Raw genomic sequence first — 56048 nt, 5'->3', positions numbered from 1 at the left:
AACGTCAAAGTGTTCAGCGTTACCGGTGCGAACCACGGATTCCCATGTCGCACGCAGACCGGCGTAAACACGCTCAACGTCTTCATTACAGATCGGCATAATCAGCGCAGTACGATGTTCCGGATTTAGCGGCTCATCTCCGACCGTTGAATAAGAGATACTGTATTTGTCACGTCCAATCAGCAGCTGCAGGAAGCCCATCAGTGCTGTCCAGAAGCCAGCAGAGACCCAGCAGAAGAGTATGGCGAACAGGAACAGGATACCGGTCTGCAATAAGTAAGGCAGAATCTGCATCACTGACTGCTGCCAGTTCTGATTGATCATCTCCATCGGATCCAGAAGCGTCCAGCCCTGATAAGGCAGAATACTCTTCATGTACCAGGTGGCGACCACCGTCTGAAATATGGTCAGGATCAGCAGGATGTAGCGACGAATTGAACCGACATGACGCCACTTCTCTTCGGCACGACGCTCTTCCGCATTGGCATAACGCGGAACCGATTTGTGTCCACGAAGTGAGTCCCAGGCACGGGCGACCGGGTTGGTCCGCCACGCTTCCGGGAACATCAGTGAGCGTTTGACCTTCGGCATCGCTTTCAGCGTGGTGCGGTCGAGATAATCTTTGCCCAGCTGCTGACCGTCGGCCAATGAATCAGGCCAGGCCATTTCAACCCGCGATGAGACCGATTTTAACGGCGCATCATCCGGACGATCACTGGCTGCGACATCCCTTCCCAGCGCATCATGGATGAAGTGGAACTCGCCGGCATTCTGCAAGGAGACGCTCAGGCGTGCCTTCTCTGCCGCATCCAGCGGCAGAGATTCCACATAACGTTGAGGTGTAAAAGTCGATTTATTCATTGGCAGGTAACTGATAGCTCCAGGTTTCCGTCAATGTCTTGTCGCCGCTTACCAGGGCCGCACGCATTTCCGTGGACTGTTTGGCATCTTTCACACGCAGACGCAACACCAGACGCCAGCCTTTGGTGACCGGGTTATAACGTACGCTCTGCTCAACCACATCAGCATTTTTACCGACGCTGACCTGAGGTGCCACCTGACTGTTTTCCGCCATCTTACTCATGTCTTTACCCACGAAGTCGATGGTGAAAGCCACGGTGCCATCCGGCTGACGCACCAGATTAGATTGCTTCACGTCACCCGCTGAACGCAGGGTATTTTTGACCCAGGCGGTATCATCGGAGTGCAGCTGGTTTTCGTCGCGCGAGAAGTGCAGACGATATTTGAAGTTCATCTCTTTACCAGGCTCTGGCAGCGTCTCTGGCGTCCAGAAAGCAACGATGTTGTCGTTGGTTTCATCTGCCGTCGGGATTTCAACCAGTTCAACCCGGCCTTTACCCCAGTCGCCGATTGGCTCAACCCAGCCGCTTGGACGCAGGTCATAGCGGTCGTCCAGATCCTGGTAGTTGTCAAAGTCACGCCCACGTTGCAGCAGACCAAAACCTTTCGGATTCTCAATGGTGAACGTGCTCACCGCCAGATGACGCGGGTTATTCAGCGGACGCCAAATCCACTCTCCGTTGCCATTATGGATAGAGAGTCCATCAGAGTCGTGCAGTGCCGGACGGAAGTTGTTCACCGTCGACGGCTGGTTCTGACCAAACAGGAACATACTGGTCAGTGGTGCGATCCCCAGTTTGCCGACGTTATCACGCAGGTAAACTTTAGACTGCACATCAACCGTTGACGCTTCACCCGGATGCAGCACAAAGCGATACGCGCCCGCCGCACGCGGCGAATCAAGCAGTGCGTAGATCACCAGTTGCTTGTCCTGCGGTTTAGGACGCTGAATCCAGAATTCTTTGAAACGCGGGAACTCTTCACCGGATGGCAACGCCGTATCGATGGCAAGGCCACGCGCCGACAGGCCATAAACCTGGCCAGCACCGATCACACGGAAGTAGCTTGCACCCAGGAAGCTGGCGATCTCATCGTTTTTACCCTTGTTGTTGAGTGGGTAAAGCACTTTGAAACCCGCAAATCCGAGGTTTTTTACCGCTTCTGCGTCATGTTTTACGTTACCGAAATTAAAATAGTCGGGGTTGTATTTAATCTCGCGTACCGCGCTGCCCGTCACTTCGTTGATCTGCACCGGGGTATCGAAATACATGCCCTGATGATAGAACTCCAGCTTGAATGGCGTGCGCAGTTTGCCCCAATACGCTTTATCGTGGTTAAACTGGATCTGCTGATAATCAGCAAATTTCATTTCACGAAATTGAGAGGGTAAATTGCTTTTAGGCGCTTCAAAGCTTTTCCCTGCCAACGCTTTGGCTTGTTTGGCTACATCATCGATGTTAAACGCCCAACTGTTATTGGCGTACAACGCCAGCAGAACTGCAGTACCAATCCAGCGTACCTTCATCAGTCCGGCTTTATTTTTTTCTTTAGTCGGCACATCCCCCCCTTTCGTGTGCTTAAATCAAACCCGTTTATCTTAAAGGATTATTCGGTTTTCCGACAGCTTATGCGCAACATTGTTCCCGCATTTCGTCTGGGTTAACGCTACTTTTAGGACAATTAGACACTACGGATTCCACTGATAGTATACCTGGTTTATCCCAGGTAGACTTTTCACAGAACATAATCCGGTTTCAGGGTGAAACCGGCCATACGTACTAACGAACTGGAACTTTATGAGTACTGTAAAACCTGAACGTGAATACTTTCTCGATTCCATACGCGCGTATCTGATGTTACTGGGGGTACCTTTTCATGTTTCCCTCATTTACTCCGCGCAAAAATGGGCCGTCAACAGTCATGAGGCCTCGTTATGGCTGACGCTGCTGAATGACTTTATTCATGCATTTCGTATGCAGGTGTTTTTTGTCATTTCAGGATACTTCTCCTACATGTTGTATCTGCGCTATCAGCCACGTCGCTTCCTGAAAGTGCGTCTGGAGCGTGTGGGGATCCCGCTACTCACCGCCGTTCCGCTGCTCACGCTGCCGCAATTTTTCATGCTGAAGGCCTGGACAGATAAGCTGGCTGACTGGCCGCGATTCACGCCGTATCAGAAATTCAATAACCTGATGTGGGAGCTGATTTCACACCTGTGGTTCCTGGTGGTGCTGGTGATGCTGACCACGCTCGGCATGGTCACGTTCCGCTGGTTGCGCGATCAGCACCGCACCATTGATTATACGCGGGTGGGCTGGGGAGCGTTGACCGCGGGTGTACTGACATGGGCGCTGGTGTGGTGTGTGTTCCGCCGTCTGGTGTTTATATTCCAGCCAGCCTGGCTGATGGATGGCTTATTCAGCATTGTGGTTATGCAAACGCTTTTCTATCTGCCGTTCTTTATGCTGGGGGCGCTGGCATGGAAACATCCGCCGCTGAAGCAGTTGTTTGTGCGGTTTAATCCGGTGATGTGGATCGGCGCGGTGGTGATGTTTGTTGCCTACTGCACAAATCAGCGTCTCAGCAGCGGCGATGGCTGGTTATATGAGCTGGATGCGATTATCACCACACTGATGGGTCTCTGCATGCTGAACGTCTGCTTCTGCTTTGGTCATAAGCTGCTGAATTCGCATTCGCCACGCATCATGTATCTGGTGAATGCGTCGCTGTTTATCTATCTGGTGCACCATCCGCTGACGCTCTTGTATGGTATTTATGTCACACCACGGATTGAAAACAACACGCTGGGCTTCTTTGTGGGCCTGCTGATGGTGTTTGGCATCGCGTTTCTGCTGTATGAGATTCACCTGCGCATCCCGCTGCTGCGCTTCCTGTTCTCGGGGAAATTTGAGCGTAAACAAACACAATGACAGGCGATCACTGATCTCAGGCCATCAGTGAGGTCAGGCTATAAATGATGTGTCTCACAGACAGCTTAAGCGTTTAAAGCGATGGGAGCATACACACGTAGCAAAGCATAGCGGGCCAGGGACACAAACGTCGGGAGCGTTTTTGAACAACGCAACGCGTTGGCCCGGCAACGGGCGCACCTCAGAGATGAGGTGCGTAATCGCCCGCGCTGAGCGAGCCAGGGATGGCGGGTTTTGCGTCTTTGCGGAGGGCGTATGTTTCCTGAGCCAGCGCCTGAACCAAGGCAAGGTCCGGTTTACAGCAGCCACTCAATCGGCAGTCGCCACACCAGCCTTACCTGAAGACGTTGCCACCACGAGCAACCCGGTTCGTGTTTATGCACAATCTGCTGCGGCTCATCCGGATACTCCAGCCAGTTAACCCTTCCCCACTTATCCAGCCGCAGCGTCCATGCCCGATCGCGCATCGAGTGGCTGAAACGCTGATGCGTCTCTGCGGCCAGCGCCGCACTCTCAATGACCAGCCCCATCTCGGTATTCAACACGGCAGAACGCGGATCGAAGTTAAACGAACCGATAAACAGCGTCTGTTGATCTACCGAAAAGGTTTTGGCATGCAGGCTGGAGCCCGAGTTACCGGTTAATCCCCGGTCGTGCGGGGCATCAGGCACGCCCGCCTGTGGTTTAAGTTCATAGAGCGCGATGCCGTGACGCAGCAGTTTTTTGCGCCACTTAGCATAGCCGGCATGGACAATTGAGACATCGTTGGCCGCCAGCGAGTTGGTCAGAATGGCAATTTTTACCCCTTTGCGCTTCAGCGCCAGCAACTGAGCGACGCCAGCGCGTGTCGGCACAAAATAGGCAGAGATGATGTCGAACTGCTCCTGCGGCGTACCAATCACCTCCATCATCCGCTGCGGCAGCAGGCTTCTGGCGCGTGCTTTACCCAGTCCTTTACGCGGATCATCACTGAGCAGTCGCGCTTTCGCCCAGGTCAGGTCCAGCGTGCCCTCTTCCAGCTCCTGTAGCAGTGACGAATTTTCCAGCCGCTGAAGGTAACGCTGTACCGGTTCACTGTGACGCCATTCTGCTGGCAGGCTCACACTGTCCTCTTCGGATTCCTCTTCATCCAGCACCTGCTGCAGCTTTGATACCGGCTTACTGCGCCAGTAACGCTCAAAATCCTCTGCGACTTCTTTCACCACCGGGCCTATCGCCATCACGTCCAGATCGGCAAACAACGGTTCATTGCCGGTGCCGAAATATTCGTCGCCGATATTACGCCCGCCGACCACAGTCGTGACACCGTCCACGGTAAAGCTCTTGTTGTGCATGCGGCGATTCAGACGGGTAAAGTCAGTGAGATATCCCAGTGCGCGCAGGGTACGAAACGAGAAGGGATTAAACAGCCGCACTTCAATGTTGGGATGGCGATTAAGCTGGGCGAGCGTATCGTCCAGGCCCGGCGTATTGTTGTCATCCAGCAGCAGCCGCACTTTCACGCCACGACGGGCCGCCTCCAGCACCGCGCTGAACAGCAACCGTCCCGACAGATCGTTTTGCCAGATGTAGTACTGAATATCGAGTGAACGTTCCGCTTTTTGCATCAGCAGATAGCGTGCGGCAAAGGCATCCAGCCCGTCGCTCAGCTGATGTACACCGCTCATTCCCGGATGACGCTGACACTCTGGCTCCAGCTGCGTTTCCAGCCAGCTGGTACGTTCCGATGACTGGGAGAGCTCAAACGCTTCGGTCATGACAATTCCCTGTAAAATGCAGTTATTTTTTATTATTCCCCGGCCCGCCCTCTGACACCATACCTCTGTTCCGAATGCGTGGGCAGTTATGGGCGTTTTTTAGTCTAGACTTAACCGGACGATCTGTGACCGGCATTAACCCGGCAGGAGAGGAATATGTCTCATCAATCCCTTACAGATGCCCGCCAGCGCTACCATCCCAGCCTGTTTCGCAGCTTTTTTCAGGGCAGTTTTCCCTGCTCCACCGCCTGCCGTACACCGGGTAAACGGCTCGATATGGTTTTCAGCAGTGGCCACGATATGCTGCTGGAAAAAGATTATGCTGCCCTGACTGAACAGCATCTGCTCACCGCCCGTGACGGTGCACGCTGGCATCTGATTGAAAAGATCCCCGGCCAGTATGACTGGCAAAGTTTTCTGCCGATGATAGAAGCTTCACAGCGTCAGCAGATGGAGATCATCTGGGAGCTGGCGCACTTTGGTTATCCCGATCATCTTAATATCTGGAAAGCCGAATTCGTTGAGCATTTTAGTCGTTTCGCCCGTGCGATGGCACAACTGATGCGCGATCAGGGCATCGAACGCCCCTTCTTTACGCCGGTAAATCAAATTTCATTCTGGTCATGGGCTGGAGCCGATGTGGCCTGGTTCAATCCCCATGCCGCTAATCGCGGTAAAGAACTGAAGCGACAGCTGGTCCGTGCCTCGCTGGCAGCGATTCACGCCATTCGCGAAGTCTATCCGGAAGCACGTTTTGTTCTGACCGATCCGCTGGTACAGATTGCCCATCATCCCGATAATCCAGACAGCAAACCTTACGCGGATGCGCAGCATCAGGCGCAGTTCGAGGCCTGGGATATGCTGGCCGGTCGCGTTGATAAAGAGTTAGGCGGCAGTGAAGATTGCCTGGATATCCTGGGCCTGAACTACTATCCCGATAACCACTGGTTTTTCCCCGACCAGCCGATGTCACTGGAGGATCCGGCACGAACTCCACTGCACATTTTGCTGGCGCAGTGCTGGCAACGCTACCAGCGCCCGATGTTAATTGCCGAAACCGGCGCAGAGGGTGACGCGCGCGCCCCCTGGCTGCAGGAGATCAGTGAAAACGTGGCGGTAGCGCTGGATCACGGCATTGCAGTGGAGGGCATTTCGCTCTATCCGGTGGTGGAGTATCCCGCCTGGGCTGACGACCGGCGTTCACCCGGTCCGCTGCTGGGATTAGCTGATCCTAATGGCAACCGCAAGCTGCATGAAGCGCTGGCGCTGGTTCTGCGCAGTCAGCAGATTAAGTTCACCACTCGTAACGCATAATCAGGCATGCTGAGAAGGATGGTTCTTCGGGTAACAGGAGCGAACATCAAGAGAGGGATCGGCAGGATGACGAACGTCGGTCAGCCAGACCATGGTAAACAGGAAAGTGACCCCGATCAGGCAGGCCGCCAGCAAACCGATAATTGCGATTAATTTGTCATCTCCGGAGTCCATCGCCTTCTCCTTATGCCATCCGACGAATCCCTGGGCGTGTCAGCTCATCCAGAGCGTAACTATCAGGACAAAGATTATAAGCGTTACCGAGGTCACCGCAAGCACCACTATCGCAAAGTGCGCATCGTCAAGTGACTGGCGAATTGGCTCATCGTGATCGTCGGGTGGCAAGGGCAAAGACATAACTATCCTGTGGAAAATAGGGCCGCAGGGCGTAATGCGGTGAGTGACAGTGTAAATGAAAGGTTGTTTATCGTCCGGTTTTTTCGTTCGGAAAATAAACTGGCCCGTGTCAGTACCGCACGGACCGGATATCAGACGCCGCGCCAGCGTCTGAAGATCAGAGATGTGTTAATGCCACCAAAGGCAAAATTGTTGCTCTGGATATAGTCGGTTTCAATCTCTCGCGGCTCACCCATGATGTAATCCAGCTGACCGCCATCAGCGGCCGGTTGCGTCAGGTTAAGCGTGGGCGCAAACCACCCTTCCCGCATCATCTCAATGCTCATCCAGGCTTCCAGCGCCCCGCAGGCACCCAGCGTATGGCCAAAATAGGATTTCAGAGAGGAGATCGGCGTTGACTCGCCAAACACCGCTGCCGTCGCCAGACTTTCTGCCATATCACCCCGCTCAGTGGCCGTGCCGTGCGCATTCACATAACCGACTTCTGATGCGGTAATACCGGCGCTCTGCAATGCCCGCTCAATGCAGATCTGCATGGTTTCCCGCTGCGGCTGCGTGATATGGGCGGCATCGCAGTTGGTGTGGAAGCCCGTGATTTCAGCATAAATCGTGGCACCACGCGCCAGGGCATGATCCAGCGACTCCAGGATCAACGTGCCGGCCCCTTCGCCAATCACCAGGCCATCGCGTTGCTGATCAAAAGGCGCTGGCGTGGTGTGTGGCGCGTCATTGCGCTGGCTGGTTGCAAAGAGGGTATCGAACACCGCCGCTTCGGACGGACAGAGCTCCTCCGCACCACCCGCCACCATCACCGTCTGATATCCATGACGAATCGCCTCCCAGGCATAGCCAATAGCCTGGCTGCCTGACGTACAGGCGCTGGAGGTCGGGATCACCCGGCCGCGCAGGCCGAAAAAGAGCCCGGCATTCACGGCGGTGGTATGCGGCATCATCTGCACGTACGTCGTGCCGGTAATATTGTTGGTGTGCTTTTCGGTCAGCATGGTGGCGAACTCGCTGACCGGCCCGGTGCTGCCGGTAGAGGAGCCGTAGGCGATGCCCGTCTCTCCGCAGGTCAGCACCGGATGGTCAATCAGCCCTGCCTGGGTCAGCGCCAGTTCGGTGGCACGCGTTGCCAGCAGCGAAACGCGGCCCATGGCGCGGATACGCTTGCGGGTATAATGCGCAGGCAGTTCAAAGTTATCCACGGGCGCGCCGAGCAGGGTATGCAGTCCGTCATAGATCTGCCACTCCGGCATAAAGCGTACCGCGTTGCGCCCGGCACGAATACGCGCCGAAACCTCAGCCCAGGATTCACCAAAGGCCGTTACGCCGCCCATACCGGTTACGACTACCCGCTGGATCACAGCATGCCTCCATTAATTGAAATCACCTGACGCGTTACGTAACCGGCGATATCGGACATCAGATAGCTCGCCAGTCCGGCGACTTCGTCGGCCGTGCCCATGCGCTTCATCGGCACGATCTTCATCGCTTCTTCAATCACCTGAGGTTCGAGCCCCTCCATGCCGGTATCAATCAGACCGGGCGCGATGCAGTTAACGGTGATTTTGCGTTTAGCCAGTTCAATCGCCAGCGCCTTGGTGGCCCCGATAATGCCCGCTTTCGCCGCGCTGTAGTTGACCTGACCGCGATTGCCCATCATCCCGGAGACCGAAGAGAGGGTAATAATGCGACCACCGCGGCGCAGGCCGATCATCGGCATCACGCAGGGCTGGATAACGTTGTAAAAACTGTCGAGGTTGGTGTGGATGACACTGTCCCACTCCTCATCCGTCAGGGCGGGAAACGCTGCATCACGGGTGATGCCAGCATTGCTCACCACGCCATAGTAGGCCCCGTGTTGCGCAATATCCGCTTCCAGCGCGGCACGGGTGGCTGCACGGTCAGCCACATCAAATCCCAGCACACGACCACTGCCGCCTGCAGATTCGATCTGCTGCAGGCACTGCTCAGCCCCCGCGCGGTCGCGGTTAAAATGAACGATAACCTGATAGCCATCCTGGGCGAGACGCAGCGCAATCGCGCGGCCAATGCCTTTACTGGCGCCCGTGACTAATACCGACCTTGTCATGGCTGATTTCCTTGTGACATTAATTGCTTTAACTCTGTTTCATTGGGTTGCCAGGTGTTGAGACGACCGCTGGCAAGCCGTTGCGGGCCGTAACAAATATCGCCCTCAAAGCTGCCCATACGGTCATCGCGCATCAGCAACGTCATTCTGATATCCAGCGTGACGTTCGCGGGAAAGTACGGCTGTTCTGCCCGCCAGCCGCGTCCACCCAGCAGCATGCCGGGCGGGATAAGGGTTGCGCCACCCTGCTTTGCATGCCAGCCCGACCAGACGCCTACGGTTTGAGCCATCATCTCGACGCCAAACCAGGCAGGCAGTTCGCCCTGTGGCGTCAGAAATGGCGCCAGTACGCCATCGGCACAGGTCGATACCTGACAGTGAACGTGCTCATCATCAACGGCAATCAGCTGATCAAGCAGCAGCATCGGTGCAGCATGCGGCAGCCAGAGTGCCGCGGGAGAATTAATGTCCATCAAGGTGTCCCAGAATCAGGCAGGTGTTGTTGCCACCAAAGGCGAATGAATTAGAGGCGATGACCGGCCGTTGCAGCGCCTGTGGCTGTAACAGCAATCCGCAATCCGGCAGCGTCTCATCCTGCGCCGCCGCGCTAAAATCCTGCGCAGGCAGCGGCAGATTGTTCTGCAGGATCAACGCGCTGAGCGCAGCTTCGCACACGCCCGCCGCGCCGAGCGTATGGCCGGTCAGATGTTTGGTTGAGCTGCATGGCACCGCATTGCCAAACAAACGATGAATCACGGCGGCTTCCATCTGATCGTTCAGCGGCGTGGCTGTGCCATGCAGATTGATATAACCCACCTGCTGCGGCAACAGATTCGCCTGTTGCAGCGCCATTCGCATCGCCCGTTCAGCGCCTTCGCCCTGAGGATGGGGCGCAGACATGTGCCAGGCGTCGGAAGATTCACCCGCACCCAACAGCGCCAGCGGCTGCGGTTCCCGCGTCAGCAACATCAGCGCGGCTCCTTCGCCAATCGAGATACCGTCACGCTCGCAGCTGAACGGCGCGCAGCGACGCTCAGAGAGCGATTCCAGACTGTCGAAACCGTTGATCGGCATCCGACTCAGCGAGTCTGCACCGCCCACCAGCGCAACATCCGCCAGCCCTGCCGCGATCAGCCGCTCACCACTGATAATGGCGCGGGCGCTGGAAGAGCAGGCGGTAGAAATGGTATAGGCCGGGCCATCGAGCTGCAGGTAGTGCGCCAGAAAACGTGACGGATCGCCAAGCTCCTGCATCTGGTAGTGATAATCGGGCTGGCCGCCGCAAATCTGCTGATCCCCCTCATCCACCCCCGAGGTGCTGGTCCCCAGTACAATTGCCACTCTGCTGGCGCCATAGCGTGCAATCGCCGCGTCAAGCGTCGGACGGATTTGTATCAGCGCGGCCAGCAGCAGCTGGTTGTTGCGGGTGTTATGCGCGCTAAGGACAGCAGGAATCGCTGGCAGCTCACCTTCAACTCTGCCAAGCCAACAGGCGCGATCACCGCTCAGCCAGCCATGACGCAACTGCATACCGGGTGCCTCACCTTTTTTCAGGCTGGCCGCGATCTGCTGGCTGTCATTTCCCAGGGCATTCAGCATGCCGATAGCAGAGATATAAATCATGAGGCGTCCAGATGTTGAATGCGGATCTGATAGCCAAAGGCATGCTGCCGAATGCTGACTGGCTGGCGCTGATTACCCCGTTGCAGATAATCAATCTCCGTTACCAGCTGGTTATCGGCATCGATCAGCCGTCGCTTTAATCCCTTATCCTGCAGCTTCCAGCCTGGCGGCAGCTGTTTTTGCCAGGCATCCAGCGGCCAGTAGCTGAGCATGATGTCTGCCAGAACCTGACTCGCGGGCGGCATCTGTGGCAGCGGCATCAACTGCTGGGTATGAATACCGCTGGCATCATAGCGCAGACTGAAGAGTCGAATACCCACCGAAGAGAGCCCCGCCAGATCAATTTGCTGTTCATCAGCACTGAGCAGCACCAGCAGTGACTGACTCTGGCCTTTAACCTGGCCGGTCAGCAACTGCTGCTGTTGAAAGGCGGGACGGATGCCTGGCGGCGGCAGCGTCACCTTCACGCCCGGTTTCAGCCAGGCGGTGGGACGGCTGCTGTCGGGTGCCGGTCCGGCACAGGCGCTGAGCAGCAGAGCCGTCAGCAGAATACAGGCGGCGCGGATCATCGTTTACTCCTTGATCGGGTGGGTCGCATCGCCAGCGGTGACAGCAGGAAAGCGCTGAAGATGCCGCTGCATAATACGGTGCCAAAACTGGCAATCGCGCTGGTGCTGCTGAATACCAGCATGCCCAGCGTCAGTAAGGTGGTGATCATCGCCAGCGATACCGCCAGCAACGAAGTCATTGGTGTACCCTGTGGGTTGCTGAAAAAGAGCGTGTAGTTAATGCCGATCCCCAGCACCAGAATCAGCGCCAGCAGCGCAAACAGGTTCAGCGATGCGCCGATCCAGCCCAGCGTTGCCAGCGCCATCGCCAGCGACAGCACCGACGGCAGCGCGCTGCGTAAGCCCGCCTTTAATCCCAGGCGCATTACAAAACTCAGGGTGATCAGCAGCAGCGCCAGTGCCAGTAATCCGCCAAGCAGGGTACGCCAGAAACTGAACAGCGCATCGTAACTCGCCTTGCGATCGATCCAGCTGACGCCAGGATGCTGCTTAGCCAGCTCTGCGAGTGCGGCGCTATTTTTTACGCCGCTGGTGGGGATCAGAACACCGCTCTGCCCGTCCGGCAGCGTCAGCCACAGCAGACGCCAGCCCTCACTCAGCGGACCCGACAGCCAGGCATCGGGTGTTACCGGCATTGGCGTCAGATCCGGCGCGGCAAGGGCAATTCCCGCCTGCTGCAGGCGGGCCGTAATCGTCGGAACGGCCTGTTTCAGCAGCTGCAGATCCTGCTGTTGCTGCGCCAGCGACTTCAGCGGCAGCAGACGATAATGTTGCAGCCAGCCCTGCTGCTGTGCCTGATGGAGATCCGGTGCCAGTTTTTCCAGCCGCTGCAGCGTCTGCTGAGCATCATCGCCCCAGACCACAAACCAGGTCTGATCGGCACGCTGGCCGGTCAGAGTAGCGAGCTGGCGATCCTGTTCAAGCAGCTGTGCGGGGGCACTTTGCAGATGCGCGATGTCATCATCTACCTTTAACTGAGCGATTCCGGTCAGGGCGAAGATGGCCATCAATACAGGTAATCCGACACGCAACCCGCGCTGGCGACGCCAGGCGGCAAGCCAGCGCGCCAGCGGCACCATCAGCGGCACCGGGCGCACCGGTAATCCACGTACCAGCCACGGCGTGATCAGAATTACCGTCAGACAGGATGCGGTTAATCCGCTGGCGGCAAACACCGCCAGCTGACGCAGTCCGGGAAAGGGCGCGAGCAGCATCAGCAGCCAGGCAATCGCGGTGGTCGCAAGCGCCAGTAGCAGCGTACCGCGGACTTTGCGCAGGCTCTGCCACGGTGACTGCTGTTCGCCGTGAACCATACGCTCAGTGAGATAATAGAGCGTGTAATCCGCCGAGATGCCGACAATACTCAGACTCATCACCAGCGTCATCAGATGCAGCTCACCGAAGCAAAGCAGCGTCACCACTGTGCCTGCCATCGCGCCTACCGCCACAGACGTCACCGTCAGCAGCAATGGACGCAGTGATCGGAAGACCAGCAGCACCAGCAGGACGACGCCACCCAGCGTTACACTCCCCAGGGTTTTAACATCGTGCTGCGCACGCTGGCTGGCGTTGTCGCTGAACAGGACAGTACCCCGCGTCAGCAGTTTCGCCTGCGGCCAGCGGCTTTTAAGCTGCTGCTCCAGCGCGCTAAGCCGGGTCACCAGCGCATGGCTCTGCTGCATACTGAAAGCATTGTTCGCCAGTTCGCCATGCAGAAAATACCACTGCTTACCCTGCTCGTCTTTTACGGTCAGCCAGCCATCATGCAGCGTCATACGTCCGGCATTCTGAGCCAGCGCCAGCTGTGAACCGCGCACCAGCATCAAAGGATCGCCCTGCAACTCTCTGCTGCTGACGCCCGAGAAGGCTGAAAAAAGCTGCGCCAGCAGCCAGTCTGCCTGCGCCTCACCCCCGTTCTGCAAGCGGCTGCGTGTCGACTCATCAAGCAGACCATTGCGGTGTTGCCAGGCGAAACGGCCCCACTGCTGCTGCTGCTGTGCATCAAGATCGCCCTGCACAAGCTTCAGGTCAGGCAGCGCACGCAACTGCGCCAGCCACCAGGCAGCGACCTGCGGATCGTCCTGCTCACCGGGTGAAACCAGCCACACCATCTGGCGATCCAGCCGCTGCATAAAAGCCTGCTGTAGCGCAGGCGGTGCTGCGCCCAGATTCTGTTGCGGCAGCAAAGCCAGCACGCTGCTGTTGAGCTGGCTGCGCGGCAACAGAAAAGCGAGCGCCGCCGCCAGCAGCAGACAGATGGCCAGCCACAGGATCGCCAGCAGCCGATCGTTACGGCCCGGCAAAACGTGCCTGCTCCTCGTCGCTTAACTGCGGCGGTTCAATGCGGGTGTTACTGAGCTGAATCTCGGTTTTATCGCCCTGCTTATCATCCAGGTTGATGCTGTCCAGGAAGGTATTACCCGCCAGCGAGATACGGTTGAAGATTTTGTTGAGCGGCGCAGCTTTGGGCGTCAGGTCCAGCGTCCAGGCGCCGTTGCCACGATCGCTGAAGGCCACGCTGAAATTTTCGTTAAGGACCTTCTGGTCAGCCTGGAACAGCGCCCGCAGCAAATGATTGAACTGGAACATCTGCGGATTGCTGTCAGCGGTGATAACCTGGGGCTTCTGGCCGTTAAGGCTTTGCACCATGCGCTTATCATCCAGCAGCAGTGTCATCACAAACGGCGTCTGCTGATGCCACCATAACCCCTGCTCACGGGCGATCAGCATTTGACCGTGCGACACCAGCGGCTGACGCATACCTGAAATGGTGCGCGTCTGGGTAAAGTCGGCCCGGATCACTGGCTGGCTGGCAAAACGCTGCTGCAGCTGATCCAGTGTGACTGCGCTGGCCGCACTGGCCCACAATAGCAGGCCGGTAAGCACTATTTTCAGCATCCTTTTACTCCTAAACGTTCCAGTAAAATATCGGGCGAAACAAAGCACAGCGCCTGACTCTCCTGCTCAACCGCAACCTGCAGCGTATGCGCTTTAGTGGTGATCTGATCGGCCGCGTTTCGCACCTCATAGTCGATGCGCAGGCGGTTCTCATATTCTGTAATCCGGGCACTGACGCGAATCGTCTCTTCACAGCGCAGGGGATGGCGATATTTAACCCGGGTATCGACCACCGGCCAGACGTAGCCACTGGCAGCCATCTCGGCATAACTGTAATTGATGCTGCGCAGCAGGGCTTCGCGTGCCACTTCGAAGAAGCGGAAATAGTTACCGTGCCAGACCACACCCATGGGATCACAGTCGTGGAATGAAACGGTCAGCACGACTTCAGCATGATGTTCAGTCATGGTCAGACTCCTTGTGGTGCACCTGGTGATCAGGCAACGTCCAGAAATCGAAAAAGTTGAACCAGTCCAGCGGGGCCAGCAGCGCATAATGCGCCAGCCGTTGCGCATAGCGATCGACCACCTGTTGCAGCGCCTGCTGACGTTGTGCACGGGGCAGCAGCAGCGGATCGGCAAACGGCTCACAGTGGATAAGCAGTTTACCCTGTTGCCGCAGGGCAAACATGAGCAGCACCGGACAGCGTAACGCAGCCGCCAGCACAAACGGCCCCTGTGGAAACGGTGCTGCCCGACCCAGAAAATCGCTCCAGATGACCCGACGCTCGCCGCCGCGTTGCGGATTGACCGCCGTACGATCCCCGACAATCGCCACCCATTCGCCCGCATCCAGCTTCTGTTGCAGCAGGATTGCTGTCTCCGGCCCGATATCACTGACCGGCATCAGATTGACCCCCGCCTGCGGGGCGATAGTTTCCAGTACCGCCCGAAAGCGCCGGGCATTGTCGGTAAACACCAGTGCATTAATCACCAGTCCGCTGACCTGCTGCGCCATCGCGCGACAGGCTTCAATGTCGCCAAGATGGGAGGCCAGGATCAGCTTGCCCTGGGGTGTGGGTGCGCGGATTATCGCTTCTGCGCCCGGCGCGAAATCGATATCCCGTCCCCAATGCAAATCCCCGCGCCAGCTGGCGACTTTATCCAGCATCGCCCCGGCGAAGCGCAGAAAATGGCGGTAGCTGTTAAGCTGCGGCGGTAATGCAACCTGCCGCTGCTGTGCGGCGACGGTGACCTGCGCCAGCCATTGCCGTGAAGCGCTTCGCGCGCGCTGACCGCTCAGCCAGTAGACCGCGACGACCGGCCAGAGCAGCAGCGTAAAGGGCAGCCGCCCGCCATAGCGATACACCGCCAGCATAAAACGTAATCCCCACTGTCCGCGCCGCTCCGTTTCCACAGACCAGTGTGCTGGCGCGTTACGCATCGCCAGCAGACGCGGGATCCGCGGCAGCATGCCGAAGAACAGACGGGTATGCATCCAGGAGATGCGCAGATTGTCGTAGAGCGCATCGAAGTGCGACAGCCCGCTGGCGGGATAGGTGACGCGGGTCGGGATAAAGCGACTGCGTATGCCCTGCCAGTAGAGCCGCACCATGATCTCAGTATCGAAATCCATGCGCTGACCGATGGCACGGCGATCGCACAGCGCCAGCGTGGGGGCCAGCGGATAGACACGAAAGCCGCACATGCTGTCGCGGATCGACAGCGACAGCGTTTCAATCCAGACCCAGAAGTGTGTGATATAGCGACCGTAAAGACGTGATTTAGGGATCGAATCGTCATAAATCGGCTGTCCGGAGATCAGCGCGTCGGGATAGCGCTCAGCTTCCGCCAGCATCAGCGGCAGATCTTCTGCCTGATGCTGACCGTCCGCATCAAGCTGCACGGCATGGGTGAATCCGCGTGCCGCCGCAGCGCGCAGACCATGAATCACCGCCGCACCTTTACCCTGATTGCTGTCGAGTCGCAGCACATTGAGCTCTGCGGCGTACAGCGTCGCCAGCTGAAGCTGAGTCGCCGTGTCGCTGCCATCATCCACGACGATAACCGGCAGATTAAACGGTGCCAGCCGGGCCAGTACCGATGCCATCATCGCACCATGGTTGTAACACGGGATCACTACGCAAGGCGTAAACGGCAGGGTTAGCACAGCGTGATCTTCCCGATGCTGGCGCTCGGCTCGCCGTCGTGACTGAGCAGGCTGTAACGGAAACTCAGGCGCGACTTTTCAGCATCCCAGTCAAGACGCAGTTGCAGAAGTGAGTCAGGCAGCACCGGCTGCTGAAATTTGATGTTTTCAATGGCGGCAAACTGCTTACCCGGCGCGAGCAGTGACACGCCGTAGTGCATCACCCAGTCCAGTTGAGCCACGCCAGGCAGAATAGGCAGCGTCTGAAAGTGGCCCTGGAACCAGAACAGTCCGGCTTCAACCTGCAGAATCAGCGTGGCGCTGTCAGCCTGCAACTCCCGGCTTCGTTCAATCGGCAACATGAAAAAGTTCCTCTATTTGCGGCCAGGCGCGTTTACTTTGGGGGGTAACCGGAATGGTGGCAACAATCCGCCAGTAGCGCGGCATCGCCAGCGGTTCCAGCCAGCACTGCAGCTGGCGTTTCCATTGCTGTCTGTGCTGGTGCAGAGCCGCTTCATCCAGCGTGCTGGTGAGCGACAGCACGACGCCAATTGCCTGACGATCATGACGCGTGACCACCAGCGCCACGGCATCGTCAATTTCCGGCAGATCGGTCAGTCGGCGCTCTATCTCACTTAATGAGATGCGCTTGTCTCCAATTTTCACGATGCGATCGTGACGTCCTGCCAGCTGAAATCCGCCATCGGGCTGCATATTCAGGCGGTCGTCCAGCGCAAGGCCGTTATCACCCGCAATCAGCGGCGACCAGACCTGCCAGCGTTCGGGCGTCACCTGCTCAAGCCTGACGCCAGAAAAACTTCGCCACGGGGCATCGGCCCGATCGCACTGACGCCAGGCCAGAATGCCGGTTTCGGTGCTACCGTAGATTTCACTGACCGGGCAGCCAAAGCGCTGCCAGACCTGTTCTGCATCCAGCCCGCGCAGGGTGCCACCGGCAGAGACAATCAGTTCACAGCCGGGCGCGTCGAGCGTACTGTCCAGCCGCGATAAAAAAGCCGGGCTGCTGATAAAAGCATAGCGACAGTCGCGCGGCAGCTGGGCCAGCTGCTCGCCGTAGAACAGCGGCTGAGCGGAAAACGGCAGCCTGAGCGTCATTGGCAGGAAAAGTCGGAACGATAAACCGTAAAGATGCTGATGGCTGACCGAGGCAATCACCCTGCAGCCTTGCAGCTGTTCGCCCCACAGAGCGCTGAGCCAGCGGCTCTCCTGCTCCATCACCGTCAGTGACTTCACCACCTGACGCGGTGCGCCGGTGGACCCCGAGGTAAAGAGTATCAGCGCTGAGCTCGCAGGCAGTGGTGGCAGCTGGCCCTGGGCTTCTGCCTCATCCCACGTCAGCAGCGGCAGGCTGACCGCCAGCGGCATGTCGCACAGCACCCCATCAAGCTGCTCCTGCATCTCATTCAGTAGCGCGGCGCGGCTATGACCCGGCATCACCGGCGTTTTACCGGCATACCAGCAGGCCAGCAGCGCCACACAGAAACGATAACTGTCGTCAAAACAGAGCCCCCAGTGCGTGCCCGGCTGTGCCGCTAAGCGCAGGCTAAGTGCCTGCACCTGACGACGCATCGCGCCGAGCATCAAGGGTTGATCGCCTCGCCAGGCGACTTCACGATCGGCGCCTGTCAGCCACTCGGCCACGCTCATGCTTTTCGCCTCACACGCTGACGAACCAGCCACTCAGCGCCCATCAGCACGCCGATCAACAGGTAGCTGATGCCACCGTTCCACAGCGTCCAGAGCCGCAGATCGCCCTGCAGACAGGTATAGAACGCCATGCTGCCATTGCCGATAAAAAACAGGCACCAGATCTGCGTTACGCGACGGGTGTAAGGCACTGCGGCGGCAGGAAGTTCTGGCTCACGCAGCCGGGCAATACGCTCCACCAGTGGCATCGCGCTCCAGAGTGAAGCACCGAACACCAGCAGCATCGCCAGATTGACCGCCACCGGATACCACAGCAACAGATGCTGAGCGCGTAACAGCTGGCTGCTGATACAGAGCAGCGCGCCGAGCAGCGCCAGCCAGCCCATGACCGCGCCCAGCGCGTTCTGCTGACGACGCAGTTGCAGCCAGCGCAGGCCAAACAGCAGCGCCAGCAGCCAGAAGAGTCCCTGCCAGCGCGGCTGGGTCAGTGCCAGCCAGACCAGCAAGGGCCAAGCCAGCAGCGTAAGCAGATTGAGCAGGCGAAGCGTAGCAGCAGGCACGACGGATCAGGCGTCTTCGCGCATCAGTTGTTCCACCGCATCCACGACATCCTGCACAGTTCGGACCGCGCGGAAGGTTTCCGGTTTGATTTTACGGCCGGTACGTTTTTGCAGGTGCACGACCATATCGACAGCATCAATGCTGTCGAGCTCGAGATCTTCATACAGACGCGCCTCGGGGTGGATATCCTCGGGCGCAATTTCAAACAGGCTGGTGAGCAGCGAAGTCACTTCCTGATAAATCTCTTCTTTGTTCATCATAAGATTGTCTCCGCTTTCAGCCGCGCTGTTGGTTGACGAACGCGGCCAGCGTCGCGACAGAGAAGAAGTGGGCACGCAGGGTTTCACTTTCCGCAGAGAGCGTCACGCCGTAGCGATTTTTCACTGCCAGGCCAAGTTCCAGTGCATCAATTGAGTCCAGCCCCAGCCCGTCGCCAAACAGGGCAGCGTCAGTCTCAATATCATCAGGGCTGAGATCTTCAAGGTTCAGCGTGTCGATAATCATCTGTTTGATATCGTTAATTAATGAATCCATACCGGTTTTCGTCTTACCTGTTCTGGGGGACCAGCGCCTGCTCTAAGTGGCGGGTCAGGCGACGCGCGGCCAGTGGCTGCGCATCGGGATTGCTTTCACAAAACGACTGACTGTCGATTCGTGACTTTACTCGCACGGTAAACAGCGGTTTAACCGGCGGAATCTGATACCAGCGGCTCTGTTTATCAAGCATACGCTGGCTGCAGGTGATGTGAACCACGCGCAGATCGCATCCGGCGCGCACCGCAATATTGGCGGCTCCGCGCTGCAGAGTCAGCGGCTGACCGTAACGGGTACGGGTGCCTTCCGGAAAAATCAGGATATTGTCGCCGCGCGCCAGTCTCTGCTGACTGTCCGGCAGCAGCGTCTCCGCTTCACTGTTGATCAGATAATCGGCGGCGCGAATCACCCCACGTATAAAGGGATTTTTTTGCAGATCGGCCTTTACCAGACAATCCATCTCTGGCAGTACCGACGCGATCATCACGTAGTCGATCAGTGACGGATGATTAGCGACAATCAGGCATCCGCGATCCTGTTGCAACAGCTCTGCGCCTTCAATGCGGTAGTCGTAAACGCCGGTCATCCGGCAGAAACGCAGAAAGCAGCGGAAGCTAAAGGCGATAGCGCGTCGGGCCAGCAGCCGGCGGCGCAGAGAATCGCGCTGGATCAGGAGTAGCAGGTTGAAGCCAATCAGTGACAGCAGCAGTCCGCCCAGCCCAAACAGCGTAAAATTGACGGCCGTCATCACCAGTCGCCAGCAGTAGTTAAGGCGGCTGCCTGAGTGCTGAGCGGGTTGTGAGCAATCAGCCATGACTTCTCTCCCAGTGCCATGTCAGGCGTTCGCCTGCCAGGCTGAAGGTGGGCGAAGCCGCCAGCCATTGCTGCAGAAAACGCAGGCTCTGCGGTAACAGCGTTTCTGCCCTCTTCTCTTCGCCTTTACAGCCAGTGCAATACAGTTGTTCGCCCGCACGCAGCAGCAGTGCCACCGCATAAGGAAAATTCACGCGCTGATCCGCCAGCCACGGCAGATAATAGTCCGGCACGATGCCGTCGAAGTCGACCAGCAGCACCTGCTGATAACCCGCCTGATGCAGAGCGCTGACTTCAATCAATCCCTGCTGAAAAGAGTCCATGCCTGCCGCAATGGAGGTCGAGACCAGCGGCGCTTTTGCCGCAATGGTCAGGCTGCCAACCGCCGAATTGTGAACTGACATGGCAAAGTCTGTAGGTGACATTGACTGTTGATCTGCAAGGGTATTAAGAATACGCAGATTACGCTCCAGTTCACCGTGACGGCTGGTAAACACGATAGCGTCTGCCTTCTGCCGTGCCAGAAGCGCCAGCCCACACTCTACCGCCGCACGGCTGCCGCCGCTCAGACGACGCGACGTCATCATCGGTAAGTATTGCGGCTTTGCCATCGCCGCTAAGGGGTCGATGGCCCTGCTCTGTTGCGCCCAGTCCTGCCAGGCTTCTGGCGCGCTTAAACCCGGAGCCAGTGCCTGCCAGTCGACCAGTGAGTAAGCGAGTTTCATCTCAACACTCTTTTCATCATACGTGTGGAGTCGGCGTTCATTGGATCGTCACTCCTGCCTTCTGCAAAAAAAGTGCGTACCGGAAAACCTGCCGAACCCTAATCAGGTTCTCACGGTAGAGGTTTACTCAAGGATTCATCAATAGCAGCTCATCTGATTTGTCGGCCGGCTGCCGCAGAACTTTATGCTTAGCGAGTCTGTCGACCCATTATTGCAACAGCACGCCGATCACCGGGCGGCCAGGGCCGACAGCCGCAACTGAATATCCTGATCGAGATTGGCCATCCAGTCGTTGTCGTTATTGAGGATCACACCCTGTCCCGCTCTCAGGTTTTCACTGCCGACAGACTCAATGCGGTAATTCTGTCTGGTGTAAGTAATGCGGATGGTCGCCACAACATCACGCTGGGCCAGACGACCATTGATTACACCAGGCGAAACGGGTGTCATCAGCTGTTTCCGGCCAATACCCGCCTCAATGATCGCCAGTTTCATCTGATTATCACTGTCATGCTGAGTGAGGGCCTGATTCACGTTATGAATCGGCGGCGTGCATGCGCAGCCGGTTAATCATGCAGCGACCACAGCCAGCGCAAAAATTGTTTTTTTGATCATAACGAGTCCCTTCTTTGATCTTTTTTATCAGTGAGTTAAACGTAAAAATCATCCAACACCAGCTTAACATTACGTGCATTTTTCCGGCTGGCTGGTTCAAAACCCGCGCATGATACCATCGAATGTAAAGACAGGTAAGCAGAAGTATGTATAGGTTTTGGGTGGTTATTTGAGGGATTAACGCGAGGTAAAATGCGCAGTCGCGGCGTCTGCGCAGAGGCCGATCCCGGCCGCAGAAACTCTTACTGCGGCTGGATCGGCCCGGACAGTCATTGTGTGGAGGCGGGTGCCCAGCCACCGCCCAGTGCGCGATAGAGATCGATCTGCGCCAGCAACAGATTATTTTTAACGGCCACCCGATTCAGCTGAGTTGAAAACAGGGTTCGCTGCGCATCCAGTTCATCCAGATAGGAAGCGTAGCCATTTTGATAGCGGTTGCGGGCAATGCGCAGCGCCTCGGTTACGTAAGTTTCCTGCTTTTGCAGTTCCTGAAGCTGTGCCTCACGCTGTCGGATAGCGTCCAGGGCATCATTGACTTCCGAGAAGGCGTTGCGCACCACTTTTTCATAGCCGTACAGCGCCTGATTGCGCGTTGCCATTGAGACATCAACCTGTGCCGTCAGCGCTTCACGGTTCAGCAACGGTGCCAGAATGCTGCCGCCCACGCTCCAGAGCCGGAATGGATTGTCTGCGAGCTGGTGCAGCACCGAACTCTGCAGGGTGCCGGTGGCAGTGAGGTTCAGCCCTGGCAGCAGCTTAGCGCGCGATGAGGCAAGGCTGGCATCTGCGGCCAGTAACTGACGCTGCGCCTGCACAATATCCGGGCGGCGATTAAGCAGTTCGGACGGCAGCAGCGACGGCATCTGCTGCGGTAGAATCTGGTCAAACTGCTGACGACGGGCAATGCTACGCGGGTTCATGCCCACCAGGATGCTCAGCGCATTCTCCTGCTGCGCGATCTGATGCTGCAGCTGCGGTATCTGTGCTTTCGCCGACTGATATTCAGAAGCGGCCTGCATCCACTCCAGCTTTGAGGTGTAGCCGCTCTCAAACTGACGCTGGGCCAGCTTCAGTGAATTGTTGCGGGTCGCCAGCGTCGCCTCGGTGACCCGTAGCTGTTCATCCAGCGCGCACAGGTTGAGATAACCCGATGCCACTGAGCTGGCAATGGTCAGCTCTGCAGCAGACGCGGCGGCCTGCTGCGCCGCTAAGCTTGCCTGCGACGCCGAGACGCTGTTGCTACGCGCTCCCCAGAGATCAACCTCGTAATTTGCCTGTAACAACCCCTGAAAAACATCGGTTTCATACGGCTGGCCCGTCACTGACGAGAGCGTTCGCTCACGGGTCGCCGCTACGCCGGCGCTGAGGGTCGGAAATTCATCACCCTGCGTGGCGCGCAGCTGGGCGCGATACTGATCAACCCGGGAATGCGCGGTGAGAATATCAGGATTGTTGCGCAGCGCCTGTGTGACCAGCCGGTTGAGATACGCATCATGAAACGCGCGCCACCACTCCGCTTCCGGCGCAGCAGCAGGCCCGACACTGTTGCGCCAGGCGGCGGGGATCGGCAGAGAGGACGGTGCCTTTTCAACCTGCGTGGCGCAGCCGGTCAGCGCCAGCATCAGCGCACTTACCAGTAAGCCGCGACGCATCATTGTGCGCCCTCATCGGCGGCCTGGGCTGCGGTATCGATATCGACTTCAACCGACATGCCCGGGCGCAGCTGCTGCATATCCTGCTCGTTGATACGGATCCGAACCGGAATACGCTGCGCAATTTTAACGAAGTTACCCGTGGCATTGTCAGGTGAAATAGCGCTGAACTCTGAGCCGGCTGCCGGCGAGATAAATTCCACCTGCCCGTTAAAGCGTTTGCCATCCAGTGCATCGACCCGAATCGTCACCGGCAGGCCAGGCCGGATATGGGCCAGTTGAGTCTCTTTCAGGTTCGCGATGATCCATTTGTGATTGGGCACTACCGAGGTCAGGCGCGTACCGGCCGTGACATAGGCGCCGGTTCGCACTGACAGCTGACCGAGCTGGCCATCATCAGGCGCGGTAATCCGGGTATTCGCCAGATCGATCTCCGCCAGCTCCAGCGCGGCGCGGGCGCTCTCGACATCCCCCTCCAGCGCGTCGCGATTAACGATAACGGTTTGCAGGTTCTGCTGCGCGACGGCGATCTGCGCGGCAGCCTGGCGGACCTGGGCCTGGGCCTGAGCGTTTGCTGCGCGGGCGGCGTCGCGCTCACGTACCGACAGCGATCCATCCGCCGCAAGATTCTCAACGCGTTTGAGATCAAAGCCGCTTTTCAGTGCCTGCGCTTTCGCGTTTTCCAGCGCCGCTTTATTGCTCTGGATGGTCGCTTCTGCGCTGCGCCGCTGCTGCAGATTGTTTTTCAGAGCCGCCTGCTTCATCGCCAGTTGCGCCTGCGCCTGATGCACCCGCTGACGATAGATTCGATCATCAATCGTCATCAGCAACTGCCCTTTCTTCACCGGCTGCAGATCGATGACCTTTACCGAGGTGAGATAGCCATTCACCTGCGGACTGATAAAGGTCACCTGACCGCGCACATAGGCATTCTCGGTGCTTTGTATTGCGCTGGTAAAAGGCCAAAGCTGCCAGGCATACAGGATAACCAGTACGCCAATCACTACAATACCGCTGCCAGCGGCTATCGAAAGAATACGTCGACGGTTTGCACGTTCGCGTTCTGCCGCCTGAAGCTCATCCTGCTGACTCATTGTTTCTCCGTTGATTCCTGTAACGCAGCCAGCTGTTGCTGCTCACGCAGATTAAATTGTGCCTGACGCCAGTCAAGATAACGACGCCGGGTTAAACGCCAGATGACCCACATCAGAGTCACCAGAGCCAGCGCAGCGGTTAACAGATAGGTATCGTTGTAGGCGAGCACATTAGCCTGTAGCGTGGCGACCGTCTGTAACTGGGTGGTGCTCTGCGCACCGCGCAGAACGTCGTCACCCACCAGTGAATTAAATAGCGCGTTGTACTGGCTTAGCCGTTCGGTAACGTTAGGATCGAGCAGTGAGAGTTGATCGCCCAGCAGGCTGGAGTGATATTTTTCCCGCCAGACCTGGAAAGTGCCAAGGATCGCTGAGCCGATCAGTCCACCCAGGTTCTGACTCATGCCAAACAGCACCACAAAGCTCACCAGGTTTTTTGGCTGGGTCACCACGCTACCAATGCCCATCAGCATCGCCGGTGCCATGAAAAAGGCGCTGCTGAAGCCCAGCAAAAACTGGCTGAGATACATTTCGGGGCCACGGGTCAGCGGACTGGATTGCGCATCCATCAGCGAGGCGATAATCATCACCACCAGCGAGGCGACAATCGGCCAGTTGAGATGATTGGGTTTGATGGTGAGTGCGCTGCCGGCGATGCCCACGATAACCCCGGCCATGATCGCCATTGCCAGACCGCGCATTTGATCGTTCTGCAAACCCATCTGCTGCAAAAAGCCGATCGCGCCGGTGTTCTGTTCCGCCAGTACGATACGGATCATGACCATGACAATGCCAAGCCGCACCATCATGCCGCTGCTCAGCCAGCGGGTGTTAATCAGGGGGTTACGCCGGTTATGCTCAATAACAATCGCCGCGACAATCAGCGTCAGGGCAATTGCAGTACAGATTCCCAACCACGGCGTGGTGAACCACCATTCAATGCGACCCAGCGTCAGCACGCCGCACAGCAGCGCCATGCCAGGCGCCAGCAGAACGAAGGTCAGGAAATCCATCTTTTCAAAGGTTTTAATGCGATCGCCTGGTGGCAGTTTCACCAGCAGCACCCCACCCAGCGCGATCAGTGCCAGACCGAGTTCAAACAGATAAAGGCCACGCCACTCGTTGAGCTGCAGTAATTCTGACGAAAATAAGCGGGCCAGCGGAATAGCCAGCTGAGAGACCGTCAGGCCAATCACCAGCGCTTTCAGGCGATGTTTTGCGGGCCAGGCCTGAACCTGATAGTAGATGCCCAGTGAGCTGAGCGCCGCCGCCACCATGCCATGGGCGGTGCGCACAATGATCGCCGAGCTCAGGTCGTTAGCGAATAAGTGAAAGAATGCGACCAGTACATAAAGCACCAGAAAGGCTTCAGTAAAGACACGCAGGCCAAACTGCTGTCGGAATTTTACCAGCAGCAGATTTATAGAGATGTTGCCCATCACGTAGACCGCAGGTAACCACGCAATCTCATTCGACCAGGCTCCAAAGGTGCCCTGCAGATTAACCAGGTTCGCGGTGACCAGTGCGTTGCTTAACGCGCCGGTCAGCGAAATCAGTAAGCCGATCAGGCCAAATGCCAGACGCTTTGGCATGGGATGCAGCGGCGTCGAGGGCGAACCCGGCAACATCGGTTTTTCGTGCGGTAACCACTCGCGTGCTGCGTAGGGATTTCGCTTTGCCACTGCTACATGCTTCCCATTCGGCTCAGCAGTTGTTGCAGGACGCGCTCGGTGACGGCCAGATCCCCGGGATCAATATCAGCCAGCATTTCAGTACGGAGAGCATCAGCCTCGGTTTTCACTTTGGCGAAGGCTTCATTGCCTTTATCGGTCAGCACCAGGTGACGTTTACGGCGATCTTCTGGCGGTTGTACCCGCGTCAGCAGCGACTGTTTCACCAGCCGATCCACCAGCGGCACCATACTGGCATCTTCCAGCCCCAGCAATTGCGCCAGTTCGGTCTGCGTCATGCGCTGCGGCTCACTGGCAATCAGCCCGATGGCCATCCAGCTGCTCATGCTTAAGCCGCTATCTTTAAGGTGACGATCAACCGCCAGGCGCCAGGCATGGGCGGTCAGATGCAGTAAGTGGGTAAAGGTACGCGTATGCTCAGACAAATGTTAGCAGCCTAATAGTAAGATATCTAATTGAGTGGAGGCGTTATTATACGCAAAGCGAAACGCGATTGAAAAGCGTCCGGTCTGTTAAAAATTAGTGGATCGCGTCAGAATGTCCAGAGGCCGCAATCAGGAGCCGGATAACATGAATCAGGCATCAGCAAACTGGATCGATTTGCGCCGTGACGCCGTTAGCGGTATTGAGGCATTGCGCGCCCATTTCACTGGCCACGCCTGGGTTCCCCACTGGCACGACAGCTATCTTATTGGCGTGACCGAGCAAGGTGTACAGCAGTTTCATTCGCGGCGCAAACAGCATCAAAGCCGTCCCGGCACGGTTTTTATGCTGGAGCCTGAGGAGTTGCATGATGGCGATGCTATCAACCACAGCGGCTTCACCTATCGTATGCTCTATCTTTCACCGCAACAGATTGCGCAGCAGCTTACGCCTAATCAGGCTGATGACCCCTTGCCGCGTGAACTCCGCTTTGCAACCACACTGCGCGACGACCGCCCATTGGCTTATGCTGTCTGGCACGCGTTTGATGCACTGTGGTACAACCATCCCGCGATCATCAAAGAGGCGGCGATGGATCGGATGTTCAGTCAGCTCACCTCGCACCGGCAATGGTCACTGCCCGCTCAGCCCGTCGATAAAGATGCCAGGCTGGCTTTGCAGGCGCGTGACTGGCTGATTGCCCATCATGCGGAAATCCCGGCCTGCTGCAGATGGCGCAGCAGCTGCAGGTGGATCGCTTCCGGTTATCACGCCTGTTCCAGACGCACTGGGGTTTGCCGCCTCACGCCTGGCTGGTGCAATGGCGGCTGCTGGGCATTGCCATCGTCGGCGATAAAAAAAACCTGCGTAAGCTGACGGCTAAACTGGTGTTGTTCAGCTAATTTGTTCCCGGGAAGCTGGCCACGGCTTCCCGGCTTTTTCCACCCGGTTCGCCAATCCCGCCATCTGTATAGGTTATTTGTACAACTTTTGTGTCGGAATAATCCTTATAACTCCTTGATAAGTTGTGAATGGCACATTTTGCTAAAGAATTCGATTTTACAGATAGTTATTCATTGTATAAGTTTACTGCCACGAGTTGTATGCGACTCTGTAACGAATGATGCATTTGCGTCGCCTCTGAAGGTGTCAGTGGATTTCCACCTTCAGAGGTTAATTTTTGTTTGCTCAATTTGTGGCACTGGTACCATCGCATCTGTCCATGCGGTGGTTTTTTTGATCGCTTTTGTCCTGACATCCGAACCGGAATCGGGCTGTTCTGAAGGGCTTACACATGCAATATATTATTCCCCGGACCAATCAGGAAATCGCTGATTATTTTAACCCTGCGGCCAACAAGCCAGCCAGCGAGATGGAAATGCTGGGTATCCTGATTGCAGAAATTTTGCAGTCAGGCATGCCAGTGAATAATAAAGCCATTATTTCCAAACTCATTCATCGGCTTGAACTGGAAAGTGACAGGGAAATGCTGGATAGCTACCGCCAGCTGCTCGACCTCGTGGTCCACAAGACCCCGGATGATTTTTCGCTGTAAGACTGACTCCATGGAGGGAGTTCCCCCCTTTTTCTGGCATCTTTGCCAATCGCCCGGTACTATCTGCCCCTCACCATGAGCCTGATCTTCCCGCCCCTCGCGCGGGAGCAAAACAACTAAAGAGCCTGCAGACCTTTATGACTCAAACCAATGATGTTGCCGCAACCGACGTTGTGGCGGGCGATATCAGTGTGGGGCGCGTTCTGCGTTCGCCTGCGCTGCTGACCCGCGAATGCCTTGCCGGAGTAATTACCGCGCTGGCATTAATCCCTGAAGTGATCTCCTTTTCCGTTATTGCCGGTGTAGACCCTAAAGTGAGTCTCATCGCCTCGGTCGTGCTCTGCCTGACCCTGTCGATACTCGGCGGACGCCCGGCGATGGTTACGGCGGCTGCCGGTTCTGTCGCACTGGTTATCGGACCGATGGTTCATCTGCACGGTGTTGAATATATTCTTCCCGCGGTAGTCATGGGCGGCGTGATTCAGATTCTGTTTGGCGTGGCCGGTCTGGCACGCATGATGCGCTACATCCCCCGCTCGGTGATGCTGGGATTTGTGAATGCGCTGGGCGTGCTGATTTTCTTTGCTCAGGTGCCGCACGTATGGGGCCAGTCATCACTGGTGTGGATCTTCTTTGCCGCGACCCTGGCAATCGTGCTGTTGTTACCGCGTCTGTTAAAGAGTGTTCCTTCTCCGCTGGTTGCCATTGTAGTGGTGACGGGCGTCGCGCTATTAATGGGCTATCGCATGCCGAACGTGGGCGATGAAGGACCGATGAGTCCTGGCCTGCCCGGTTTTAACAGCCTGCTGGTACCGCTTAACCTGCAGACTCTGCAGATTATCTGGCCCACCGCACTGAGTATCGCCTTTGTCGGGCTGATGGAGTCGCTGCTGACCGCCAAACTGGTCGATGACCTGACTGATACCCCTTCCAGTAAGCGCCGCGAATCCTGGGGTCTGGGTGTGGCAAATATCCTTGCGGGATTTTATGGCGGTATCGCCGGATGCGCGATGATAGGTCAGACTATCGTCAACGTTGAGCTGGGCCGTGCGCGCAGCCGCGTTTCAACCGTGGCCGCGGGTCTGGTGCTGCTGCTGCTGGTGACCGGACTGAGCCGGATAATGGCGCAAATTCCGATGGTAGTATTGGCCGGTATCATGATGGTGGTGGCAGTGAAAACCGTTAACTGGCATAGCCTGCAGCCCAATACACTGAAACGTATGCCGTGGTCAGAGACGCTGATTATGGTGCTGACAGTGGCGGTAACGGTCTGGACAGGAAATCTGGCACTGGGCGTGCTCGCTGGAGTAATCCTGGCGATGCTGCTGTTTGCCCGCCGTATTGCACATGTCATTCATGCTGAACGTCAGCTGAGTGAAGATGGTGAGTCAGTACGCTATGAGGTACGTGGTCCGCTGTTCTTTGCCAGCAGCAACGATCTGTTTGAGCATTTTGATTATGCGCATGACCCGAAAAAAGTGACGATTGACTTAACGCACGCGCAGATCTGGGATGCATCCAGCGTCGCAGCGCTGGATGGTATTGAATATCGCTATCAGCGTTATGGTGCAGAAGTGACGATTGAAGGGCTGGATCCGCGCAGCACTGATTTCCATCAGCGCCTTACCGGTAATTTCGGATAAATAGCTCCATTCTGCTGCCTCTCCGGCAGCAGACTTTACTCTGCCTGTTGCCGCCGCGCCCGATAGCGGCCAACCATAGTAATCAGCGCCTGATAGATTAAACCAGCATAAAGACTTGTCAGAATCGCCAGGCCTGGCTCTTTACCCTGCTGATGCCATGACATAAACCACATGAATACGCCCCACAGTACAGAGAACACCAGCCATCCGCGGACGAACTTCATAATGCCATTCATAACGACTCCTCTTAAATAATGAACCACCTTAACCTGCTTCGGCCCAAAAAGCATCGCCCGTTTATTCGGGTTGAGAGACGTCTCATATAATCGCCACAAATTCTCTCTCTGGCTCGGACATGTTACCTCGTCCAGGTAATTTTACGGCGATTCTCTATACTCTACGTTCCGCTTACCTGATCAGGGAATTACGATGAAACGTATTGCTTACCTGTTATCGATGCTGGCTATACTTGCGACACTCACTGCCTGTGCACCACCACCGCCGGGCAGAGATGCACCACCGCCACCACCGCCAGGCAAAGAGGCCCCACCATCCCCTCCGGGCGGGCAGCAGCCGGTTGGCGCACCAGGCGGTGTTGGCCCGGCAGGACAACCGCAGGGATAGTCTGTTTCAGCCAGTCTGCGTTGCAGGCTGGCTAATGCCGAAAGGCGCAGCCGCAGGCTGACATTTCTCCTGGCGCAATTTTGCCAAAATGGGAGTGGCGCCGCGCTAATTGCCCCTGCACTTGACTGCTGACTGCGTGCTGCCCCAACCAGCGATCTAACGCGTTGCCCATAATTTGCCTGATATCAGGTGACCAGCTGGTAAGATGCCAGGTAGAGCTTCGGGCTTCCTCACTGTCTCCAAATCCCGCCACCGCAATGTGGGCACCCTGACCAAAATCGCGGATTGCCTGTATCGCACCAAAGGCCATCAGATCGCTTTCACAGAAGAGTGCCTGAATACGATCGGCGGCACGGGTCTTTTTCAAATAATCCATCATTGCCTGATACGCGCCGCCACGGTCATCTGCCTCTGAAGTCAGCACAGCATTCAGCACCCTGCCCGCCGCCTGTAGTGCCGTGCTATAGCCCTGCTTTTGCGCACTTTCAACAGGCTGGCTTTGCATAAAGCCAAACCGCTGATGCCCTTCCGCGAGCAGTAATTCCGATGTTACTTCCCCTGCCCGCCGCGCATCCGCTTGCAGTTCAGGCTCCGCGTCAATCTCAAGCACCGGCAAATTGCAGGTATCTGTAATGCGGTTGCCGGGTAGCAGTATCAACCCCCGCGTCGCAAGCGGTTTCGCCTGCCGGATGAGTGCTGTCAGAGCTTCTTCGCTATCGGCACTCAACAGCACGGTGATAGCACCGCGAACATTAAGTTGCCGCGTTACCTCGTCCAGCATTTTCTGTTGATACGGATTGAGCAACTGGCTGGCGACAATACCAATAACCGGCGGTAAAGCCGAAAGGGGTGAGTCATGTTTGAAAGGTCTGGTCATTGACGTTAACGTCTCTGCAACGGCAAATAATACCCACCACTTTACGATAAACCAACCTGTTTCAACAGGTTATGAAGTTCGACTCAGGCCGCAAAAATGAATGAAATCAGATGTAATCAGGTTTGAATTGGCAAAGCAGTGACACGGATAATGAACGGTTATTCAGCACTGAGACGTGATGCCAGTTGAAAAGCATAAGGATGTGAGGTGCCAGCCATGCCAGATTCCGGGCACAAAAAAACCGCCTCTAGGGGGCGGCTTGACGACACTGCTTATCATTGATTTTATTGGTAAAGCGATATGGTGCCCGGGGCGGGACTTGAACCCGCACAGCCTTACAGCCGAGGGATTTTAAATCCCTTGTGTCTACCGATTTCACCACCCGGGCTGGGTGTAACTGGAGGCGCGTCCCGGAGTCGAACCGAGGTACACGGATTTGCAATCCGCTGCATAGCCACTCTGCCAACGCGCCTTAAACTATGATGCCGCCAGGCTAACCTGACATGCGAATCTGGAGCGGGAAACGAGACTCGAACTCGCGACCCCGACCTTGGCAAGGTCGTGCTCTACCAACTGAGCTATTCCCGCAATTTTCAGCAATCTTATCGAACCTGCTGATTTTGTTTATCTTCTGGCAGCCTGGCTGCCGTTCGATGCGATGCATTCTACTTAGATGACGCAATGAGTCAATAAAATTATCCTCACAGACCATCCGTTTGCTGCTTTTTAAATCGTATCGATCACGGTTCGAGCAAATCACCGCGCGCCGCGCTTAAATACTGGAACATCGACCAGAAAGTCAGCACTGCAGCAATGTATAACGCCACCACGCCAATCGCTACAACGGTGGCATCTGGGCGCCACAGCAGTGCGAAGAGAGACAACATTTGCGCAGTCGTTTTGACTTTACCAATCCAGGAGACAGAAACACTACTGCGCTTGCCAATCTCCGCCATCCATTCACGCAGCGCAGAGATAATGATCTCGCGGGCAATCATGGTTGCCGCTGGCAGAGTAATCCACCATGCGTGAAAATGTTCTGCCACCAGCACCAGCGCTATCGCGACCAGCACTTTATCAGCAACCGGATCGAGGAATGCGCCAAAGCGCGTCGTCTGCTTCCAGCGGCGCGCCAGAAAGCCATCAAACCAGTCGGTAACAGCAGCAAAAATAAAGATCAGTGCAGTAGCCAGCGGCGCCCAAATGAACGGCAGATAGAAAGCCAGCACAAAGAACGGGATGAGCACGACTCGAAACAGGGTGAGACACGTCGGGATGTTTAATTGCATATGCCGGTAACTGTCTGGATATAGGTAGAATTTAACCTATGTTCCTACATTGCCCCCCCCGTTTCAATGTTAGTGTTTCAAGGAATAGTATATTTTTTCTGCCAGCGCATGCGAGATGCCTGGTACATTTGCGATCTCTTCCACCGAGGCATTCATTAACGGTTGCAGGCCTCCCATGTACTTAAGCAGTTGCTGACGTCGTTTCGGCCCGACGCCTTCGATGCTTTCCAGTGCACTGGTGTTCTTCACTTTGGCCCGTTTTTTTCGGTGACCTGAAATTGCATGATTGTGAGCGTCATCACGAATGTGTTGAATCACATGCAGTGCAGGTGCATCAGGTGGCATCGAAACGCCCTCCCCTTCAGCCTCAAAGAACAGCGTTTCCAGACCGGCTTTACGGTCGCTGCCTTTAGCAACGCCGAGTAAAATGGGCTGGTTTTTATCCCAGGGCACATCCAGCTCGGCAAAGACCTGTATCGCCTGTGACAGCTGACCTTTACCGCCATCAATCAAAATCACGTCGGGGATCTTATCTTCTTCAATCGCTTTGCCATACCGGCGTCGCAACACCTGGTTCATGGCGGCGTAGTCATCTCCCGGCGTAATGCCGGTAATGTTGTAGCGACGATAGTCGGCACGCAGCGGACCATTCTGGTCAAACACCACGCAGGAGGCGATGGTCTGCTCACCCATGGTGTGACTGATATCAAAACACTCCATGCGTGTGATCTTGTCGAGCTCAAGAAACTCTGCCAGCGCATTCAGCCGCTGGTGGATGGTAGAGTGCTGAGACAGACGCGTGGTTAACGCTGTCGCGGCGTTGGTGCGCGCCAGCTTGAGATAGCGGGCGCGATCGCCGCGTGGCTTGCTTTGAATGTTAACCCGACGTCCCGCTAGTTCACTTAGGGACTCTGCCAGCAACTCGCGCTCTGGCAAGGTAAAGTCCAGCAGGATGTCGCCAGGCAGCGTACGTGCTTCACTGCCCTGCAGGTAGAACTGCCCGACGAAGGTCTGCACGACTTCGGCCAAATCAGTGTCCACAGGCACCTTCGGGAAGTAGCTGCGGCTGCCCAGCACTTTGCCCTGACGAATGAACAGCACGTGAAGACAGGCCATGCCCGCCTCATAAGCCACACCCATCACATCCAGGTCATCGCCCTGATTGGAGACAAACTGTTTTTCGGTGATGCGCCGCACGGCCTGAATCTGATCGCGCAGCCGGGCCGCTTCTTCGAAACGCAGGCCAATGCTCGCCTCTTCCATATGTTTAACCAGCTGGTTAAGCACCTGATCATCTTTACCGGCCAGGAACAGGCGCACATAGTCGGTCTGCTGCGCATACTCTTCCTCACTGACCAGCCCGGCAACACAGGGGCCGAGACAGCGACCAATCTGATATTGCAGACAGGGCCGGGAGCGATTGCGGTATACGCTATTTTCGCACTGGCGAATGGGGAAAACTTTTTGCAACAGTCCCAGCGTTTCACGCACCGCATAGCCGTTCGGGAACGGGCCAAAATATTCGCCTTTGGCATGCTTTGCCCCACGGTGCATCGCCAGTCGCGGATGAGTATCGCTGCTGAGAAAGATGTAGGGATACGATTTATCGTCGCGCAGCAGAACGTTATAGCGCGGCTGGTAGAGCTTGATGTAGTTATGTTCAAGCAGCAGCGCTTCGGTTTCGGTGTGGGTGACGGTGACATCGATGTGCTGGATATTGCTGACCAGCGCTTCGGTTTTTCGGCTGCCGACCTGAACGCGGAAGTAACTGGTCAGACGCTTCTTCAGGTCTTTGGCTTTGCCTACATAGATGACGGTGCCTGAGGCGTCATACATGCGGTAAACACCGGGCTTGCTGGTTACCGTACTCAAAAAGGCTTTGGAATCAAAAACGTCATTCACTACTGATTAACGGCTCCGCATTATAGAGGCCATGTCGAATGGCCAGATGCGTTAACTCTACATCGCCACTGATATTCAGCTTACTGAACATCCGATAGCGGTAACTGTTAACGGTTTTAGGACTGAGATTTAACTGCTCTGAAATTTCCGTCACCTTTTGTCCCCGGGTGATCATCAGCATAATCTGCAATTCCCTTTCCGACAAACAGCTAAAGGGGGATTCCGCTTTTTGCGGCTCAATCTGACTTAGGGCCATCTGCTGAGCGATATCTGATGCGATATATCGCTGTCCGGCATTCACCGAGCGAATTGCATTGACCACTTCCTGGGGTGCTGCCCCTTTACTGAGGTAGCCTGCTGCCCCCGCCTGCATAACTTTAGCAGGCAGCGGACTTTCCGTATGAATAGTCAGCATAATGATTTTGATATCGGGATTGTAACGCACGATTTTGCGCGTCGCCTCCAGTCCGCCGATGCCAGGCATGTTCATGTCCATCAGGATCACATCAACCTGGTTAGCACGGCACCACTTAGCCGCATCCTCACCACAGTTGGCCTCTCCGACCACGGCCAGACCTTTAACATCCTCCAGGATGCGACGGATGCCGGTACGGACAAGTTCATGGTCATCAACAAGAAGCACACTGATCAACGGGGAAACTCCAGAGGCTGAAAAAGAGGAAGCGACTAACGATTTCAAGCGATAATCATACCCGCTTTTACCTCAAAAGCACATCAACAAAGTAAAACAGTCCTGGCTTAGCCTGTTCACTTTTAGCCTGGCCCAGCCTGAGTTCTCAGACATTTCCTGAAACAGAAAGCACCGTCAAACAATCCTTAAAGTCTCACTATTTCATGACATTAACAACTGGTACTACGGTTACCCGGCGCTGCAGTGACAGGTAATATCAGGTGGAAGGCTCTCGTTGATTACTTTCTGCGATTGATTAGTTGCACTGGACAAACCTGCTGTTTCAGACGAAACGAACCGGCTGCATCAGCAACATACTGACGCTGTGATATACTCACGCACTGCTGTTCGGACAGATTGCCGACACGTTGTCATTCACCAAGGAGATACACATGAGCGATGAAGATTTTGCAACTTCGCAGGAAGCCCGGAAATTAGCGGATGAAATCGCGGGGCTGAAGATGATGATCACCCTGATCCTGAAAGGTATGGGCCAGGCTGATGCTGGAAAAGTGATTATCAACATGGAACGCTATGTACAGACGCTGGGCGACAAGCCTCAGGCGGAAGTGTTCAGCAACACCATTAAGCAGATTAAAACTGCCTACCGTCAGTAATTCTTTTGCCCCCAGTGGCGGGGGCATATACGCTAACTGTGCGCCTGCCAGTTAACGGAAACGCCCAGCGTTGGCAGTACCTCTTCCGGACTAAAACGCCTTGTTCCCCGATACTTCTCTGCCAGCGCTGGCTGTTCCACCGGAATCCTGATCGCAAACAGATTATCTTCTGACAGAATAAGTCCCGGCGTAAGCGGTTCATACACCACCCCATGCTGTTCAAACATCTTTTCCAGCATCGGCGTTGCCGAACTAATGATGTACTCCATGCCATTGAGTTCTGCCATCTGCACCGCGTGCCAGAGAATATTCAGCGGCAGTTCGGCGTCGACCTCCAGCCGGGCCGAGAAGCGCGACATTTCCCACACTCTCTCATGGCTGAAAGGCAGCACAATGCCTTCGCTCTGCTCAGGTTCAAACCAGGGCATCAGACGTGCACAGCCGCTGATTCCTTCACGCGCATTCCATGCGATCAACCAGGTCACATCTGAACGATCATAGCGATCATATTCCTGTCCTGGCGTACTCAGACGGGGCGGTATTGACCACCCTTCGCCGCGCGCAAAGACGCTGTAACGGTAGCTGCCGAGTTCGGCAAGCAACGAGGATGGCATATCCTTTAATTGCGTTTGCACTATTTTCATCATGCGCCTCTGACATCCCCATTTTTACAATGATTTCTTTGCGCCAGCCTGACACAGTCCCGGCGCAGGGTAGACAACAGACCTGTACAAAGGAACTGCCAAATGTAGCAGTTGTTTTATGTTCAAATCAGTCCGATTGCTGCTGCGTAGCAGGCAATCTGCGTTTTATTGGAAACATTGAAACGCTTTTGCATATTTTTTTGGTGAAAATTAACGGTATGTTCAGAGATGGATAAAATAAGAGAAATTTCGACCGCCGTTTTTCCTTCACCCGTCCATTTCAGAATTTCCAGCTCACGCTGACTAAACTCTTTTTTCAGTACCATCATTGCATCATCGCTAAAGCGTTCCAGCGTATCCAGGCTTAGTTCCGCTAAAAGGTGCAGTTTTACTTCAAGCTCTTCGTGGCAGAGCTTGAGAGGAATGGGCTGTTGCGATGATATAGATAATATACCAAGCGCGCGATTTGGTGCCATTGCAGAGCAAGAAAATCCGCTCTGCAGCCCATACTCTCTTGCCTCACGCCACAGATTGCCGGCACCAGCGAACATTTCTTCTGTCCACATCAACCCTCTTCCCGGTCGCTGACACAGCGAGAGTACCGGATCGACAGCGTAATAATTCTGCTTCTCATAACGTTTAACCCATAATTTGGGATAGGTGCTATGCAGATGAATACGCGGCCGGCTAAAGGGCACCGGATGCTGAATCAAAAAAGCGAAATAATCGAAACCTAATGACTCAGTAAATTGTTGCAATAATGGCTTCAAATCAGAACATGCCATTAATGCCTGAAATTGTTGTTTCACCTCACTTCGCCAGGCGAAATAATTTTCAGTACTCATAATGCCTCAACGTTAATTTCACTCGCTCTTGCGGAAATATTCATTCGGATTCATCGGATAAATTAAATTAGCATAAGTCATTTAATTCATCGTCAGGGATGAACCCGTCGCCCTGCGGGGCCAATTAACCTTTCACCTTGTGAGCGGAGTGAAAAAGCTTGCTGGCAATGGTAATGTGAGGTCGATCACAGCAATTTCTATCACCCCATGAGAATAAGATTTTTCTGATAGGATTTCAATCCCCGTTGTCGGGCATCACTTTATCATTTGCCAGTAATTTCAGATAAAGATATTCAATAACGCGTCACATCGCTGAGTAAATAACGAGTAAACAATGTGTTAAATAGCGATTATAAGCGAGACGGTAGGCCTGGTTGACTGACATATTTTTCATCAGGAAATAAGCGCGGCTTAGTTATTGTCGCCTTAAGTCCAGGCACTGGCAGCCAGTTATGTGGCTGTTTTACTCATCTTCACGACAGATTCCCGGCTTCCGGCAGGTATTCAGCAGGTCATGATGGCACATCTACCTTCATTTTTTGCCTCTCTTCGTCAGGCCTGGCCATGCGCTGTTAATAAGAACATTCTGCTCATGCATTGCATGGCGGTATTCTCTTCTGAACCCTTCCCATCACGGCAGGACTTTTCTGTTTATCTGCCCTCACTAAGCCCTGGCCGGGAAAATCAGCTTCACTCCTCTCCCGGTGTCAATAATGCTATAGCACAAAACACTATTTATAGCATCTGTACATCAATTACTGATTCTCATTTAATCAATTAAATCAATTTATCGATAGCCATAAACCGGAACCACATAAAATAGATTTACGGAATAAAAATCGCCCATCACGCTTAAGACAAATTCATATTAATACGATTATTCTTACAAGTAAGATCGTGAAAAAATTTCATTATAACGTGGAGCCTGTTAGCACCATCGATGCTGAAAAATCGCGCAATCCATTAATCCCGCAGGCGTAGATTTATTTTAAATAATGGACCTGAAAAAGGCGCTTTTTCGGCACCCTAATCTGTCGTCAGGCTAAATCCCGTGTGATTCGGGTTCTGCGATGAAAACTGGGTGGGTTTTGCAAACGCTGTCAGAACATTTCTTAACCAAACACGGTATTAATCCTGTCTGATGATTTATCGGCAGTACCCTGCTCCTCGCATACCCAGATGAAAATGTGAGGCATGTGCAGCATTGTAATCCGGGCCGAGCGCATTGCCGAACACCTCACAGCCGCCACGCCACAACGTACGTAACATCGCCGCCTTTTCTTCTGGCTGTTGCCAGTGACGACTGACCTCAAGCCGCTGACCATCAGCCAGCTGAAAGCCTGTGACATCCCACGCATCGGCGGTGGCATGCTCGCTAAGCCGCCCTTGTGTGCGGTGATAGATGTTACGACAGGCATAGCTGCCGACATGCGTAATTCGTACCAGCGGACTGTGCATATCCCTGGCGGTCTGTTCACGACTGTGAAGCGCATACATCGTACTGGCGACCGCCATAGGACAGCTGGCGAGAAAACTGCTACTGAGGCTGATCGGACCGAATTTCTGGATCCTCAGCGGATGAGTAAGCGGGCATTTACCTGTTACGGCCGGACGCTCGCTGAAGCTGACCCAGCCCGCCTGTTGAGCACCGCGCATCACCGCCAGACACGCCTCAGGATTGCTGGCCAGCCTTTTCATTTTGATCTGCGTCATCCAGCCCGGCGGGTCGGTGACAGAGAGCGGTGTAAACGGATTGAACTGCGGCGGCAGATGCTGCTTAAGCCAGGGTAAGCTGCCCCACCCCAGCGCGATTAACAGCAGAAACAGGATAAGCGTACGCATAGTCCCCTGTGCAGCATGATGATAAGCAAAAAAAAAGTGTAGGGGCAAAAAACCCTTTACGCCGTCTGCCTGACATTACGTGATGAATCATTACTCAGACTGACGCAGTAATAACCAGAATGACCCGCTGCCACCGTCATTGCGCCTGACCGGTATCACATCAGGTAAAAAATTGTTACCGGCTTTGGGGTGACTTCCTCTATCTTATCCGACTTGCCCTCAGGCAGATGCCTTAACTAACAGCCAGCAGAGCTGACACAACATCAAGACAGGAAAGACAATTCTATGGTTGATCAATCTAAAGAAACCGCACGCACCCAGGATGCGCCTGATAAATTACAGCGCAACCTGCACAACCGTCACATCCAGCTAATCGCCATCGGTGGCGCTATCGGCACCGGCCTGTTTATGGGTTCCGGTAAAACCATCAGTCTGGCCGGTCCCTCGATCATTTTTGTCTACATGATTATCGGCTTTATGCTGTTCTTTGTGATGCGCGCCATGGGGGAGTTGCTGCTCTCCAACCTTGAGTACAAATCTTTTAGCGATTTTGCGGCTGACCTGCTTGGTCCGTGGGCGGGATATTTTACTGGCTGGACTTACTGGTTTTGTTGGGTGGTGACAGGCATCGCTGACGTGGTGGCCATCAGCGCCTATTTCCAGCTCTGGTTTCCGGGCTTCTCAATCTGGATGAGCGCTCTGCTCTGCGTAGTGGTTTTTCTGGCGCTGAACATTGCCACCGTCAAGCTGTTTGGCGAAATGGAGTTCTGGTTCGCAATCATTAAAATCGTCGCCATTGTGGCGCTGATTGTGACCGGGATTGTGCTGGTGTCTGTTCACTATCCTTCACCGGGTGGCGGCACGGCGGCACTGAGCAACATCTGGGATCACGGCGGGATGTTCCCGAAAGGTCTCAGCGGCTTCTTTGCCGGATTCCAGATTGCGGTGTTTGCCTTTGTCGGTATTGAACTGGTGGGCACGGCAGCAGCTGAAACCCACGATCCGCATAAAGTCTTACCGCGTGCTATCAATGCGATTCCACTCAGGGTGATCATGTTCTACGTGCTGGCGCTGATGGTCATTATGGCGGTAACGCCGTGGACCCAGGTCATGGCCGATCGCAGTCCGTTTGTTGAGATGTTCGTCCTGATTGGTCTGCCTGCTGCAGCGAGTATCGTCAACTTTGTGGTGCTGACCTCTGCCGCCTCTTCAGCCAACAGCGGTATCTTCTCCACCAGCCGTATGCTCTATGGCCTGTCGCAGCAGGGTGTCGCCAGTCGCGCGTTTGGCCGGCTTTCCGCCCGTGCGGTCCCTACCACGGGTCTGTTTTTCTCCTGCCTCTGCCTGCTGATTGGCGTAGCGTTGATCTATTTGATCCCGGATGTCATGAAGGTCTTTACGCTGGTGACGACCGTCTCCGCCATCCTGTTTATGTTCGTCTGGACCATCATTCTGTGCAGCTACCTGGCCTACCGTAAAAAGCATCCGCAGCGCCATGCGGAGTCGGCCTTTAAGATGCCGCTCGGCAAATTCATGTGCTGGGTTTGCATGGCCTTCTTCGCCTTTGTGCTGGTGCTGCTGACGCTACAGGAAGATACGCGCCAGGCGCTGATGGTTACGCCACTCTGGTTTGCCCTGCTGGGTGTGGGCTGGATGCTGCGTAATCGTCGCAGCCGCTAATCGGTAACAGCATGGAAAAAGCCCGGTCATCTGACCGGGCTTTTTTACAGGCGCTCGCCCAGTGACGAGAAAATGGCGGATAAAGAGGGGCGTTCATAAGGTAAACGCTGTGGCCGTGCATCGGGATGCTGAGGCGAGCCCAGACCAAAGGTGAACGTATAGCTATCGCCTTCGCCCATACGAAGGTCGGCAATTGTCGTCTCTCCATCCTGCTCACGCAGGGCGTAAAAACCGTGGCTGAACCAGGCGACACGTTCTGCATACCAGCTGCCCCGAAAAGCGTCAAACAGCTCAGGCTGCCGCGGATACCATGTCACCTGCAGGGGACGCGACGGCGAGAGCAGTGACCAGTAAGCTTCGCCGTAGCGTTCCGGCGTCATAATCACGCTGCGCCAGACCAGCGTATTAAACGCAGTGGGCGTTACCAGCACGTGATTAGCCGCAATCCCCTGTGTCGTCAGCGACGCCCGAATTTGCCAGCCTGCCACGCCCTGAATCACCACGCTCCAGACCAGATACAGTGTACTCAGCGTCAGTCCGACACGGTTACCGCGGGTGCCTTTGTCACCGCGACGCCAGAGCGCAACGCCCAGCCCTGTCAGCAGTGGAAATGTATAAAGGGGATCAACGATATAAATACTGCCGATGGCATAGGGATAATCGGTGAGTGGCAGACCAAGCTGGGTACCATAAACCGTCATCAAATCAAGCAGCGGATGGGTAATCAGAGCCAGCCAGATCGCAGGCCACCATGCCAGCCACTTCACCCGCTGACGACACAGTGCTGCTACGAGCCAGGCAATCAGTGGCGATGCCAGCGTAAGCCAGAGCAACGCATGCGTTTCTGTGCGATGCAGCGTCATGTTGCGTATCGCATCGCCGTGGTCAATAAACACATCCAGATCGGGTAAGGTGCCGCAGACACCGCCCACCAGCGCGGCCTGCCAGATCGGCGCCCGTCGTCCCATCACGGCAACACTGACTGAGGCACCCAGTACGAACTGCGAAACAGAATCCATTAATTCACTCCGTTACCGAACGATGAATGTGGCCCGATTTAGCGTACGCGAATCCCTTCAATGATCATGCGCTGAACATTATCAACAGCCTGGTCGAAAAACGCCGGATCGCTGAGTGTCTGACCGGTGACAGCCTCAACCTGGGTAGCAAAATCGGCGTAATGCTGTGTGGTGGCCCATAGCATAAAGATCAGATGCTGCGGCTGAACGCCTGCCAGCCGTCCCTCATCAATCCAGCGTTCAATAATGGCCGCCTTGTCATCCACCAGTTGCTTGAGATCGCCCGCCAGCTCACCTTTCAGCAGCGGTGCGCCCTGCAGCATCTCCAGACAGAACAGCCGCGAAGCCTGAGGATGATCGCGCGACACTTCCAGCTTCAGCCGGATGTAGCGCCGAATAGCGACGAGCGGATCCTGATCGTGGGCCAGGGCACGCAACGGCGCCAGCCAGACATCCAGAATCTGCTTAAGCACCGCCACATAAAGCACTTCTTTTGAGGGAAAATAGTAGAGCAGATTGGTTTTAGAGACATCGGCCAGCTCAGCCACCTTATCAAGGCTGGTGCCGTGAATGCCAAACTGTGAAAAGAATGTTAACGCCGCTTCCAGTATAGCGGCCCGCTTCGCTGCAACCGCACGCGATCGACGCGTTGGTTTTTTTTCATCGGTATTCACAGGTTTACCTCATCCATCTGGTGTCAGCGCATCATAGCAAAGGGATTCATTGCTGCCCAATCCACGACCTGCACCTTTTTTGCCCAGGTTGCATGTAAAACGTGCAGCGAATTTTGACCAGATGGTCCGAAATGGACCAGTGACTCCACTTACCTCTTTCGGGTTAAATTTAACTCATTGTTATTTAAAACAATAAAAAATGTGGCACACAGTTTGCAGAATTGTGACTGAGCGCAGCCCACAAGGACGTAGCAGGATGCAGTGCAGCGCGTGAAATACCTTTCCCCCATCGCAACGAGGTTTCACATGAAGATAGGCGTCTTTATTCCGATTGGTAACAATGGCTGGCTGATTTCATCCAATGCGCCGCAGTACATGCCAACGTTTGAACTGAACAAAGCCATTGTGCTGAAAGCAGAGCATTACCATTTCGACTTTGCGCTCTCGATGATCAAACTGCGCGGCTTTGGCGGTAAAACAGAATTCTGGGATCATAACCTGGAGTCATTCACGCTGATGGCAGGCCTGGCTGCTGTCACGTCACGTATTGAGATCTATGCCACTGCGGCCACCCTGACGCTGCCTCCGGCCATTGTGGCGCGCATGGCGTCCACCATTGATTCCATTTCAGGCGGTCGTTTCGGTGTCAACCTGGTAACCGGCTGGCAGAAACCAGAATATGAACAAATGGGAATGTGGCCTGGCGATGAGTACTTCGGCAGCCGTTATTCTTATCTGACCGAGTACGTTACCGTGCTGCGTGACCTGTGGGGCACCGGAAAATCGGACTTTAAAGGTGAGTTCTTCACCATGAACGACTGCCGCGTCAGTCCGCAGCCACAGCGCCCGATGAAAGTTATCTGCGCCGGACAGAGCGATGCCGGCATGGCCTTCTCTGCTCAGCACGCCGATTACAACTTCTGCTTCGGCAAAGGTGTGAACACCCCTTCTGCATTCAGCTCGACCTCGATTCGCATGAAGCAGGCCGCTGAAAAAGCGGGTCGCGATGTCGGCTCCTATGTACTGTTTATGATCATTGCTGCCGAAACAGACGAAGAAGCGCGGGCTAAGTGGGAACACTACAAAGCGGGAGCGGATGAAGAGGCGCTTTCATGGCTTACCACCCAGAGTCAGCAGGACACCAAATCGGGCAGTGACACCAATGTACGTCAGATGGCGGATCCGACCTCAGCGGTCAATATCAATATGGGCACCCTGGTCGGTTCATACGCAAACGTAGCGCGGATGCTGGATGAAGTGGCGCAGGTAGAAGGCACGCACGGCGTGCTGCTGACCTTTGATGATTTCCTGGAAGGTATCGAAAACTTCGGTCAGCACATTCAGCCACTGATGACCTGTCGCAGCGCCCTGCTTGATGCACAGCAGGAGGTGGCATGATGAGTACCGTTTATTGCGCCCATACTCAGGCGCTTCATCAGGTCGAACTGCCTGCCCGTCCAGAGCCGATCGCCTTTCCGCCAGGTCAGACAGCACTGATTGTCGTAGATATGCAGAATGCCTACGCCACTGAAGGAGGCTACCTCGATCTGGCCGGATTCGATGTGTCTGCCACGAAACCGGTGATTGCGAAAATTCATCAGGCGGTGACCGCGGCCCGTGCCGCTGGCGTTCAAATCATCTGGTTCCAGAACGGCTGGGACAGTGACTATGTTGAAGCGGGTGATGCCGGTTCCCCTAACTTCCACAAATCGAATGCGCTAAAAACCATGCGCAAACGGCCTGAACTGCAGGGCACGCTGCTGTCGAAGGGCGGCTGGGATTACGCGCTGGTGGATGAACTGGTGCCGCAGCCGGGTGACATTGTGCTGCCAAAATCGCGCTACAGCGGTTTCTATAACACCTCACTGGACAGCACGCTGCGCAGTCGCGGGATCCGGCATCTGATTTTCACCGGCATCGCCACCAACGTCTGTGTCGAATCGACACTACGCGACGGCTTCTTCCTGGAATATTTCGGTGTGGTGCTGGAAGACGCCACCTACCAGGCGGGTCCGCCCTTTGCACAGCAGGCGGCCCTGTTCAATATCGAAACCTTTTTTGGCTGGGTATCGGATGTCGATACCTTCTGCGAAAGCCTGAATACCCGCTAATCCACTAAAAGGACGTCACTATGCCGAAAAGTATCATTGTTCCGCCAGGCACCACCACACCTATCGCCCCGTTTGTCCCCGGCACGCTGGCGGATGGCGTGGTCTATGTCTCAGGTACGTTGCCGTTTGATGGTGACAACAATGTCGTCCATGTGGGTGACGCCGCCGCGCAGACCCGCCACGTGCTGGACACGATTAAAAAGGTGATTGAGACCGCCGGTGGCAGCATGGCTGATGTGACTTTTAACTCGATCTTCATCACCGACTGGTCGAATTACGCCGCGGTGAATGAGGTTTACGCCGAATACTTCCCGGGTGAAAAACCGGCACGTTTCTGCATTCAGTGCGGACTGGTCAAGCCTGACGCGCTGATTGAAATCGCCAGCGTGGCGCACATCGGCAAACCGGAGGTCTGATGCAGCTGGATTTTCTGGGTCTGCAAAACCCTGAGGCACCGACGCTGGTGCTCTCTTCGGGTCTGGGCGGGGTGGCGGGTTTCTGGCAGCCACAGCTGGCGGCACTGACCGCACGCTATCGGGTCGTGCTCTATGACCAGCGCGGGACCGGTCGCAGCGCGGAGAGTTTACCGGAAGGTTACAGCATGGCGATGATGGCCGCAGAGCTGGCCGAGGCGCTGGCGCAGCACGGCATCCTGCGCTTCAGCCTGATCGGTCACGCGCTGGGCGGTCTGGTGGGGATGCAGCTGGCGCTGGATTATCCGGATCGGATTGAAAGGATCGTGGTAATTAACGGCTGGCTGACACTGCATCCGCATACCCGCCGCTGCTTCCAGGTACGGCAGGATCTGCTGCTCAATGTCGGCGTCGAGGCTTTTGTTCGTGCTCAGCCGCTGTTTCTCTATCCTGCGGAGTGGATGGCAGAGCATCAGACGCGGCTGGAGCAGGAGGATAGCCATCACATCACCCATTTTCAGGGGATGGAAAACCTGATGCGTCGGCTGCACGCCCTGATGAGCGCCGATTTCAGCGTACGGGCCGCCGCCATTCCGCAGCCGGTGCTGGTGATTGCCAGCCAGGACGATCTGCTGGTGCCGTGGAGCTGCTCAACCGAGCTGGCCGCGACGCTGCCGAATGCCACTGAACAGATGATGGCCTGGGGCGGCCACGCCATGAGCGTCACCGACCCTGAAAAATTTAATGCCCTGCTGCTGCAGTGGCTGGATCAGACTGATGACGTGCAGCCGCTGCAGCGCGTCGCAGGATAACCCTTTCGCGGAGAACACTATGAGCCTGGAAACCCTTACCCCAGCCGTTGAGAAAACTGAGTTTCGTAATGCGATGTCGCGGCTGGGTGCTGCGGTCAACATCATTACCACTGAAGGACCGGCTGGCCGCGCAGGCTTTACCGCTTCTGCTGTGTGCAGCGTCACTGATTCGCCACCGACGCTGCTGGTCTGCCTGAATCGCTCTGCCTCGGTTTACTCTGTATTCCGCGAAAACATGCAGCTCTGCGTCAACACGCTGGCTGCAGGACACGAAACGCTTTCCAATCTTTTCGGCGGAAAAACGCCAATGGCTGATCGTTTCATTGCGGCTGAGTGGTCAACGGCCGTGACCGGATCGCCGGTACTGAGCGGCGCGGTGGCCTCCTTTGACTGTCGTATCACGCAGATTGTCAGCGTCGGTACGCATGACACGCTGTTCTGTGAAGTCGTGGGCCTGGTTCGTAACGATGATACCCACGGCCTGGCATGGTTTGACCGGGGATATCATCCCCTGATGCGGCAGGATGCCTGTTAACACTTCCCTGTAACCCACCGGCATTCATCACGCTCTGGAGTAGACGATGGCACGATCCTGGTTTCCGCAATGGCAAAAGAAGTCGGCACTAACAGAAAACGGTATTATCGCCCCGGATGAGACACTCCCTCTGGGACAAACGCTGGTGCTGGGTTTACAGCATGCGGTGGCGATGTTTGGCGCAACGGTGCTGATGCCGCTGCTGATGGGGCTGGATCCCAATCTGGCGATTCTGGTCTCGGGTATTGGCACGCTGCTGTTCTTCTTTATTACCGGCGGTCGGGTACCCAGTTATCTTGGGTCAAGCGCCGCCTTTGTTGGCGTGGTGATTGCGGTAACCGGCTTCAGTGGTCAGGGACTGAATCCAAATCTCAGCGTGGCGCTGGGCGGTGTCATCGCCTGTGGCGTTCTTTACACGCTGATTGGGCTGGTGGTAATGAAGTCAGGCACGCGCTGGATCGAAAACCTGATGCCGCCGGTAGTGACAGGCGCGGTGGTGATGGCGATCGGGCTGAATCTGGCTCCAATCGCGGTTCACAGCGTCTCTGCCTCTTCATTCGACAGCTGGGTCGCGGTGATGACCGTGCTCTGTATCGGTCTGGTGGCGGTGTTTACCCACGGGATGATTCAGCGTCTGCTGATTCTGGTCGGCCTGATTCTGGCGTGGGCGATCTATGCGATTCTGACCAACGGTCTCGGACTGGGCAAACCGGTCGATTTTACGATGCTGTCACAGGCTGCCTGGTTTGGCCTGCCGCACACCACCGCACCCACTTTTGATCTGCAGGCGATGGTGCTGATTGCGCCGGTGGCGATCATTCTGGTGGCTGAAAACCTCGGGCATCTGAAAGCGGTGGCGGGCATGACCGGCCGTAACCTCGATCCTTACATGGGACGTGCTTTTGTCGGGGATGGACTGGCCACCATGCTCTCTGGTTCGATCGGCGGAAGTGGCGTGACGACCTATGCCGAGAATATTGGCGTGATGGCCGTGACTAAAGTCTACTCCACGCTGGCATTTGTTGCGGCGGCCATCATCGCTATCCTCGCCGGTTTCTCGCCGAAGTTTGGTGCGCTGATCCACACCATTCCGGCCCCGGTAATTGGCGGCGCATCCATTGTGGTGTTCGGACTGATTGCGGTGGCAGGCGCACGCATCTGGGTGCAGAACCATGTTGATTTAGGTCAGAACAGCAACCTGATTATGGTCGCTACCACGCTGGTTCTTGGTGCAGGGGATTTCGCGCTGAAAATCGGCTCTTTCACACTCGGTGGAATCGGTACCGCCACGTTTGGCGCGATTATCCTGAATGCCATTCTGCGACGCCGCAGTGGGGCATCGCAGGAAAAGCCGCTTGCGCGGCAGCAGGGTTAACTACTCCAGCGGTGTGGCTACAGGCTGCACCGCTTTTTTTCGTTTCAGCCGCAGTTCACTGACGATCACCCCGCAGACGATCAGCGCCCCACCCAGCAACGCCAGAGCAGGCAGACGCTCACCCGCAATACGTCCTACTACCCCAGCCCATACTGGCTCTCCGGCATAAATTACCGTGGCACGGGTTGGCGAAACGCTGCGTTGCGCCCAGTTCATGGTGACCTGAATCAGCGCACTGGCCGCACCCAGTCCCAGAGCACTGAGCAGCAGTGGTGTTGATATTGCGGGCACCGTCTCGCCATTGGGGACCATCAAAACAAAGGCAGACACAGACGCCACCGCCAGCTGGATCAACGTCACGCGGCGCACATCGACCTTGCCGGCATAACGACTGATCAGAATGATCTCGGCGGCAATTGCCAGCGTGCTGAGCAGCGTCGCTATTTCACCGGCATTCAGGCTAATACGGCCATCCTGCGGCCCGGCCACCAGCAGTAATCCGGTAAACGCCAGCACAATCCCCAGCCATGACATGATGCCCGGCGGACGGCGTAAAAACAGCCACTGTAGCAACGGCACCACCGGAACATAAAGTGCGGTAAGGAAAGCAGATTGACTGCTGGAGATGGTCTGCATTCCCCAGGTCTGCAGGCCATAGCCACCGGCGATCGACAGGCCTATCAGCGTGCCTGCTTTCACCTCCAGCCAGGTCATGCCCGCCAGATACCGCCGGAAAAAAAAGGCCAGCAGTAGCGCGGCGGTGGCAAAACGCAGGCCAACAAAGAAGAACGGGCCGGAGTGCTGCATCGCCCGATGCACCACCAGAAAGGTGCCGCCCCAGATCATGGTGATAAAAAGTAATACCAGCTCCTGCCGCGTCAGGCGCAGGGTTAAACCGCGGGGTGTGTCCGACATAATTCACCTGATGATGTGTCCGGACGATATTGTGGGGAGAGCGAGGAGGAAAAGCAACGATGTTCACCGCCGGTAAGCGCCGGCGGTGAACGCCAGGTTATGCGTCCGCTTTTTTAGGGCTGCTGCGTCCCCCTTTCTCACCGGCGCGTGCTGCGCGCTGCGGATCATTTTTAAAATTACCGCCGCTGTTTTTTCCGCCTTTACGTCCCGCTTCAGCGGCACGCTCACGGTTTTCAGCAAAATTTCCTGAACCTCCACGATGTGCTGTCATGATTTGCTCCTTTCGCGTAGTGCGATTAATAAAGAACTAAAAGCAGAAGGCTGAATTCCGAAACCAGCCCATGCTTAAATAATAGCCAGACTCTGCATAAACTCATCCAGCAGTCACATTTCGCAACAGAGTAATCACCAGTAATTTGCTTAAAGAACGAACATTACGCCGGTTTATCACCGATTATCTGCAGGATTATTGCCCGATTCATTCGCCACGATGTCTGTATCGCCTGCGTAAAACAAAAGCTCTTCTATACTTTTTCTGGACGTCAAAACCACCTGGAGAGATTTATGGCCAAGATTCTGGTGCTCTACTACTCGATGTACGGACATATTGAAACAATGGCGAACGCAGTTGCAGAAGGCGCTCGTCGGGTTCCCGGCGCGGAAGTGGATATCCTGCGGGTACCAGAAACAATGGAGGCCGATCGCTTTGCACAGGTGGGCGGCAAAACCAATCAGCAGGCTGCAGAAGCTTCGCCTGAGATGCTGCCGCACTATGACGCAATTATCGTCGGTACCCCGACCCGCTTTGGCAACATGGCCGGGCAGATGCGGACGTTCTGGGATCGCACTGGCGGTCTCTGGGCATCGGGTGCACTGTTTGGCAAGGTTGCCAGTGTCTTTACCTCAACCGGTACTGGCGGCGGTCAGGAACAGACTATTACGTCAGTCTGGACCACTCTGGCCCATCACGGCATGGTCATCGTTCCTATCGGCTACGGAACCAAAGAGCTGTTTGATATTTCTCAGGTTCGTGGTGGCACACCCTATGGTGCGACCACGCTGGCGGGCGGCGATGGCTCGCGTCAGCCTACAGAGGCGGAACTCAATATTGCCCGTTTTCAGGGTGAACATGTTGCCGGACTGACTGTGAAACTGCAGGACTGATTTAATCAAGGAGAAAAGTATGTCTACTGAACAATCGAAAGCACATCACGTTGGCGAATGGGCAAGTTTGCGTCATACCTCCCCTGAAATTGCCGAGGCCATTTTCGAAGTGGCGAATTACGATGAAAGACTGGCAGAAGAGATCTGGCGTCAGCAAGGCAGCGACGATGTGCTCATTCGCGCCTTTGAAAAGACCGATAAAGATCTCCTGACCTGGGATGATAAGCCCGTAGAACGTAAGAACGTCTGATTCAGGGGCGGGAATTTCCCGCCCTCACTTTTTTAGCTCACCAAGGAGTACGTTATGTCTTCCTATCAAAGCATTAATCCCGCAAACAATGAATTGCTGAAAAGCTGGCCTTCACATGATGAATCGGCTGTCAGCCATGCGCTGGACGTGGCCGATCGTCTTTTCCATTCTTCATGGAGCAAAGGTGAAATTCAGCCACGTCTGCAGGTGTTGAAAAAACTGGCTGACCTGATTGATAGCCGCGCGGAAGAGCTGGCGACCATCGCCAGTAAAGAGATGGGTAAACTGATTGGTCAGAGTCGTGGCGAAGTGAAAATCTGTTCACAGATTGCCCGCTACTACGCAGAGCATGCCGAACGTATTCTGCAGCCGCAGGCCTATCCCAGCGCGCTGGGCGAGGCCTGGGTTGAGTATCACCCGATTGGCGTGTTAGTTGCCGTCGAGCCGTGGAACTTCCCTTACTATCAGCTGATGCGCGTACTGGCACCTAACCTGGCGCTGGGCAACCCTGTTCTGGCGAAACATGCCAATATTGTGCCGCATTGTGCCGATGTGTTTGAAAAACTGGTTCGTGAAGCGGGTGCGCCTGAAGGGGCCTGGACTAACCTGTTCATATCAAACGAGCAGGTTGCCGATCTGATTGCTGACGATCGCGTGCAGGGTGTTGCCCTGACCGGTTCAGAGCGCGCAGGAAGCGCCGTTGCTGAGCAGGCTGGTAAGTATCTTAAGAAATCGACGCTGGAACTGGGCGGCAATGATGTGTTTGTGGTGCTGGATGATGCGGATCTTGACGAAGCCGTGCGTCAGGGCGTGCAGGCACGTCTCAGCAATTGCGGTCAGGTTTGTACTGCCGCAAAACGCTTTATTTTGCATGAGAAAATTGCCGATCGCTTTATCAGCCAGTTCAGTGCTGCGCTGAGTTCTGCAACGCTGGGCGATCCGCTGGATGAGAAAACCACACTTGGCCCGCTCTCTTCTGCTGATGCACGTGACCGCCTGGTGAAACAGGTCGATGAAGCGGTCGCTAATGGCGCAACACTGGTGACAGGCGGTAAAGCGGCAGAGGGCGCGGGTTGCTTCTATCAGCCAACCATTCTCACTGGCATCACCCCGGATAATCCTGCTTATTATCAGGAGTTCTTCGGTCCTGTGGCGCAGGTTTATGTCGTCGGCGACGATAATGCGGCTGTGGCGCTGGCAAACGACTCGCACTACGGTCTGGGTGGCTCAGTCTGGACGCGGGATACGGCTCGCGGTCGTAAACTGGCTTCCGCCATTGAAACCGGGATGGTGTTTATCAACTCGCAGAGCGACACCTCAGCGGAACTGCCTTTTGGTGGTGTGAAACGTTCAGGCTATGGCCGTGAACTCTCCGATCTGGGTATCAAAGAGTTTGCTAACCAGAAACTGGTCGTTGTGGCGGGTTAATCGCCCTGCAGCCATAAAAAAACCCCGTTTCGACGGGGTTTTTTATTATGGGTCGCTACAGCGCAATTACTGCGTTGCCGCTGACTTTGATTCGTCGTTGTGCACTGTGGCAGGCTTATTCGCAGCGTTAGCCTGGTCAGCTTTCGCGTCACTGGCTGAGGCTGCTTTGTCTTCCTTCGCTTTCTCAGCAGCGGCTTTTTCCGCTTTTGCCTTTTCAGCAGCGGCTTTTTCCGCTGCCGCTTTATCCGCTTTTGCCTTCTCAGATGCTTCTTTATCCGCTTTTGCTTTCTCAGCAGCCGCTTTATCTGCTTCAGACTTCTCAGCGGCAGCTTTGTCGGCTTCAGCTTTCGCTTTGGCTGCGGTCGCTTTATCCGCTTCAGCTTTATCAGCAGCAGCGTCATTCGTCGCTGCGGCTTTTGCGCTGTCGTCGTCAGACTGTGCTGCCGGTTGTGGTGCCGCCGCAGGTTGCATTGGCGTGCCCTGCAGCGCAGCATTCAGCGCCTGAGAGAACTGATCCCAGCTGCAATAGCCGTTTGCATCCGTCTCACAACCCGCCAGTTGCAGCGTAACGCGCTTCGGTGGGTTTTTCAGACTCAGCACGTCAGCGTTGCGCAGCTGATCGGCCGTCTGATAGACATACTCGACTTTGAGCAGGTCTTTATCCGTTTTCGCATCATGCCAGCGTTCGAAAACAACCTGGCCGCCAATCGGCGTTTTTTCGTAAGTATCAGGCAGCTCATATGGTTTGACCTGCAACGCGCTCAGCAGCGAGGCGATATTCGAGTCATGACCCACCATCAGCGTGATTTTCGGCGCGTTAGCTTTGTCCTGATCCACTAACTGACTGCGGATGTAATCCACCAGTGGGGCCGCCACTTCACGAGAAACGTCCGGGCTGGTGAACAGGGCGTCCTGATAACCATTTTTAATGGCTGACAGCTCTTTCCACTGTTCAGGCGTCTTGATCTGGCCCCATGCAACCTGATCCAGCGGGAATCCTTCGTAATACTGCAGCGTAAACGCATCCATCAGGGAGTTACCCACTTTCAGCGGGCCACTGACAGTTGGCTCTTTACCGTTTTCAGCGCTGAAGGTGTTCTGGCCGCTGCTAAGATCACACTGCTTTTTATTGTTGCAGGCAGGCGATGCTTTATAGTCGACAATCTTTTCCAGGCGCTGGAAAGCAGGTTTCAGCGACAGTTTTTCATTTGCTGCGGTCATCGCGGCCAGTGCTTTCTTATTGAAAGCATCGCTGCCATCGGTGATGACCGGATTAAAGATAGGATCCATGGAGCCCATTTCATCCTGGTGTGTGACCGCGACGTCACAGCCTGGGAAGGCACCATTAACAAAGAACTGAGCCGTCGCAACGGTGCGTTGCAGGCTGTTAGCGTAGACAAAGACGTTATTACTGTCAGGACAGCTGCCGTTCTTCACCAGGCCCTGCTGTGCCAGCCACTGACGGGTGTAATTACCCATGTAGACTTCCAGCACGCCACCTTTAGTGGTCAGCTGTCCGCCGGGAACATCCCACTGCGGCCAGCTTTTTTTGGTGGACTGTTCCAGCACGCTGCCATTATCGGCCAGTGGCGCACGCAGATTGTGACGACTCAACATCAGCACCTGCTGCAGCTGCATGTCACCCTCAGCAGCAAATGCTACCGTTCCGACCGGCAATGCAGCGAGCACTGACAATGCGCAAAGACTCAGTTTCTTGATCATTGTGCCTATTCCATTTATTCAGTAAAGAAACACTCTGGCTATCAACCGATTAGCTCGCCTCAGAGCGAAGTAATCAACAGTGTAACTCAGCTCGCCTCGGAAAAGCGCCAGATGTTTGCAAAAACAGTGAGTGGACTATAGCAGAGATGCATCGAACAGATGAATGCGCAGCCGCGCGTCAGCAGCAGAGACGTGGTTTTTCGGACTGGAGGAAGAAGCTGGAACGTCAGAAACGAAACAGGCCAGCACGGAGTGCTGGCCTGTAAAATGTGGCGGAGGAGGAGAGATTCGAACTCTCGGATGGTTTCCCATCGGCGGTTTTCAAGACCGCTGCCTTAAGCCGCTCGGCCACCCCTCCGTTTTGAAACTGTACTGCATCGGCAAAACTATTGATTTTTACCGCTTTATTGCCCGTGGCAGATAAAGTGGCGGAGGAGGAGAGATTCGAACTCTCGGATGGTTTCCCATCGGCGGTTTTCAAGACCGCTGCCTTAAGCCGCTCGGCCACCCCTCCGCAATGACGCGCACTATAAACACCCCGTTTAGGGATGTAAAGCATCTATCTGTTTATTCGCCTGAAAAACAGCCAGATTGTGATTTTTTGGTGTCAAAATCGCCACTCTGCTCAAACAATTAGCAGATTAGCGCGTAAAGAAGGGTAAAACGCCTTTTCCCTCTTTAATGGGCTGCGTATTCTCGGCACATATTTAACGATCTGCTTATTAGTGTTCTGCTTAAAGGAGCGCAACATGGAAAGAATTGTCACCTCATCGCAGTCGTCACTGCTTTCAACGCACAGAGTTCTGCGCAATACCTATTTTCTGCTTGGGCTGACTCTGGCCTTTTCGGCGGTTACAGCTACCGCCAGCACCCTGCTTGCCTTGCCTGCGCCGGGCCTGATCCTGATGCTGGTCGGCTTCTATGGTTTGATGTTTTTAACCTACCGCCTGGCTAACAGCCCGATGGGTATTCTTGCCGCGTTTGCGTTTACTGGCTTCCTGGGATACTGCCTGGGCCCTATTCTGAGCTCCTTCTTAACCGCAGGCATGGGCGACGTGATCGCACTGGCGCTGGGCGGTACGGCGCTGGTGTTCTTCTGCTGTTCTGCCTACGTGCTGACAACCCGTCGTGATATGTCCTTCCTGGGTGGCATGATGATGGCAGGTTTTGTGGTACTGCTGGTTGCGGTGGTCGCCAACATCTTCCTGCAGTTGCCTGCCTTGCATCTGGCTATCAGCGCCCTGTTTATTCTGTTTTCAGCCGGTGCGATTTTGTGGGAAACCAGCAACATCATTCATGGTGGCGAAACCAACTACATCCGCGCGACGGTCAGCCTCTATGTTTCGTTGTATAACATCTTCGTCAGCCTGCTTAGCCTGCTGGGTTTCGCCCGCAGCAACTAACCGGCAATGACAGTCGGCCTGTAAAACCCCGCTTCGGCGGGGTTTTTGCTTTTACTGCCTGCCAGGTTTGCTAAACTGCGCCGTCATTTACAGAGAGGAGATCACGTGAATTTTAACGGTAACGAAATCGCCGTCGATGCCGAAGGCTATCTGAAGAGTACCGACGACTGGAGTGAAGCGCTGGCGGCACACATTGCTGAGCGGGAAGGCCTCACCATGACCGAAGCACACTGGGAAGTGGTCCATTTTGTGCGCGCGTTTTATCTGGAATTTAATACCTCACCCGCCGTGCGGATGCTGGTAAAGGCAATGGCGAAGAAATACGGGGAAGAGAAAGGCAACAGCCGCTACCTCTTCCGCCTGTTTCCTGAAGGGCCGGCTAAACAGGCAACGAAAATTGCCGGCCTGCCTAAACCGGCAAAGTGTCTGTGATTAACCGGTTGTAAAATCGCGGGGTGGCTCTGCGGGCTGGTGCGGTTCCACCAGCACCTTATCAACGCGCGCACTGCGGGGCCCGCCCGCTTTAAGCCAGGCGATTAGCGCTTCGACCTTCTCCGCGTCGCCCCAGGCCAGCACCTCGACGCTGCCGTCATCCAGATTCCGCGCGTAGCCCAGCACGCCCAGCGTCCTGGCTTCTGCCTGCGTACTGTAACGAAACCCGACGCCCTGGACGCGGCCATGAACCCATGCTTTAAAACAGGCTGCTGACATTATTCTCTCCTGCTGCTGTTCGTTGCAATTTCCCGTTATCCACCGGACAATGGCGCCTCATTTTTTCAGGTAAGCATAGCAAACTATGACAGTCAGATTGATTCTCGCAAAGGGACGTGAAAAGTCCCTGCTCCGTCGCCATCCATGGGTCTTTTCAGGTGCCGTTGCACGTCTGGAAGGTAAAGCACAACGGGGTGAAACCCTTGACGTTTGTGACAGCAACGGCAAATGGCTGGCTCGCGCCGCATATTCACCCGAGTCGCAGATTCGCGCCCGCGTCTGGAGCTGGCAGGCCGATGAATCCATCGATATCGCTTTCTTTGTCCGCCGTTTCGAACAGGCGCAGCAGTGGCGTAAATGGCTGGCGGCCCGTGATGGTCTGGACAGTTATCGCCTGATTGCCGGTGAGTCTGATAATTTGCCCGGCGTCACTATTGATCGTTTTGGCAACTTTTTAGTAATGCAGCTGCTCTCGGCTGGCGCGGAATATCAGCGTGCGGCGATTATCACCGCCCTCCAGCAGTGTTTCCCTGGCTGCGCCATCTATGACCGTTCTGACGTCGCCGTACGCAAGAAAGAAGGTCTGGAGCTGACACAAGGCCCCGTCACCGGTGAACTGCCACCGCCCCTGCTGCCGATCACAGAACATGGCATGAAGCTGCTGGTTGATATCCAGGGCGGCCATAAAACGGGCTATTACCTTGATCAGCGTGACAGTCGTCTTGCTACGCGTCGTTATGCCCAGGATGCACGTGTACTGAACTGCTTCTCTTACACAGGCGGATTCGCTGTTTCTGCGCTGATGGGTGGGTGTAAAGAAGTCATCAGTGTGGATACCTCTCAGGAAGCGCTGGACGTAGCCCGTCAGAACGTTGAACTGAACGAGCTGGACCTTTCTCGCGCCCGTTTTGAGCGTGATGATGTGTTCAAACTGCTGCGCCGCTATCGTGACAGTGGCGAGAAATTTGATCTGATCATTATGGATCCGCCCAAATTCGTCGAAAACAAAAGCCAGTTAATGGGTGCCTGTCGCGGCTAT

At 55.5% G+C, this 56048-nt stretch carries 59 protein-coding genes, 5 tRNA genes and 2 pseudogenes (2 of these 66 cut by a window edge); 21 read left to right on the top strand and 45 right to left on the bottom strand.

Annotated features, from left to right (window positions below):
- Both mdoH and H7K52_RS14760 read right to left on the bottom strand, forming a co-directional pair.
- Positions 1–861, bottom strand: partial view of a glucans biosynthesis glucosyltransferase MdoH gene (gene mdoH, locus H7K52_RS14765; RefSeq protein WP_182630173.1) — the beginning only. It extends 1692 nt beyond the left edge of the window; 861 of the gene's 2553 nt are visible here — the first part of the coding sequence; the start codon lies at positions 859–861; the stop codon falls past the left edge of the window.
- Entirely contained in the window at positions 854–2389 is a 1536-nt protein-coding gene (locus tag H7K52_RS14760; RefSeq protein WP_175501468.1) for a glucan biosynthesis protein G, read from the bottom strand. The genes mdoH and H7K52_RS14760 overlap by 8 nt, the downstream gene beginning before the upstream one ends.
- A gap of 268 nt (positions 2390–2657) precedes the next feature.
- On the opposite strand from H7K52_RS14760, the gene mdoC reads away from it, so the two are divergent.
- Positions 2658–3791: a glucans biosynthesis protein MdoC gene (mdoC, locus tag H7K52_RS14755; RefSeq protein ID WP_003849931.1), complete on the top strand. Its 1134-nt coding sequence runs from the start codon at positions 2658–2660 to the stop codon at positions 3789–3791.
- 296 nt (positions 3792–4087) lie between these two features.
- Here the strand turns inward: mdoC and H7K52_RS14750 are convergent, their stop codons facing one another.
- Positions 4088–5548, bottom strand: coding sequence for a phospholipase D family protein (locus tag H7K52_RS14750; RefSeq protein ID WP_003849932.1), 1461 nt, complete (start codon positions 5546–5548; stop codon positions 4088–4090).
- 156 nt (positions 5549–5704) lie between these two features.
- Between H7K52_RS14750 and H7K52_RS14745 the strand changes: the two genes are divergently transcribed.
- Positions 5705–6862, top strand: a complete 1158-nt coding sequence (locus H7K52_RS14745) for a glycoside hydrolase family 1 protein (RefSeq protein WP_078804269.1) — start codon at positions 5705–5707, stop codon at positions 6860–6862.
- Here H7K52_RS14745 and H7K52_RS14740 read toward each other — a convergent pair whose 3' ends face one another.
- The 23 genes from H7K52_RS14740 to H7K52_RS14630 all read right to left on the bottom strand — a co-directional run bounded on the left by H7K52_RS14740 (position 6863) and on the right by H7K52_RS14630 (position 26270).
- On the bottom strand, positions 6863–7036 hold the full coding sequence (locus tag H7K52_RS14740) for a hypothetical protein (RefSeq protein ID WP_003849936.1): 174 nt from the start codon (positions 7034–7036) through the stop codon (positions 6863–6865). It lies immediately after the preceding gene.
- 39 nt (positions 7037–7075) lie between these two features.
- A complete protein-coding gene (locus H7K52_RS14735; protein WP_003849938.1) occupies positions 7076–7219 on the bottom strand; it encodes a hypothetical protein in 144 nt (47 codons plus the stop codon).
- A gap of 131 nt (positions 7220–7350) precedes the next feature.
- Positions 7351–8586: a beta-ketoacyl-ACP synthase gene (locus H7K52_RS14730; protein ID WP_008925911.1), complete on the bottom strand. Its 1236-nt coding sequence runs from the start codon at positions 8584–8586 to the stop codon at positions 7351–7353.
- On the bottom strand, positions 8583–9314 hold the full coding sequence (locus tag H7K52_RS14725) for a 3-ketoacyl-ACP reductase FabG2 (RefSeq protein WP_105099323.1): 732 nt from the start codon (positions 9312–9314) through the stop codon (positions 8583–8585). Before H7K52_RS14725 ends, H7K52_RS14730 begins: the two co-directional genes overlap by 4 nt.
- Positions 9311–9787 (bottom strand): hotdog family protein, encoded by a 477-nt coding sequence (locus H7K52_RS14720; protein ID WP_182630172.1) that lies wholly within the window; start codon positions 9785–9787, stop codon positions 9311–9313. The genes H7K52_RS14725 and H7K52_RS14720 overlap by 4 nt, the downstream gene beginning before the upstream one ends.
- The gene (locus H7K52_RS14715; RefSeq protein WP_182630171.1) at positions 9777–10937 is read right to left on the bottom strand and encodes a beta-ketoacyl-[acyl-carrier-protein] synthase family protein; all 1161 of its coding nucleotides are present in this window, start codon (positions 10935–10937) and stop codon (positions 9777–9779) included. The genes H7K52_RS14720 and H7K52_RS14715 overlap by 11 nt, the downstream gene beginning before the upstream one ends.
- Positions 10934–11506, bottom strand: a complete 573-nt coding sequence (locus H7K52_RS14710) for a DUF3261 domain-containing protein (protein WP_140033538.1) — start codon at positions 11504–11506, stop codon at positions 10934–10936. Before H7K52_RS14710 ends, H7K52_RS14715 begins: the two co-directional genes overlap by 4 nt.
- Positions 11503–13809 carry an MMPL family transporter gene (locus H7K52_RS14705; RefSeq protein ID WP_182630170.1) on the bottom strand — a complete coding sequence of 769 codons (2307 nt, stop codon included), beginning with the start codon at positions 13807–13809 and terminating at the stop codon, positions 11503–11505. The genes H7K52_RS14710 and H7K52_RS14705 overlap by 4 nt, the downstream gene beginning before the upstream one ends.
- Positions 13796–14404 carry a LolA family protein gene (locus H7K52_RS14700; protein WP_003849945.1) on the bottom strand — a complete coding sequence of 203 codons (609 nt, stop codon included), beginning with the start codon at positions 14402–14404 and terminating at the stop codon, positions 13796–13798. Before H7K52_RS14700 ends, H7K52_RS14705 begins: the two co-directional genes overlap by 14 nt.
- The gene (locus H7K52_RS14695) at positions 14398–14811 is read right to left on the bottom strand and encodes an acyl-CoA thioesterase (RefSeq protein WP_003849946.1); all 414 of its coding nucleotides are present in this window, start codon (positions 14809–14811) and stop codon (positions 14398–14400) included. Before H7K52_RS14695 ends, H7K52_RS14700 begins: the two co-directional genes overlap by 7 nt.
- A complete protein-coding gene (locus H7K52_RS14690; RefSeq protein ID WP_182630169.1) occupies positions 14804–16513 on the bottom strand; it encodes a glycosyltransferase family 2 protein in 1710 nt (569 codons plus the stop codon). Before H7K52_RS14690 ends, H7K52_RS14695 begins: the two co-directional genes overlap by 8 nt.
- Positions 16507–16854, bottom strand: a complete 348-nt coding sequence (locus H7K52_RS14685) for an ApeI family dehydratase (RefSeq protein ID WP_003849948.1) — start codon at positions 16852–16854, stop codon at positions 16507–16509. Before H7K52_RS14685 ends, H7K52_RS14690 begins: the two co-directional genes overlap by 7 nt.
- Positions 16841–18160, bottom strand: a complete 1320-nt coding sequence (locus H7K52_RS14680) for an AMP-binding protein (protein ID WP_182630168.1) — start codon at positions 18158–18160, stop codon at positions 16841–16843. Before H7K52_RS14680 ends, H7K52_RS14685 begins: the two co-directional genes overlap by 14 nt.
- On the bottom strand, positions 18157–18720 hold the full coding sequence (locus H7K52_RS14675) for a COG4648 family protein (RefSeq protein ID WP_003849950.1): 564 nt from the start codon (positions 18718–18720) through the stop codon (positions 18157–18159). The genes H7K52_RS14680 and H7K52_RS14675 overlap by 4 nt, the downstream gene beginning before the upstream one ends.
- 6 nt (positions 18721–18726) lie before the next feature.
- A complete protein-coding gene (locus H7K52_RS14670; protein ID WP_003849951.1) occupies positions 18727–18981 on the bottom strand; it encodes an acyl carrier protein in 255 nt (84 codons plus the stop codon).
- A gap of 16 nt (positions 18982–18997) precedes the next feature.
- Positions 18998–19255: a phosphopantetheine-binding protein gene (locus H7K52_RS14665; RefSeq protein ID WP_003849953.1), complete on the bottom strand. Its 258-nt coding sequence runs from the start codon at positions 19253–19255 to the stop codon at positions 18998–19000.
- A gap of 13 nt (positions 19256–19268) precedes the next feature.
- Positions 19269–20069 (bottom strand): lysophospholipid acyltransferase family protein, encoded by an 801-nt coding sequence (locus H7K52_RS14660; RefSeq protein WP_003849954.1) that lies wholly within the window; start codon positions 20067–20069, stop codon positions 19269–19271.
- The gene (locus H7K52_RS14655; RefSeq protein WP_003849956.1) at positions 20062–20793 is read right to left on the bottom strand and encodes a beta-ketoacyl synthase chain length factor; all 732 of its coding nucleotides are present in this window, start codon (positions 20791–20793) and stop codon (positions 20062–20064) included. The genes H7K52_RS14660 and H7K52_RS14655 overlap by 8 nt, the downstream gene beginning before the upstream one ends.
- A gap of 228 nt (positions 20794–21021) precedes the next feature.
- The gene (locus tag H7K52_RS14650; protein ID WP_008925902.1) at positions 21022–21288 is read right to left on the bottom strand and encodes a hypothetical protein; all 267 of its coding nucleotides are present in this window, start codon (positions 21286–21288) and stop codon (positions 21022–21024) included.
- A 389-nt stretch (positions 21289–21677) separates the two neighbouring features.
- On the bottom strand, positions 21678–23060 hold the full coding sequence (locus tag H7K52_RS14645; protein WP_182630196.1) for an efflux transporter outer membrane subunit: 1383 nt from the start codon (positions 23058–23060) through the stop codon (positions 21678–21680).
- Positions 23060–24154, bottom strand: coding sequence for an HlyD family secretion protein (locus H7K52_RS14640; protein ID WP_003849960.1), 1095 nt, complete (start codon positions 24152–24154; stop codon positions 23060–23062). Before H7K52_RS14640 ends, H7K52_RS14645 begins: the two co-directional genes overlap by 1 nt.
- On the bottom strand, positions 24151–25836 hold the full coding sequence (locus tag H7K52_RS14635; RefSeq protein WP_003849962.1) for an MFS transporter: 1686 nt from the start codon (positions 25834–25836) through the stop codon (positions 24151–24153). The genes H7K52_RS14640 and H7K52_RS14635 overlap by 4 nt, the downstream gene beginning before the upstream one ends.
- Positions 25837–25838: 2 nt before the next feature.
- Complete coding sequence (locus H7K52_RS14630) at positions 25839–26270, bottom strand: MarR family winged helix-turn-helix transcriptional regulator (RefSeq protein ID WP_003849964.1); 432 nt, start codon at positions 26268–26270, stop codon at positions 25839–25841.
- Between the two features lie 145 nt (positions 26271–26415).
- On the opposite strand from H7K52_RS14630, the pseudogene H7K52_RS14625 reads away from it, so the two are divergent.
- The 4 genes and pseudogenes from H7K52_RS14625 to H7K52_RS14615 form a co-directional block, all read left to right on the top strand.
- Positions 26416–27098: pseudogene (locus H7K52_RS14625) on the top strand (AraC family ligand binding domain-containing protein); the annotation flags it as partial.
- A pseudogene (locus H7K52_RS19020) lies at positions 27087–27170 on the top strand (DUF2000 domain-containing protein); the annotation flags it as partial. The pseudogenes H7K52_RS14625 and H7K52_RS19020, both read left to right, overlap by 12 nt.
- A gap of 392 nt (positions 27171–27562) precedes the next feature.
- On the top strand, positions 27563–27823 hold the full coding sequence (locus tag H7K52_RS14620) for a biofilm/acid-resistance regulator YmgB/AriR (protein WP_003849968.1): 261 nt from the start codon (positions 27563–27565) through the stop codon (positions 27821–27823).
- 137 nt (positions 27824–27960) lie between these two features.
- A complete protein-coding gene (locus H7K52_RS14615; protein ID WP_003849970.1) occupies positions 27961–29466 on the top strand; it encodes a SulP family inorganic anion transporter in 1506 nt (501 codons plus the stop codon).
- Between the two features lie 35 nt (positions 29467–29501).
- Here the strand turns inward: H7K52_RS14615 and H7K52_RS14610 are convergent, their stop codons facing one another.
- Entirely contained in the window at positions 29502–29702 is a 201-nt protein-coding gene (locus H7K52_RS14610; RefSeq protein ID WP_003849972.1) for a DUF6404 family protein, read from the bottom strand.
- 193 nt (positions 29703–29895) lie between these two features.
- On the opposite strand from H7K52_RS14610, the gene H7K52_RS14605 reads away from it, so the two are divergent.
- Positions 29896–30090, top strand: a complete 195-nt coding sequence (locus tag H7K52_RS14605; RefSeq protein ID WP_182630167.1) for a hypothetical protein — start codon at positions 29896–29898, stop codon at positions 30088–30090.
- Between the two features lie 31 nt (positions 30091–30121).
- Here H7K52_RS14605 and H7K52_RS14600 read toward each other — a convergent pair whose 3' ends face one another.
- From H7K52_RS14600 to uvrY, 7 genes are all read right to left on the bottom strand, one after another.
- A complete protein-coding gene (locus H7K52_RS14600) occupies positions 30122–30967 on the bottom strand; it encodes a substrate-binding domain-containing protein (protein WP_182630166.1) in 846 nt (281 codons plus the stop codon).
- Positions 30968–31268: 301 nt separating this feature from the next.
- Positions 31269–31355, bottom strand: a tRNA-Leu gene (locus H7K52_RS14595).
- Positions 31356–31365: 10 nt separating this feature from the next.
- Positions 31366–31439: transfer RNA gene (locus tag H7K52_RS14590), tRNA-Cys, on the bottom strand.
- Positions 31440–31479: 40 nt separating this feature from the next.
- Positions 31480–31555 (bottom strand) — tRNA-Gly (locus H7K52_RS14585).
- 152 nt (positions 31556–31707) lie between these two features.
- On the bottom strand, positions 31708–32256 hold the full coding sequence (gene pgsA / locus H7K52_RS14580; RefSeq protein ID WP_008925896.1) for a CDP-diacylglycerol--glycerol-3-phosphate 3-phosphatidyltransferase: 549 nt from the start codon (positions 32254–32256) through the stop codon (positions 31708–31710).
- Between the two features lie 69 nt (positions 32257–32325).
- Positions 32326–34158, bottom strand: a complete 1833-nt coding sequence (gene uvrC / locus H7K52_RS14575; protein WP_008925895.1) for an excinuclease ABC subunit UvrC — start codon at positions 34156–34158, stop codon at positions 32326–32328.
- Entirely contained in the window at positions 34151–34810 is a 660-nt protein-coding gene (gene uvrY / locus H7K52_RS14570) for a UvrY/SirA/GacA family response regulator transcription factor (RefSeq protein WP_039660975.1), read from the bottom strand. The genes uvrC and uvrY overlap by 8 nt, the downstream gene beginning before the upstream one ends.
- 431 nt (positions 34811–35241) lie before the next feature.
- On the opposite strand from uvrY, the gene H7K52_RS14565 reads away from it, so the two are divergent.
- Entirely contained in the window at positions 35242–35466 is a 225-nt protein-coding gene (locus H7K52_RS14565; protein WP_003849983.1) for a DUF2594 family protein, read from the top strand.
- Between the two features lie 32 nt (positions 35467–35498).
- On the opposite strand, the gene H7K52_RS14560 is transcribed toward H7K52_RS14565, so the two are convergent.
- The 3 genes from H7K52_RS14560 to H7K52_RS14550 all read right to left on the bottom strand — a co-directional run bounded on the left by H7K52_RS14560 (position 35499) and on the right by H7K52_RS14550 (position 38797).
- Positions 35499–36110, bottom strand: a complete 612-nt coding sequence (locus H7K52_RS14560; RefSeq protein WP_003849985.1) for an acyl-homoserine-lactone synthase — start codon at positions 36108–36110, stop codon at positions 35499–35501.
- Positions 36111–36232: 122 nt separating this feature from the next.
- The gene (gene sdiA / locus H7K52_RS14555) at positions 36233–36955 is read right to left on the bottom strand and encodes an autoinducer binding domain-containing protein (protein ID WP_003849987.1); all 723 of its coding nucleotides are present in this window, start codon (positions 36953–36955) and stop codon (positions 36233–36235) included.
- A 1146-nt stretch (positions 36956–38101) separates the two neighbouring features.
- Complete coding sequence (locus tag H7K52_RS14550; RefSeq protein ID WP_140033544.1) at positions 38102–38797, bottom strand: extensin-like domain-containing protein; 696 nt, start codon at positions 38795–38797, stop codon at positions 38102–38104.
- Between the two features lie 285 nt (positions 38798–39082).
- On the opposite strand from H7K52_RS14550, the gene cycA reads away from it, so the two are divergent.
- On the top strand, positions 39083–40477 hold the full coding sequence (gene cycA, locus H7K52_RS14545) for a D-serine/D-alanine/glycine transporter (protein ID WP_003849989.1): 1395 nt from the start codon (positions 39083–39085) through the stop codon (positions 40475–40477).
- Between the two features lie 44 nt (positions 40478–40521).
- Here cycA and H7K52_RS14540 read toward each other — a convergent pair whose 3' ends face one another.
- Both H7K52_RS14540 and rutR read right to left on the bottom strand, forming a co-directional pair.
- Entirely contained in the window at positions 40522–41496 is a 975-nt protein-coding gene (locus H7K52_RS14540; RefSeq protein WP_182630165.1) for a metal-dependent hydrolase, read from the bottom strand.
- Between the two features lie 38 nt (positions 41497–41534).
- Positions 41535–42170: an HTH-type transcriptional regulator RutR gene (gene rutR / locus H7K52_RS14535; protein ID WP_003849991.1), complete on the bottom strand. Its 636-nt coding sequence runs from the start codon at positions 42168–42170 to the stop codon at positions 41535–41537.
- A 306-nt stretch (positions 42171–42476) separates the two neighbouring features.
- Here rutR and rutA point away from each other — a divergent pair, with 306 nt between their 5' ends.
- From rutA to rutG, 6 genes are read left to right on the top strand one after another with little or no spacing between them, the layout of a single operon-like run.
- The gene (gene rutA, locus H7K52_RS14530) at positions 42477–43568 is read left to right on the top strand and encodes a pyrimidine utilization protein A (protein ID WP_003849992.1); all 1092 of its coding nucleotides are present in this window, start codon (positions 42477–42479) and stop codon (positions 43566–43568) included.
- Positions 43568–44281, top strand: coding sequence for a pyrimidine utilization protein B (rutB, locus tag H7K52_RS14525; RefSeq protein ID WP_033761869.1), 714 nt, complete (start codon positions 43568–43570; stop codon positions 44279–44281). The genes rutA and rutB overlap by 1 nt, the downstream gene beginning before the upstream one ends.
- A gap of 20 nt (positions 44282–44301) precedes the next feature.
- On the top strand, positions 44302–44697 hold the full coding sequence (rutC, locus tag H7K52_RS14520; protein ID WP_003849994.1) for a pyrimidine utilization protein C: 396 nt from the start codon (positions 44302–44304) through the stop codon (positions 44695–44697).
- A complete protein-coding gene (gene rutD / locus H7K52_RS14515; protein WP_003849995.1) occupies positions 44697–45506 on the top strand; it encodes a pyrimidine utilization protein D in 810 nt (269 codons plus the stop codon). The genes rutC and rutD overlap by 1 nt, the downstream gene beginning before the upstream one ends.
- Before the next feature lie 19 nt (positions 45507–45525).
- Positions 45526–46041, top strand: coding sequence for an NADH-dependent FMN reductase RutF (rutF, locus tag H7K52_RS14510; RefSeq protein WP_003849996.1), 516 nt, complete (start codon positions 45526–45528; stop codon positions 46039–46041).
- 46 nt (positions 46042–46087) lie between these two features.
- On the top strand, positions 46088–47416 hold the full coding sequence (gene rutG, locus H7K52_RS14505; protein ID WP_008925887.1) for a pyrimidine utilization transport protein G: 1329 nt from the start codon (positions 46088–46090) through the stop codon (positions 47414–47416).
- Here the strand turns inward: rutG and H7K52_RS14500 are convergent, their stop codons facing one another.
- Together H7K52_RS14500 and H7K52_RS14495 are read right to left on the bottom strand one after the other, a co-directional pair.
- The gene (locus H7K52_RS14500) at positions 47417–48331 is read right to left on the bottom strand and encodes a DMT family transporter (RefSeq protein ID WP_008925886.1); all 915 of its coding nucleotides are present in this window, start codon (positions 48329–48331) and stop codon (positions 47417–47419) included.
- 97 nt (positions 48332–48428) lie between these two features.
- Positions 48429–48602 carry a con-10 family general stress protein gene (locus H7K52_RS14495; RefSeq protein ID WP_003850002.1) on the bottom strand — a complete coding sequence of 58 codons (174 nt, stop codon included), beginning with the start codon at positions 48600–48602 and terminating at the stop codon, positions 48429–48431.
- 293 nt (positions 48603–48895) lie between these two features.
- On the opposite strand from H7K52_RS14495, the gene wrbA reads away from it, so the two are divergent.
- The 3 genes from wrbA to H7K52_RS14480 are packed head-to-tail and all read left to right on the top strand — an operon-like array spanning position 48896 to position 51173.
- Positions 48896–49495: an NAD(P)H:quinone oxidoreductase gene (gene wrbA / locus H7K52_RS14490; RefSeq protein WP_003850004.1), complete on the top strand. Its 600-nt coding sequence runs from the start codon at positions 48896–48898 to the stop codon at positions 49493–49495.
- A 19-nt stretch (positions 49496–49514) separates the two neighbouring features.
- Complete coding sequence (locus H7K52_RS14485; protein ID WP_003850006.1) at positions 49515–49745, top strand: YccJ family protein; 231 nt, start codon at positions 49515–49517, stop codon at positions 49743–49745.
- A 54-nt stretch (positions 49746–49799) separates the two neighbouring features.
- Positions 49800–51173: an NAD-dependent succinate-semialdehyde dehydrogenase gene (locus H7K52_RS14480; protein WP_182630164.1), complete on the top strand. Its 1374-nt coding sequence runs from the start codon at positions 49800–49802 to the stop codon at positions 51171–51173.
- Positions 51174–51239: 66 nt separating this feature from the next.
- On the opposite strand, the gene agp is transcribed toward H7K52_RS14480, so the two are convergent.
- The 3 genes from agp to H7K52_RS14465 all read right to left on the bottom strand — a co-directional run bounded on the left by agp (position 51240) and on the right by H7K52_RS14465 (position 53409).
- The gene (agp, locus tag H7K52_RS14475; RefSeq protein WP_182630163.1) at positions 51240–52895 is read right to left on the bottom strand and encodes a bifunctional glucose-1-phosphatase/inositol phosphatase; all 1656 of its coding nucleotides are present in this window, start codon (positions 52893–52895) and stop codon (positions 51240–51242) included.
- A 270-nt stretch (positions 52896–53165) separates the two neighbouring features.
- Positions 53166–53253, bottom strand: a tRNA-Ser gene (locus H7K52_RS14470).
- 68 nt (positions 53254–53321) lie between these two features.
- Positions 53322–53409: transfer RNA gene (locus tag H7K52_RS14465), tRNA-Ser, on the bottom strand.
- A gap of 235 nt (positions 53410–53644) precedes the next feature.
- Between H7K52_RS14465 and yccA the strand changes: the two genes are divergently transcribed.
- Entirely contained in the window at positions 53645–54298 is a 654-nt protein-coding gene (gene yccA, locus H7K52_RS14460; protein WP_003850014.1) for an FtsH protease modulator YccA, read from the top strand.
- A gap of 105 nt (positions 54299–54403) precedes the next feature.
- A complete protein-coding gene (gene tusE / locus H7K52_RS14455) occupies positions 54404–54730 on the top strand; it encodes a sulfurtransferase TusE (protein WP_003850016.1) in 327 nt (108 codons plus the stop codon).
- On the opposite strand, the gene yccX is transcribed toward tusE, so the two are convergent.
- Positions 54731–55009, bottom strand: coding sequence for an acylphosphatase (gene yccX / locus H7K52_RS14450; protein ID WP_003850019.1), 279 nt, complete (start codon positions 55007–55009; stop codon positions 54731–54733). It abuts the gene before it with no gap.
- Positions 55010–55094: 85 nt separating this feature from the next.
- On the opposite strand from yccX, the gene rlmI reads away from it, so the two are divergent.
- A protein-coding gene (gene rlmI / locus H7K52_RS14445; RefSeq protein WP_003850021.1) for a 23S rRNA (cytosine(1962)-C(5))-methyltransferase RlmI crosses the window boundary here: on the top strand, positions 55095–56048 show its 5' portion. The gene runs 237 nt beyond the window's last position; the window shows 954 of its 1191 coding nt (coding positions 1–954); the start codon lies at positions 55095–55097; the stop codon falls past the right edge of the window.

Origin of the sequence: Pantoea hericii, from assembly GCF_014155795.1 — a bacterium.
GTDB lineage: Bacteria > Pseudomonadota > Gammaproteobacteria > Enterobacterales > Enterobacteriaceae > Pantoea > Pantoea eucalypti.
This window is presented reverse-complemented; position numbering and strand designations above follow the sequence as displayed.

What these genes read in the sequence shown, in the direction of transcription:
- mdoC (WP_003849931.1), top strand. Translation starts at nt 2,658, where the DNA reads ATGAGTACTGTAAAACCTGAACGTGAATACTTTCTCGATTCCATACGC.
- H7K52_RS14750 (WP_003849932.1), bottom strand. Translation starts at nt 5,548, where the DNA reads ATGACCGAAGCGTTTGAGCTCTCCCAGTCATCGGAACGTACCAGCTGG.
- H7K52_RS14745 (WP_078804269.1), top strand. Translation starts at nt 5,705, where the DNA reads ATGTCTCATCAATCCCTTACAGATGCCCGCCAGCGCTACCATCCCAGC.
- H7K52_RS14740 (WP_003849936.1), bottom strand. Translation starts at nt 7,036, where the DNA reads ATGGACTCCGGAGATGACAAATTAATCGCAATTATCGGTTTGCTGGCG.
- H7K52_RS14735 (WP_003849938.1), bottom strand. Translation starts at nt 7,219, where the DNA reads ATGTCTTTGCCCTTGCCACCCGACGATCACGATGAGCCAATTCGCCAG.
- H7K52_RS14725 (WP_105099323.1), bottom strand. Translation starts at nt 9,314, where the DNA reads ATGACAAGGTCGGTATTAGTCACGGGCGCCAGTAAAGGCATTGGCCGC.
- H7K52_RS14720 (WP_182630172.1), bottom strand. Translation starts at nt 9,787, where the DNA reads ATGGACATTAATTCTCCCGCGGCACTCTGGCTGCCGCATGCTGCACCG.
- H7K52_RS14715 (WP_182630171.1), bottom strand. Translation starts at nt 10,937, where the DNA reads ATGATTTATATCTCTGCTATCGGCATGCTGAATGCCCTGGGAAATGAC.
- H7K52_RS14710 (WP_140033538.1), bottom strand. Translation starts at nt 11,506, where the DNA reads ATGATCCGCGCCGCCTGTATTCTGCTGACGGCTCTGCTGCTCAGCGCC.
- H7K52_RS14700 (WP_003849945.1), bottom strand. Translation starts at nt 14,404, where the DNA reads ATGCTGAAAATAGTGCTTACCGGCCTGCTATTGTGGGCCAGTGCGGCC.
- H7K52_RS14695 (WP_003849946.1), bottom strand. Translation starts at nt 14,811, where the DNA reads ATGACTGAACATCATGCTGAAGTCGTGCTGACCGTTTCATTCCACGAC.
- H7K52_RS14685 (WP_003849948.1), bottom strand. Translation starts at nt 16,854, where the DNA reads ATGTTGCCGATTGAACGAAGCCGGGAGTTGCAGGCTGACAGCGCCACG.
- H7K52_RS14680 (WP_182630168.1), bottom strand. Translation starts at nt 18,160, where the DNA reads ATGAGCGTGGCCGAGTGGCTGACAGGCGCCGATCGTGAAGTCGCCTGG.
- H7K52_RS14670 (WP_003849951.1), bottom strand. Translation starts at nt 18,981, where the DNA reads ATGATGAACAAAGAAGAGATTTATCAGGAAGTGACTTCGCTGCTCACC.
- H7K52_RS14665 (WP_003849953.1), bottom strand. Translation starts at nt 19,255, where the DNA reads ATGGATTCATTAATTAACGATATCAAACAGATGATTATCGACACGCTG.
- H7K52_RS14660 (WP_003849954.1), bottom strand. Translation starts at nt 20,069, where the DNA reads ATGGCTGATTGCTCACAACCCGCTCAGCACTCAGGCAGCCGCCTTAAC.
- H7K52_RS14655 (WP_003849956.1), bottom strand. Translation starts at nt 20,793, where the DNA reads ATGAAACTCGCTTACTCACTGGTCGACTGGCAGGCACTGGCTCCGGGT.
- H7K52_RS14650 (WP_008925902.1), bottom strand. Translation starts at nt 21,288, where the DNA reads ATGAAACTGGCGATCATTGAGGCGGGTATTGGCCGGAAACAGCTGATG.
- H7K52_RS14645 (WP_182630196.1), bottom strand. Translation starts at nt 23,060, where the DNA reads ATGCGTCGCGGCTTACTGGTAAGTGCGCTGATGCTGGCGCTGACCGGC.
- H7K52_RS14640 (WP_003849960.1), bottom strand. Translation starts at nt 24,154, where the DNA reads ATGAGTCAGCAGGATGAGCTTCAGGCGGCAGAACGCGAACGTGCAAAC.
- H7K52_RS14620 (WP_003849968.1), top strand. Translation starts at nt 27,563, where the DNA reads ATGCAATATATTATTCCCCGGACCAATCAGGAAATCGCTGATTATTTT.
- H7K52_RS14615 (WP_003849970.1), top strand. Translation starts at nt 27,961, where the DNA reads ATGACTCAAACCAATGATGTTGCCGCAACCGACGTTGTGGCGGGCGAT.
- H7K52_RS14610 (WP_003849972.1), bottom strand. Translation starts at nt 29,702, where the DNA reads ATGAATGGCATTATGAAGTTCGTCCGCGGATGGCTGGTGTTCTCTGTA.
- H7K52_RS14605 (WP_182630167.1), top strand. Translation starts at nt 29,896, where the DNA reads ATGAAACGTATTGCTTACCTGTTATCGATGCTGGCTATACTTGCGACA.
- H7K52_RS14600 (WP_182630166.1), bottom strand. Translation starts at nt 30,967, where the DNA reads ATGACCAGACCTTTCAAACATGACTCACCCCTTTCGGCTTTACCGCCG.
- pgsA (WP_008925896.1), bottom strand. Translation starts at nt 32,256, where the DNA reads ATGCAATTAAACATCCCGACGTGTCTCACCCTGTTTCGAGTCGTGCTC.
- H7K52_RS14565 (WP_003849983.1), top strand. Translation starts at nt 35,242, where the DNA reads ATGAGCGATGAAGATTTTGCAACTTCGCAGGAAGCCCGGAAATTAGCG.
- H7K52_RS14560 (WP_003849985.1), bottom strand. Translation starts at nt 36,110, where the DNA reads ATGAAAATAGTGCAAACGCAATTAAAGGATATGCCATCCTCGTTGCTT.
- sdiA (WP_003849987.1), bottom strand. Translation starts at nt 36,955, where the DNA reads ATGAGTACTGAAAATTATTTCGCCTGGCGAAGTGAGGTGAAACAACAA.
- H7K52_RS14550 (WP_140033544.1), bottom strand. Translation starts at nt 38,797, where the DNA reads ATGCGTACGCTTATCCTGTTTCTGCTGTTAATCGCGCTGGGGTGGGGC.
- cycA (WP_003849989.1), top strand. Translation starts at nt 39,083, where the DNA reads ATGGTTGATCAATCTAAAGAAACCGCACGCACCCAGGATGCGCCTGAT.
- H7K52_RS14540 (WP_182630165.1), bottom strand. Translation starts at nt 41,496, where the DNA reads ATGGATTCTGTTTCGCAGTTCGTACTGGGTGCCTCAGTCAGTGTTGCC.
- rutA (WP_003849992.1), top strand. Translation starts at nt 42,477, where the DNA reads ATGAAGATAGGCGTCTTTATTCCGATTGGTAACAATGGCTGGCTGATT.
- rutB (WP_033761869.1), top strand. Translation starts at nt 43,568, where the DNA reads ATGAGTACCGTTTATTGCGCCCATACTCAGGCGCTTCATCAGGTCGAA.
- rutC (WP_003849994.1), top strand. Translation starts at nt 44,302, where the DNA reads ATGCCGAAAAGTATCATTGTTCCGCCAGGCACCACCACACCTATCGCC.
- rutD (WP_003849995.1), top strand. Translation starts at nt 44,697, where the DNA reads ATGCAGCTGGATTTTCTGGGTCTGCAAAACCCTGAGGCACCGACGCTG.
- rutF (WP_003849996.1), top strand. Translation starts at nt 45,526, where the DNA reads ATGAGCCTGGAAACCCTTACCCCAGCCGTTGAGAAAACTGAGTTTCGT.
- rutG (WP_008925887.1), top strand. Translation starts at nt 46,088, where the DNA reads ATGGCACGATCCTGGTTTCCGCAATGGCAAAAGAAGTCGGCACTAACA.
- H7K52_RS14500 (WP_008925886.1), bottom strand. Translation starts at nt 48,331, where the DNA reads ATGTCGGACACACCCCGCGGTTTAACCCTGCGCCTGACGCGGCAGGAG.
- H7K52_RS14495 (WP_003850002.1), bottom strand. Translation starts at nt 48,602, where the DNA reads ATGACAGCACATCGTGGAGGTTCAGGAAATTTTGCTGAAAACCGTGAG.
- wrbA (WP_003850004.1), top strand. Translation starts at nt 48,896, where the DNA reads ATGGCCAAGATTCTGGTGCTCTACTACTCGATGTACGGACATATTGAA.
- H7K52_RS14485 (WP_003850006.1), top strand. Translation starts at nt 49,515, where the DNA reads ATGTCTACTGAACAATCGAAAGCACATCACGTTGGCGAATGGGCAAGT.
- H7K52_RS14480 (WP_182630164.1), top strand. Translation starts at nt 49,800, where the DNA reads ATGTCTTCCTATCAAAGCATTAATCCCGCAAACAATGAATTGCTGAAA.
- agp (WP_182630163.1), bottom strand. Translation starts at nt 52,895, where the DNA reads ATGATCAAGAAACTGAGTCTTTGCGCATTGTCAGTGCTCGCTGCATTG.
- yccA (WP_003850014.1), top strand. Translation starts at nt 53,645, where the DNA reads ATGGAAAGAATTGTCACCTCATCGCAGTCGTCACTGCTTTCAACGCAC.
- yccX (WP_003850019.1), bottom strand. Translation starts at nt 55,009, where the DNA reads ATGTCAGCAGCCTGTTTTAAAGCATGGGTTCATGGCCGCGTCCAGGGC.